The organism is Rossellomorea sp. DUT-2, from assembly GCF_052665285.1.
In genome coordinates this window covers 400,684-458,354 of the sequence record NZ_JBQPEO010000003.1, presented here as the reverse complement: position 1 = coordinate 458,354, position 57,671 = coordinate 400,684, and the positions used below count along the sequence as shown (strand labels likewise).

The 57,671-nt window shown below is 41.1% G+C and carries 61 protein-coding genes (1 of these 61 running past the window's edge); 24 read left to right on the top strand and 37 right to left on the bottom strand.

All coding sequences use genetic code 11. The annotated features are described in order from the left end of the window. The first annotated feature begins 7 nt into the window (after positions 1-7). From ACOSV2_RS13140 to ACOSV2_RS13120, 5 genes are all read left to right on the top strand, one after another. Positions 8-346, top strand: a complete 339-nt coding sequence (locus ACOSV2_RS13140; RefSeq protein ID WP_428975477.1) for a hypothetical protein — start codon at positions 8-10, stop codon at positions 344-346. Positions 347-675: 329 nt separating this feature from the next. Next, a complete protein-coding gene (locus ACOSV2_RS13135; protein WP_428975476.1) occupies positions 676-1,527 on the top strand; it encodes an ABC transporter permease subunit in 852 nt (283 codons plus the stop codon). A 1-nt stretch (position 1,528) separates the two neighbouring features. Further along, entirely contained in the window at positions 1,529-2,548 is a 1,020-nt protein-coding gene (locus ACOSV2_RS13130) for an ABC transporter permease subunit (protein WP_428975475.1), read from the top strand. A gap of 752 nt (positions 2,549-3,300) precedes the next feature. Continuing rightward, positions 3,301-4,524: a YHYH domain-containing protein gene (locus tag ACOSV2_RS13125; RefSeq protein WP_428975474.1), complete on the top strand. Its 1,224-nt coding sequence runs from the start codon at positions 3,301-3,303 to the stop codon at positions 4,522-4,524. An 11-nt stretch (positions 4,525-4,535) separates the two neighbouring features. Continuing rightward, the gene (locus tag ACOSV2_RS13120) at positions 4,536-5,213 is read left to right on the top strand and encodes a PH domain-containing protein (RefSeq protein ID WP_428975473.1); all 678 of its coding nucleotides are present in this window, start codon (positions 4,536-4,538) and stop codon (positions 5,211-5,213) included. A gap of 247 nt (positions 5,214-5,460) precedes the next feature. On the opposite strand, the gene ACOSV2_RS13115 is transcribed toward ACOSV2_RS13120, so the two are convergent. The 7 genes from ACOSV2_RS13115 to ACOSV2_RS13085 all read right to left on the bottom strand — a co-directional run bounded on the left by ACOSV2_RS13115 (position 5,461) and on the right by ACOSV2_RS13085 (position 16,231). Next, entirely contained in the window at positions 5,461-6,909 is a 1,449-nt protein-coding gene (locus tag ACOSV2_RS13115) for a DUF2357 domain-containing protein (protein WP_428975472.1), read from the bottom strand. 4 nt (positions 6,910-6,913) lie between these two features. After that, entirely contained in the window at positions 6,914-9,145 is a 2,232-nt protein-coding gene (locus ACOSV2_RS13110; RefSeq protein WP_428975471.1) for an McrB family protein, read from the bottom strand. A gap of 254 nt (positions 9,146-9,399) precedes the next feature. Continuing rightward, positions 9,400-12,210 (bottom strand): DEAD/DEAH box helicase, encoded by a 2,811-nt coding sequence (locus ACOSV2_RS13105; RefSeq protein WP_428975470.1) that lies wholly within the window; start codon positions 12,208-12,210, stop codon positions 9,400-9,402. A gap of 184 nt (positions 12,211-12,394) precedes the next feature. Next, a complete protein-coding gene (locus ACOSV2_RS13100) occupies positions 12,395-12,790 on the bottom strand; it encodes a (deoxy)nucleoside triphosphate pyrophosphohydrolase (RefSeq protein WP_428975469.1) in 396 nt (131 codons plus the stop codon). Between the two features lie 125 nt (positions 12,791-12,915). Further along, positions 12,916-13,902: an HNH endonuclease gene (locus ACOSV2_RS13095; RefSeq protein ID WP_428975468.1), complete on the bottom strand. Its 987-nt coding sequence runs from the start codon at positions 13,900-13,902 to the stop codon at positions 12,916-12,918. Positions 13,903-13,922: 20 nt separating this feature from the next. Further along, positions 13,923-14,246: a nucleoside triphosphate pyrophosphohydrolase gene (locus tag ACOSV2_RS13090; protein WP_428975467.1), complete on the bottom strand. Its 324-nt coding sequence runs from the start codon at positions 14,244-14,246 to the stop codon at positions 13,923-13,925. Positions 14,247-14,290: 44 nt separating this feature from the next. Next, positions 14,291-16,231, bottom strand: a complete 1,941-nt coding sequence (locus tag ACOSV2_RS13085) for a DNA/RNA helicase domain-containing protein (protein ID WP_428975466.1) — start codon at positions 16,229-16,231, stop codon at positions 14,291-14,293. Between the two features lie 218 nt (positions 16,232-16,449). On the opposite strand from ACOSV2_RS13085, the gene ACOSV2_RS13080 reads away from it, so the two are divergent. After that, the gene (locus ACOSV2_RS13080; protein ID WP_428975465.1) at positions 16,450-16,764 is read left to right on the top strand and encodes a helix-turn-helix domain-containing protein; all 315 of its coding nucleotides are present in this window, start codon (positions 16,450-16,452) and stop codon (positions 16,762-16,764) included. A gap of 25 nt (positions 16,765-16,789) precedes the next feature. Then, a complete protein-coding gene (locus ACOSV2_RS13075; protein WP_428975464.1) occupies positions 16,790-16,963 on the top strand; it encodes a hypothetical protein in 174 nt (57 codons plus the stop codon). A 121-nt stretch (positions 16,964-17,084) separates the two neighbouring features. Here the strand turns inward: ACOSV2_RS13075 and ACOSV2_RS13070 are convergent, their stop codons facing one another. The 3 genes from ACOSV2_RS13070 to ACOSV2_RS13060 all read right to left on the bottom strand — a co-directional run bounded on the left by ACOSV2_RS13070 (position 17,085) and on the right by ACOSV2_RS13060 (position 20,265). Further along, entirely contained in the window at positions 17,085-18,080 is a 996-nt protein-coding gene (locus ACOSV2_RS13070) for a PfkB family carbohydrate kinase (RefSeq protein WP_428975463.1), read from the bottom strand. A 1-nt stretch (position 18,081) separates the two neighbouring features. Continuing rightward, positions 18,082-18,732 (bottom strand): bifunctional 4-hydroxy-2-oxoglutarate aldolase/2-dehydro-3-deoxy-phosphogluconate aldolase, encoded by a 651-nt coding sequence (locus ACOSV2_RS13065; protein ID WP_428975462.1) that lies wholly within the window; start codon positions 18,730-18,732, stop codon positions 18,082-18,084. A 156-nt stretch (positions 18,733-18,888) separates the two neighbouring features. Then, positions 18,889-20,265: a PTS transporter subunit EIIC gene (locus ACOSV2_RS13060; RefSeq protein WP_428975461.1), complete on the bottom strand. Its 1,377-nt coding sequence runs from the start codon at positions 20,263-20,265 to the stop codon at positions 18,889-18,891. A gap of 313 nt (positions 20,266-20,578) precedes the next feature. Here ACOSV2_RS13060 and ACOSV2_RS13055 point away from each other — a divergent pair, with 313 nt between their 5' ends. Together ACOSV2_RS13055 and ACOSV2_RS13050 are read left to right on the top strand one after the other, a co-directional pair. Further along, the gene (locus ACOSV2_RS13055) at positions 20,579-21,778 is read left to right on the top strand and encodes an enolase C-terminal domain-like protein (protein WP_428975460.1); all 1,200 of its coding nucleotides are present in this window, start codon (positions 20,579-20,581) and stop codon (positions 21,776-21,778) included. A 104-nt stretch (positions 21,779-21,882) separates the two neighbouring features. After that, positions 21,883-22,596 carry a GntR family transcriptional regulator gene (locus ACOSV2_RS13050; protein ID WP_428975459.1) on the top strand — a complete coding sequence of 238 codons (714 nt, stop codon included), beginning with the start codon at positions 21,883-21,885 and terminating at the stop codon, positions 22,594-22,596. 138 nt (positions 22,597-22,734) lie between these two features. On the opposite strand, the gene ACOSV2_RS13045 is transcribed toward ACOSV2_RS13050, so the two are convergent. Beyond that, complete coding sequence (locus ACOSV2_RS13045) at positions 22,735-23,010, bottom strand: hypothetical protein (protein ID WP_428975458.1); 276 nt, start codon at positions 23,008-23,010, stop codon at positions 22,735-22,737. A gap of 104 nt (positions 23,011-23,114) precedes the next feature. On the opposite strand from ACOSV2_RS13045, the gene ACOSV2_RS13040 reads away from it, so the two are divergent. Both ACOSV2_RS13040 and ACOSV2_RS13035 read left to right on the top strand, forming a co-directional pair. After that, the gene (locus ACOSV2_RS13040; RefSeq protein WP_428975457.1) at positions 23,115-23,765 is read left to right on the top strand and encodes a hypothetical protein; all 651 of its coding nucleotides are present in this window, start codon (positions 23,115-23,117) and stop codon (positions 23,763-23,765) included. A 103-nt stretch (positions 23,766-23,868) separates the two neighbouring features. Continuing rightward, a complete protein-coding gene (locus tag ACOSV2_RS13035) occupies positions 23,869-24,555 on the top strand; it encodes an alpha/beta fold hydrolase (protein ID WP_428975456.1) in 687 nt (228 codons plus the stop codon). A gap of 165 nt (positions 24,556-24,720) precedes the next feature. On the opposite strand, the gene ACOSV2_RS13030 is transcribed toward ACOSV2_RS13035, so the two are convergent. From ACOSV2_RS13030 to ACOSV2_RS13020, 3 genes are read right to left on the bottom strand one after another with little or no spacing between them, the layout of a single operon-like run. Beyond that, entirely contained in the window at positions 24,721-25,191 is a 471-nt protein-coding gene (locus ACOSV2_RS13030; RefSeq protein ID WP_428975455.1) for an SMI1/KNR4 family protein, read from the bottom strand. A gap of 18 nt (positions 25,192-25,209) precedes the next feature. Then, positions 25,210-27,132, bottom strand: coding sequence for a T7SS effector LXG polymorphic toxin (locus tag ACOSV2_RS13025; RefSeq protein ID WP_428975454.1), 1,923 nt, complete (start codon positions 27,130-27,132; stop codon positions 25,210-25,212). Positions 27,133-27,144: 12 nt separating this feature from the next. Then, a complete protein-coding gene (locus ACOSV2_RS13020; protein ID WP_428975453.1) occupies positions 27,145-27,426 on the bottom strand; it encodes a YwqI/YxiC family protein in 282 nt (93 codons plus the stop codon). Positions 27,427-27,776: 350 nt separating this feature from the next. Here ACOSV2_RS13020 and ACOSV2_RS13015 point away from each other — a divergent pair, with 350 nt between their 5' ends. Beyond that, complete coding sequence (locus ACOSV2_RS13015; RefSeq protein ID WP_324746978.1) at positions 27,777-27,959, top strand: hypothetical protein; 183 nt, start codon at positions 27,777-27,779, stop codon at positions 27,957-27,959. A gap of 129 nt (positions 27,960-28,088) precedes the next feature. On the opposite strand, the gene ACOSV2_RS13010 is transcribed toward ACOSV2_RS13015, so the two are convergent. From ACOSV2_RS13010 to ACOSV2_RS12945, 14 genes are all read right to left on the bottom strand, one after another. Next, on the bottom strand, positions 28,089-28,679 hold the full coding sequence (locus ACOSV2_RS13010) for a class II aldolase/adducin family protein (protein WP_428975452.1): 591 nt from the start codon (positions 28,677-28,679) through the stop codon (positions 28,089-28,091). A 16-nt stretch (positions 28,680-28,695) separates the two neighbouring features. Further along, a complete protein-coding gene (gene otnK / locus ACOSV2_RS13005) occupies positions 28,696-29,940 on the bottom strand; it encodes a 3-oxo-tetronate kinase (protein WP_428975451.1) in 1,245 nt (414 codons plus the stop codon). A 22-nt stretch (positions 29,941-29,962) separates the two neighbouring features. Continuing rightward, entirely contained in the window at positions 29,963-30,892 is a 930-nt protein-coding gene (locus tag ACOSV2_RS13000; RefSeq protein WP_428975450.1) for an NAD(P)-dependent oxidoreductase, read from the bottom strand. 61 nt (positions 30,893-30,953) lie between these two features. After that, the gene (locus ACOSV2_RS12995) at positions 30,954-31,622 is read right to left on the bottom strand and encodes an aspartate/glutamate racemase family protein (protein ID WP_428975449.1); all 669 of its coding nucleotides are present in this window, start codon (positions 31,620-31,622) and stop codon (positions 30,954-30,956) included. Between the two features lie 28 nt (positions 31,623-31,650). Further along, complete coding sequence (locus ACOSV2_RS12990) at positions 31,651-32,478, bottom strand: energy-coupling factor ABC transporter ATP-binding protein (protein ID WP_428975448.1); 828 nt, start codon at positions 32,476-32,478, stop codon at positions 31,651-31,653. Continuing rightward, complete coding sequence (locus ACOSV2_RS12985; protein WP_428975447.1) at positions 32,475-33,338, bottom strand: energy-coupling factor ABC transporter ATP-binding protein; 864 nt, start codon at positions 33,336-33,338, stop codon at positions 32,475-32,477. The genes ACOSV2_RS12990 and ACOSV2_RS12985 overlap by 4 nt, the downstream gene beginning before the upstream one ends. After that, positions 33,335-34,084, bottom strand: a complete 750-nt coding sequence (locus ACOSV2_RS12980) for an energy-coupling factor transporter transmembrane component T family protein (RefSeq protein WP_428975446.1) — start codon at positions 34,082-34,084, stop codon at positions 33,335-33,337. Before ACOSV2_RS12980 ends, ACOSV2_RS12985 begins: the two co-directional genes overlap by 4 nt. A gap of 158 nt (positions 34,085-34,242) precedes the next feature. Continuing rightward, positions 34,243-34,860: an ECF transporter S component gene (locus ACOSV2_RS12975; RefSeq protein WP_148996027.1), complete on the bottom strand. Its 618-nt coding sequence runs from the start codon at positions 34,858-34,860 to the stop codon at positions 34,243-34,245. 36 nt (positions 34,861-34,896) lie between these two features. Beyond that, on the bottom strand, positions 34,897-36,408 hold the full coding sequence (locus tag ACOSV2_RS12970; protein ID WP_428975445.1) for an amidohydrolase family protein: 1,512 nt from the start codon (positions 36,406-36,408) through the stop codon (positions 34,897-34,899). Positions 36,409-36,460: 52 nt separating this feature from the next. Continuing rightward, positions 36,461-37,438, bottom strand: coding sequence for a nucleoside hydrolase (locus ACOSV2_RS12965; protein ID WP_148996029.1), 978 nt, complete (start codon positions 37,436-37,438; stop codon positions 36,461-36,463). A 138-nt stretch (positions 37,439-37,576) separates the two neighbouring features. Further along, on the bottom strand, positions 37,577-38,401 hold the full coding sequence (locus tag ACOSV2_RS12960; protein ID WP_187443694.1) for a BtpA/SgcQ family protein: 825 nt from the start codon (positions 38,399-38,401) through the stop codon (positions 37,577-37,579). Positions 38,402-38,518: 117 nt separating this feature from the next. Continuing rightward, the gene (locus ACOSV2_RS12955) at positions 38,519-39,358 is read right to left on the bottom strand and encodes an SDR family NAD(P)-dependent oxidoreductase (protein ID WP_428975444.1); all 840 of its coding nucleotides are present in this window, start codon (positions 39,356-39,358) and stop codon (positions 38,519-38,521) included. Positions 39,359-39,531: 173 nt separating this feature from the next. Beyond that, the gene (locus tag ACOSV2_RS12950; RefSeq protein WP_428975443.1) at positions 39,532-40,302 is read right to left on the bottom strand and encodes an MBL fold metallo-hydrolase; all 771 of its coding nucleotides are present in this window, start codon (positions 40,300-40,302) and stop codon (positions 39,532-39,534) included. Between the two features lie 477 nt (positions 40,303-40,779). Beyond that, the gene (locus tag ACOSV2_RS12945) at positions 40,780-41,796 is read right to left on the bottom strand and encodes a LacI family DNA-binding transcriptional regulator (RefSeq protein ID WP_428975442.1); all 1,017 of its coding nucleotides are present in this window, start codon (positions 41,794-41,796) and stop codon (positions 40,780-40,782) included. A gap of 826 nt (positions 41,797-42,622) precedes the next feature. Here ACOSV2_RS12945 and ACOSV2_RS12940 point away from each other — a divergent pair. Next, positions 42,623-42,793 (top strand): hypothetical protein, encoded by a 171-nt coding sequence (locus tag ACOSV2_RS12940; protein WP_428975441.1) that lies wholly within the window; start codon positions 42,623-42,625, stop codon positions 42,791-42,793. A gap of 120 nt (positions 42,794-42,913) precedes the next feature. Here the strand turns inward: ACOSV2_RS12940 and ACOSV2_RS12935 are convergent, their stop codons facing one another. Then, complete coding sequence (locus ACOSV2_RS12935) at positions 42,914-43,078, bottom strand: hypothetical protein (protein WP_428975440.1); 165 nt, start codon at positions 43,076-43,078, stop codon at positions 42,914-42,916. Between the two features lie 169 nt (positions 43,079-43,247). Between ACOSV2_RS12935 and ACOSV2_RS12930 the strand changes: the two genes are divergently transcribed. After that, positions 43,248-43,592, top strand: coding sequence for a hypothetical protein (locus tag ACOSV2_RS12930; protein ID WP_428975439.1), 345 nt, complete (start codon positions 43,248-43,250; stop codon positions 43,590-43,592). 128 nt (positions 43,593-43,720) lie between these two features. Next, on the top strand, positions 43,721-43,894 hold the full coding sequence (locus tag ACOSV2_RS12925) for a hypothetical protein (protein ID WP_428975438.1): 174 nt from the start codon (positions 43,721-43,723) through the stop codon (positions 43,892-43,894). Between the two features lie 98 nt (positions 43,895-43,992). Here ACOSV2_RS12925 and ACOSV2_RS12920 read toward each other — a convergent pair whose 3' ends face one another. From ACOSV2_RS12920 to ACOSV2_RS12905, 4 genes are all read right to left on the bottom strand, one after another. Continuing rightward, a complete protein-coding gene (locus ACOSV2_RS12920; protein ID WP_428975437.1) occupies positions 43,993-44,484 on the bottom strand; it encodes an LURP-one-related/scramblase family protein in 492 nt (163 codons plus the stop codon). 126 nt (positions 44,485-44,610) lie between these two features. Next, entirely contained in the window at positions 44,611-45,666 is a 1,056-nt protein-coding gene (locus tag ACOSV2_RS12915; RefSeq protein ID WP_428975436.1) for a thermonuclease family protein, read from the bottom strand. Between the two features lie 275 nt (positions 45,667-45,941). Continuing rightward, positions 45,942-46,214, bottom strand: a complete 273-nt coding sequence (locus ACOSV2_RS12910) for a hypothetical protein (RefSeq protein WP_428975435.1) — start codon at positions 46,212-46,214, stop codon at positions 45,942-45,944. A gap of 51 nt (positions 46,215-46,265) precedes the next feature. Further along, positions 46,266-46,535: a DUF3949 domain-containing protein gene (locus ACOSV2_RS12905; RefSeq protein WP_148967609.1), complete on the bottom strand. Its 270-nt coding sequence runs from the start codon at positions 46,533-46,535 to the stop codon at positions 46,266-46,268. Positions 46,536-46,686: 151 nt separating this feature from the next. Between ACOSV2_RS12905 and ACOSV2_RS12900 the strand changes: the two genes are divergently transcribed. Continuing rightward, a complete protein-coding gene (locus tag ACOSV2_RS12900; protein ID WP_428975434.1) occupies positions 46,687-47,040 on the top strand; it encodes a hypothetical protein in 354 nt (117 codons plus the stop codon). A gap of 78 nt (positions 47,041-47,118) precedes the next feature. On the opposite strand, the gene ACOSV2_RS12895 is transcribed toward ACOSV2_RS12900, so the two are convergent. Continuing rightward, positions 47,119-47,577: a VOC family protein gene (locus tag ACOSV2_RS12895; protein ID WP_428975433.1), complete on the bottom strand. Its 459-nt coding sequence runs from the start codon at positions 47,575-47,577 to the stop codon at positions 47,119-47,121. A 176-nt stretch (positions 47,578-47,753) separates the two neighbouring features. Between ACOSV2_RS12895 and ACOSV2_RS12890 the strand changes: the two genes are divergently transcribed. Continuing rightward, positions 47,754-48,254, top strand: a complete 501-nt coding sequence (locus ACOSV2_RS12890; RefSeq protein WP_428975432.1) for a fasciclin domain-containing protein — start codon at positions 47,754-47,756, stop codon at positions 48,252-48,254. A gap of 148 nt (positions 48,255-48,402) precedes the next feature. Here ACOSV2_RS12890 and ACOSV2_RS12885 read toward each other — a convergent pair whose 3' ends face one another. Continuing rightward, on the bottom strand, positions 48,403-49,167 hold the full coding sequence (locus ACOSV2_RS12885; protein WP_428975431.1) for a TerC family protein: 765 nt from the start codon (positions 49,165-49,167) through the stop codon (positions 48,403-48,405). Positions 49,168-49,204: 37 nt separating this feature from the next. Then, positions 49,205-49,405: a hypothetical protein gene (locus tag ACOSV2_RS12880; RefSeq protein WP_428975430.1), complete on the bottom strand. Its 201-nt coding sequence runs from the start codon at positions 49,403-49,405 to the stop codon at positions 49,205-49,207. 433 nt (positions 49,406-49,838) lie between these two features. On the opposite strand from ACOSV2_RS12880, the gene ACOSV2_RS12875 reads away from it, so the two are divergent. From ACOSV2_RS12875 to ACOSV2_RS12860, 4 genes are read left to right on the top strand one after another with little or no spacing between them, the layout of a single operon-like run. Then, positions 49,839-51,593, top strand: a complete 1,755-nt coding sequence (locus tag ACOSV2_RS12875) for an alkaline phosphatase D family protein (RefSeq protein ID WP_428975429.1) — start codon at positions 49,839-49,841, stop codon at positions 51,591-51,593. Positions 51,594-51,612: 19 nt separating this feature from the next. Further along, positions 51,613-52,377 (top strand): twin-arginine translocase subunit TatC, encoded by a 765-nt coding sequence (tatC, locus tag ACOSV2_RS12870; RefSeq protein ID WP_428975428.1) that lies wholly within the window; start codon positions 51,613-51,615, stop codon positions 52,375-52,377. Then, positions 52,374-53,807, top strand: coding sequence for an alkaline phosphatase PhoX (locus ACOSV2_RS12865; RefSeq protein ID WP_428975427.1), 1,434 nt, complete (start codon positions 52,374-52,376; stop codon positions 53,805-53,807). The genes tatC and ACOSV2_RS12865 overlap by 4 nt, the downstream gene beginning before the upstream one ends. Before the next feature lie 21 nt (positions 53,808-53,828). Then, positions 53,829-54,062: a twin-arginine translocase TatA/TatE family subunit gene (locus ACOSV2_RS12860; protein WP_428975426.1), complete on the top strand. Its 234-nt coding sequence runs from the start codon at positions 53,829-53,831 to the stop codon at positions 54,060-54,062. Positions 54,063-54,717: 655 nt separating this feature from the next. Here ACOSV2_RS12860 and ACOSV2_RS12855 read toward each other — a convergent pair. After that, entirely contained in the window at positions 54,718-55,758 is a 1,041-nt protein-coding gene (locus ACOSV2_RS12855; RefSeq protein WP_428975425.1) for an NAD(P)-dependent alcohol dehydrogenase, read from the bottom strand. A 224-nt stretch (positions 55,759-55,982) separates the two neighbouring features. On the opposite strand from ACOSV2_RS12855, the gene ACOSV2_RS12850 reads away from it, so the two are divergent. From ACOSV2_RS12850 to ACOSV2_RS12840, 3 genes are all read left to right on the top strand, one after another. After that, a complete protein-coding gene (locus tag ACOSV2_RS12850) occupies positions 55,983-56,375 on the top strand; it encodes a MerR family transcriptional regulator (RefSeq protein ID WP_428975424.1) in 393 nt (130 codons plus the stop codon). 108 nt (positions 56,376-56,483) lie between these two features. Next, positions 56,484-56,981 (top strand): DinB family protein, encoded by a 498-nt coding sequence (locus tag ACOSV2_RS12845; protein ID WP_428975423.1) that lies wholly within the window; start codon positions 56,484-56,486, stop codon positions 56,979-56,981. Between the two features lie 236 nt (positions 56,982-57,217). After that, positions 57,218-57,671 carry the 5' portion of a YitT family protein gene (locus tag ACOSV2_RS12840; RefSeq protein ID WP_428975422.1) on the top strand. 380 nt of this gene lie beyond the right edge of the window, so the window shows 454 of its 834 coding nt (coding positions 1-454); it begins with the start codon at positions 57,218-57,220; its stop codon lies off the right edge, out of view.

The following is a 57,671-nucleotide window of genomic DNA, read 5'->3' as shown; positions in this document are numbered from 1 at the left end:
GATTTATTTGGATTTTACAACGCTTAAATCAGGAATAGTAAGTTTGATTGCTGCAATTTTAATATTCGTCAGTCTGTTTGTTTATGAGCCGTATTTTATAACAAGGGTTGTCGCTTTATTGGTAGCAATTGGAGACGTAATTATTAACCTATATAGAAGACGGATAACAAAAAATGCTTTTTATTGGTTTTCTGGAGTGGTTATTATAAGTATGGGCATTATCGTATTTTGGGAAGAAGGTTCTTATACTAATAGTTATGAAGTGGTTTTACCTCTGTTATTTATTTTCACCATACTCCTAGCTACATACAGAGATATTTTCAAAAAAAGAAACAATGAAGGGTAAGCAATTTATTGTAAGTAACCTACTCTTCAATTAAAGGGGGCGTTAGTTGAAGATGAGATCAAAATAAGACCTACCATTTTAGATAAGTCTAATATGCCTTCCCGTTCTAACCTTTTGCGTTGTGAAGGCAATTGAAGAAGCCTCCAGATATATCTCCCTTATGGGTAGTAGTTCTAATACAGTCCGTGGTTATTTTCCTACTATGTAAAGTAGTTGCTGATTTTTTTATCCGATATAGGATAGAAATACATAAAAACATTGGCACTGAATCAAACAGTACCGTGGATGAAAGCAGTCACGGTGGCTAGTAAAAGGATGGGAGATCGAGGATGAGAACGTTAGCACGTATACTATCTATTATTATATGTATTCTATGCCTCGGAGCTTTCATCAGTCTCTTCCAGGGAAAAATCAATCTCAGCTTCTCATCTTTCTGGCAAAACTTCACACATCTAGTATATACGCTCACACACCCTGACACGATGACCTTCCAGACCGAGTCGTTCGCCCATGAAACGAAGTATGATGTTTTTCCAGATTTCTTCGGTTTTTACTTTTATACGTTGACGATATTGTTTCTGGGCTTTCTCCTATCACTAGGGTTCGCAATTCTTTGGATTCTGATTACGTTTCAGCTTTCTTTGAAGAAGAGGCTGCTATTGATCAGAAGCTCTACCCTTCTGGAATCGGTCCCCGATGTCTTTGTCATTGTCCTGGCGCAGCTCTTCTTCGTGTACTTATTTAAAAAAACCGGGATATTGGTCTTCGAGGTGGTAGGTGGATCAGAACGACCCTACGCCCTTCCACTTCTCACCTATAGTATCCTTCCGACGATTTTCCTTTACCGAACGTTGATGCTCATATTCGAAGATGAATTGATGAAGCCGTATGTGGAGCTCGCTACAGGGAAGGGATTGACGGGTTTTCATGTATTAATGAGGCATGTTTTCCGTAATAGCTTAGTGAGTTTGATTAATCATTCCAAGATGATTATTTCGTTTATGTTTTCCAATCTGATTATGCTCGAGATCCTCTTTAATACATACGGACTCACCTGGTTCGTTATCAATCATCCGGCCTATGAGATTGCCACCATAAGCGTCATCTTGATGTTTATCCCTCTTTTTCTGCTGGAGGAAGTGGTTAAAAAGCTAAAAACGAAGTATGTAGGAGGGGAATAGAATGATCCGTGTTTTGAAAAATAAGTCATTTATGACCGGCTTTCTATTTGTCTTTCTCACGCTCATGGGAAGCTTAATGTATGGGTGGTTCTTCGATAATTATATCCCGGTAGCAGAGCTTCGCTTTACAGAAGATGGGGTGAAGAGCCCACCCTATTCCCCCTGGGAATATCCTCCTTTCGGGACCAACAACCTGGCACAAAGCATGTTTCATATCCTCCTCATCGGAGCAAAATATACCCTTGGCGTCGCATTACTGATAGCAGGGTTGCGCTTCATGTTGTCTTTTGTATGGGGAACGATTTCTGAGCTTTATGCCCCTAAGCTGAATCAGTGGAGCCGCCCGTTTCTTGAAGCATTCTACTACTATCCGGTCACCCTCATCGCCTATTTAATGCTATATTGGGTTCTGTTTGCCGACGGTCAGTTTAACGGGGTCGACAGTGAGTTCACCTATGGTTTTGGAGCAAGGGTGATCATTGAAGTCATAGTGTTAACATTAGCTGCCGTTCCCATCACCTCACTGACGATTTCCAAAGAGGTCAATCAGATTCTTCGAAAAGAGTTTATGGAAAGTGTGCGAATCCTCGGCGGGAACCGCAGGCATGTTCTCATGAAACATATTTTACCTTTTTTGAAACCCCAGCTCGTAATCATTTTTTTGCGGGAGATGATTCAGGTGCTGATTCTTTTGGCTCACTTAGGAATTCTTGGCATCTTCTTCGGAGGGGGGGCCATGAAAGAAGACCTATTTAGAAATGTCGTCTATGTCTCCCTTTCAAATGAGTGGTCGGGGATTATCGGTAATAATTTCCGCTTTTTATTTACGACCTATTGGTGGATTGCGATCTCCCCGATTTTCTTACTAACATTGACTGTCTTGGCTTTCAAGTTAATGTTGGAAGGGTATCAAAACATGCAATCGGCGCCTCCTAAAAAGAGTCCGATAGCAGAACCAAAAGAAGAAGGCCCGGTTAAAGAAGAGGAACGGTTTGATCGGGTAAAGAGATCTATTGGTTGAATGGGGAGAACCATTTATGTGGTGAGCTTTACTTCTTACAATATAAACATTTACATATACAGTTGAGGGAGCTGAACTTTCGGTTAAGTACTTACTTACGGTAGTGCGGGAGCGAATCCAAGTTTTTATCACACTTTGTCCTATTGATAAGCATTCAACCTCTTTTATGTTTTTGATATTATAGAATTGAGCCATAATGAATAAATTAAGTGATTTAAAAATAAGGAAACAGAAAGAATGATTCTAGAATATATATTATTGAATAATCCAGGGGGACAGGTACCTCGGCACTAAAAAAATCAGCGTATGTTAGCCCACAAATAAAAAGAGCTTCACTTCCAAAATAATGGGGTGAAGCTCTTTTTTATCCCTGCCGCAACTCCTTCCGTATCGGTAAAAACCTATCCAATGTGAAGCACAGGGACGGTACTCATGCTTCCTTTTCTCATCAATCAGAAACATCAATCACCCCACGCTCCTCACCCAACTCCCCCCACTAACCCTCTCCCTCCCAATCAATCCCCCATCCTCTACCACACCCAACATATCCATCATCACCGCAAACGGCACTTCATACCCCGACAGGACCCCAGCTTATAATTGAAATCTCTTTATAAGACCTTTTTATTTTTTATGTATTTAACCTGAGCATCAACCATAAATATATTTTTAGATAAATTTGGTATCTAGCAAACTCCAAAATTTAACTTTATAATGAAAATCAGGAAATAACCTTACAATGGAGGAAAAAAATGATTAAGAAAGTCAGCTTTTTAACCTTATTATTCACTTTAGTATTTGGCTCAATCGCATTTGCACATAGTGGTAGAACGGACTCAAGTGGAGGTCATAATTGTAGTGATAAATCCAAAGCCAAAGGATTGTGTACTGGATACCATTCTCATAATGGAGGAGGAACTTCTTCAAGCACCTCTTCTCCAACAAGTCAGCCAGCTGCTACTCGTAGTGATAAAGACTGTACAGATTTTGGTAGTTATGATGAGGTTGTGAATTACTGGAATGCTAAAGGATATTCTGCCACTTATGACCCAGAAAACCTTGATGGTTGGGGAAATGGGGCAGTCGATGACGGCATACCCTGTGAAGCACCGAGCGGATACGATAAAACAAAGATAAATAATAGTCCAGAGCAACTGCAGCACCAACAAGATGAAACTGATATGGCTAACGGAGAGGAACAAGGGTACGCTCAAGGAGTAAAAGACGGTTATCAAGAGGCAACTTCTAACAACTCAACCACTAAAGGATCTGATGCATTCAATGAGGGATATGCTGCAGGTTATGACAAAGGATACGCTGAGGGCAAATCAAAAATAGATTCTGAAAAGAAACAAGCTACAGATGACGGTTACTCACTTGGACAGAAACAAGATGAGCTAACTTTACCTGATAAATACGCTAACCATGCCGGATTAAAAAAGTCATTTGAAAATGGTTTTAATAAAGCCTTGCAAGAACGTCTTGAAGCAAAAAAGCAGGAGTTTACCAAACAAGGATACAATGATGGGAAAAAGGATAAACATTCCCCGCCAAACGGGCAGGGTGATGAACTAGTCGCTGCTTATGAAACTGGCTATAAAAAGGCACAAGAGGAATTAAGACAAGAATATTACGATAACGGATATAAAGCTGCCTTTTCTTTAATTGAATACAAAGATCCAGGTTATGAGAATGAAAAATTCAAGTCTTGGTTCAAAGATGGCTTTGATTCCAACAAAGAAGTCAAAAACATTGAAAAAGCTGGATTTTCCTTAGGACAGCAAGGGGGAAAATTATCTATTCCAACTGAATACACTAAAGGCGAGAAAATATTTAAGCATTATTATGAACTGGGATATAAAGAACATGAAAAAGAACAAAAAAAGACAAGATCGGCTGCTGCAGGGGGATTTGGATTAGCAGCATTAGGATGGTTCGGTAGAAGGCTATATGTTGCTAAAAAAATGATTAGCTAAGAGGTGAAAAAATGGGCGTTTATAAAAAGTTATGCTATAAAGTTGAAGACTTCTTCATCAAGACACTTACAAAAAATCAAGATGAAACCATCATTAGAGAAAAAGTAACTAATTATCGAACTAAAAATGAGGAGCGACTTCTCCAGCTAAAAGAGGAAAAAAAGAAAGATGCAGTAGAACAACAACGCATTCGCGTTCAACAGCAGCAAGAAAGAGAAAGAGTTAATCGTGAAAAAGAAGCCGCGGAAAAAAGGGAAATAGAAAATCTAATCTCTCAAGTGATGGATACCAGCAATCATTCTTATACTGGTTATGAATTTAATGAGATTAAGAGAAATAAAGCTTTCTTTCAATCCCTTCTGACTAACGTACTTGAACAAAATGAGAAGGTACTGACCTTTATTCATTGCGAGTATGACAAAACGAAAAAACAAGAAATAAAGGGTTACTTAATTCCCACCACCAAAAGGATTCTCTTTCTGAATAAAAATCTTACATTTATGGATAAATTCAGATACCAGACCGTCATAAACGTCAATTGGTTCAAAGACGGATTGCTTGAAAAGGGCCTTAAGATACAATATGGGAAAAGAAGATTAGAATTTGATGAAATCTTTGATCAAGGTCAAATGCAGAGAGTTGGTGACATAATATTAAATAAGTCTAATAAAAGGTTAATTAAGAGTTGAGAAAGTATTATAACCTTGAGTAAGAGCTGGGGTTTCTATACACCCAGCTCTATTTTTTAGACAAATAGATTAGATAATGAAGTGACTACTCTATCTCATGCTCCAAAAGCAATCGAACAAACGGTCTTTTCCTACCTTTGAGCTTTCGAATAGATTTAAAGCTATAAATTGGTCCACCTTCGGTACAATCACAAAGTTTTGGTCTACCCAAGGCACCTGGATATATCTTGCCGGAGGTGACCCTGCTTTACACAAATTCAGATTCCCCCATTAATTTCGCCAATAACTTTTTTTCTGAATGCTCACTTTCAACTCCAGGAACCATTTGAATGGCACCCATTTTATAGCTATCATGATACCCTTCCTGAAAATACCTCATCGTTTCCACTGAATCATCACTCGTCGGTGTCAGAATATACACTTCACGGACAGCTCTTTCCCCTGTTCCCCTATGAACGATCCCGTCACGATACTTGTGCATTTCTCCAAGTGAGGTACCAAGGTTCCCGGGCACCCGGTATTTTGGATCGAATACGAAAATTTCTTTTTCACATTCCAACACGATATCAGGAATCATCCTTTGGGTATAAGTGTAGAATTCTTTTGAATCGTACTGATATTTTCGTTGAAAGTAGAGTGACTTTCCATCTCGAAGCCTGATCCTGCTTTCTTTGTTTTGGACCAGGTCGATAAAGATCCCACTTTTAGTCGTCTTGTATAACCCCCTGGTATCCTCGACCAGGTTCATCTCCCTCAATACCCTGACAATTCTCATGAAGCACCACATTTCATATAATTCAAAAGTATCCTTCATGGCAATGGGGTAATCAAATCCGATCCCTTCCATGTCATGCTTGTATAACTGCTCAAACCACTTATACCATTGGCGGTAAATGGGGTGTTTCCTGAATTTCTGGGTGATGGAGTATGGCCCTTGATGCATGGAAACTTCCTGAAGAAAAAGGGAGTTCATCCACCTTCTGATTAAAGAGTGAAACCTCGCTGCCTTCTTGGAAACGTCCACTCTTTCCACGGTCATGTATGTCTTCAAGAGATTCCGCAGGTCAAATAGCTGCTTCTTCAAAACCTGATTTTCATACACGTCCACTGTCTCGAAAGTTTTGGTCGTCTCGACATTGAGGGGAATATCTTCACCGTACCCTCTCTTATCAAGCCAGTGTAAAGTCGGTTGTTCAACCTGTTGTACCCTTTCCCTTTTCTGAACGATTGGAAGCTTGACTAGCCTACTGAATGGCTGTTTTTCGATACGGGCAAAAATCTGACGGAGCTTTTGCATGGACCTTTCAATGTAAATCCACTGCGTCCAGGAGACTCCCAGGCTCTTACCTGATACGGAAACTTCCCTCTCCAATCCGCTCAATTGGAAGCAGCTGTTGCTTTCCTCTAATATCTCCTCAATCATTACATCAAATTGCTGTTCTGATAGTTTACGGGAATCAGGATATATGAATGTTTCATATTCCTTATCATTGAGGAATATTTGGACCAATCCGCTCTGGAAGGGAGTAACGAGTGAAGTTAAGAACAGGTTCCCCTCCTTATGAAAAGGTATCGGTACTCCCTGTATCCTTAAATCGATACCAGCCCCCTCATAACGTAACTTGTATTCCGTTGCCTCTGTTAAAAAAGCTTCCTCAAAGGGAATCCAGCCCTCCGGAGACATCCATACTTCCAATGATCTATCTCCAGAATTGAGTGGCGCCATAGTACTCCAACTCCTCTTGCATCCGTTTCACATGCTGCAAGGAGACGGAACTGCCTTCCAGATTGGCAGTCAACCAGCGATTCAATTCAATAAGCATTTCCGATATTCGTTCGTCCCCCCGAATCTTCGTCAACACTTTTTCGGCAATCACACCATCGAGTGCTGCATTAGAATCCATTGCATGATCCGGTCCCAGCTGATGATTTGCGTAAAGTTTCTGTAGCATTTCACCCATAGTCCTGTAGCCAAAATGAAGCTCATGTACAGCCAATGTGGCATGCAACTCTTTCAGAAGGCGGAATTCCTGGAACAGTGAATCCTTCAAGTCCTGGTCCACACTTTCCCAGAAGGAAGTGAAGTCCACATCCGATAATGTCATGACAAAAGCACGGTCCAGCACTTTATCCGATATGGAATGAGTAGTTTCGTCAATGTTGATGGTCCCTAGTATATAAATATTAGGCGGTATGCTTAATTTTTGAGGGACATCCGTTATATGCTCATCCTGATGAAGTGGGATTTCCTTTCTTGACTCCACCGCACTTAGATAATCACTCAAATAGTACTCCACCCGTGCCAAGTTCATTTCATCCAGTAGAATGAAATGTGGCTTTTCCCGTTCCTTCAATGCATTCAGTATCACTTTCAAGAATTCCGTTTTCACATAACGTTTCTCGAATGAACTGTAGTACCCGAACAAGGAACTGGCATCAGTCCAGTCGGGTCGGACGGGTATAATGCTGAAATAGGGATTTTCACTTTCATACTCCAGCCCATATACAGCATTGGCGTATAAACGGCAAAGCTGTGTTTTCCCAGTCCCGGAAATTCCGCTTAGTATAACGAAATGCTTGTCATCAAGCGCTGTCAGATTCAAGTGCAGATCCCTTACAATAGATTTGGAAAAAGTAAATTGACTGTTATCAATCATGTCATGGATTTCTGCGAACCTGAAATTAGGCTCAAGTGTTTCTGTTTCGGAAAGCTCAATTTCCCCTTCCATTTCCAATTCATTGTTTACACTATCAGAAGGAAGCTCCACCGTTTTTCGTGCATGGGCAAACAGAAGAGCTGCATCAATAAAGTTCTTCTTGACCTGATGAGCCCCTTCAATGAAGGTTTCACTATCGTTGTCATATGTGCCTACACAATAAGAAGCATCCTCCACCTGTATCCCATGTTTCTGAAGCAAGCGCATGGCTTCCGCCTTGATTTCATGGTTATCCATGCTCTGAGTGGCAAATAACTTCTTGATCCACCACTCCTTTGTACCATTAGCCAAAATCTCACGTACATTGGTGAAAATCTGATTGCCTCCTGCCACCCTAACGACAATTGTTTGGAATGGTGAGTTTTTGTCATGATAATCAAGATAGTCAATATTTCCTTTAGTGATCATTTGATCTCCATCATTGATTTGAAAAGATTGTCTCTTCCCTTGATATTTAAGGTTTTCAACAGAAGAAATCTCTACAGAATAAGGTCGTCCAAGCAGTTGGGTTTCTTCAATATCACGTATGGAAGACAATTGTTTTAATGCAGTCCAAGCTCTCTGTCCTGTTTGTATTTCCATATTGATGAATTCCCTGAATTCGCTCAACCCGTCCCAGACTTCCTGTAAATATCCACTCAGTTCTTTCTCATCCATCTGTCCTTCAAGGTCCATACTCTTCCCTACTTGGAACCATGGCCTCTTTCTTGGTTTGATACAACTTTTCACAAAATCTTCAAATTCTTCTTTAGGCACTCTGGACTTTTCCTTCCATCCAGTAAAAATCGAGTACTCATCAGGAATCGAGGACAAAACGTCCCGGATGACACCACTCCTGGACCAGGACCAAAAAGGTATGAGGTTTAACTCCGTATGCATCAATAACGATTGATCAATTCCATTAAATTCTAGTGTCAAAAGGTTGTATTCCTTCTCATCGGATTTCATATATAGACCCACAAAGTATTTCCTGCCCATATCAGAGTTCTTTTTCTTTTCTGCATATGTTGGATTCCGCGCATCATGATAAGTTGTCGTCAAAGTAGTATCGTAGTTGCGGATATATAGCTCTTCCCCCAGAAGAATATCTCTTGAACCAATGAAGCGTTCAAATATCCCCTTTACATTTGGAGCCACTTCATCAAGCACCCTGCGGCACCTTATCTCCGTATTGTCTTCTTCGAATAATGATTGATAGTATGTAAGGTTTAACATTGTAATCACCCACTTATTGTTAGTTATGATTCTAGACTAGCATACTATTGGGAGGAAAAGGGAAAGAAAGGTTATCTATGATGTAGTGCAAAAAAGCCCTTCCATAAAGGAAAGGCCTCTTCAAAAATCTTCAAATACTAAATCTAAAACAAGAGTGAAGGGAGTCCGAATCTTGGTTGATTCCTGAGGAATATGTCACTAGCTGACCATCAACTACCGATCTATTAAAGATGTACATCCCCCAGAAGAAAAGACTACACTTTTTTTGTGAATTCCGTATAAAGTGCTGAAGGTATTTCATGCTCTAATTCCATCTTAACTGTGATAGGCTTTTCTCCTTTATATTCCACAACATTTCCTTTTCCGATATAAATATAAGGCTCTGTTTTTTCGTCAATCTTTTTGTATTTCCTTAGGAAGAGGTGAAGGTTTATGTTCCTTTGTAGATTAAAGATAATATTCTTTCCACGTTCTGAAGTTTGACCAGTACTATTTGGTGTTTGCCACTGAAAGTACTTTGAATCGATAAACTTGTCCTTATAATTTATACTTTCCTTAATATCTTCTTCTTTATGAAGATCTATATATAGAAAATACTCATTTCCATTCGCAAGTAACCCTGAACCCCGGAAAGAACTATGAGTTTTTCTGTAGTTTGAGAGGAGTGCTGCGTCCACCATTTGATATTGCTCATATAGTTTAAAGTGTGGGACACCATAATTCTTATTTTTATATTCTTTTTCATAACGAAAAATCCCGTAATTTAAAATATCTTCTATAAAAAGGTAATAGTCTTTATTCTCTAATGTATTCTTAAAAGCGTTTGTCTTAACTAATCGACCGTGAGGATGAGCCACTAACTTTTCTTTCGTTCTTATTTGAACACTGTCATAGTAATCTTGATTTAAGTACTCAAAGGCATGAAGGATACTTTCTTCTTCTACTCCTTCAACAATCTTTAAAATTTCATACTTTGCTGTGTGTAGCGTAATTTCTTCATGGTTTATCAAGTAACGCAAAATAATAAATTCATAGATTCTCTTTAACGGCAACTTACTTGATAACTCTTTTAGAATACTTTCAAACGTATCATCTAAAAGTAAGTTCTTTAAGCGATCGTCTTTTTCTACTTTGGCTACAAATTGTAGATAGGACTTTTCTTTATCAATGAATTTAGTCGGGTCAGGTGCACCATCATACTTTAAATAATCCATAAGGTATAAAGGAACCTTCCCTTGGTTTAACTTCTTAAATTCAAAGTATTCTTCCCTTAAATATTTCATGGAATTAAAGTTTTCCCTATCAATCTGTTCTAATATACGCTCTTGGGCAATCTCATCCATTTGTATATGAGTGGCTCCTGGGATATTTGCAAACCCTGTGGCTATAGCAACTTTTAAACTTTCTTTATCATAATAACGGCTACCGTTTAGTGCAATGGCAATTAAAAATACCTTACTATGATTCCCAATAAAATCGAGAACTGTAAGAAAAAATTTATTTTCGTGTTTACGAAGTCCACGACCTAGTTGCTGAATAAATACAATTGGTGAGTTCGTGGGTCTTAACATCAGCACGGAATTTATTGAAGGAATATCCACTCCTTCATTAAAAATATCCACTGTGAAAATAATCTCTAACTCATCTTCATCATTTTCTAAGCGTTTGACGTAACTGTCTCTCTTTTCAATAGAATCTCCACCATTTAGACTAGCACTCTTAAAACCTCTTTTATTAAATTCCTTTGCCATGTATTCTGCGTGCTCAATACTTGCACAAAAACCAAGACATTTTCTCTTTTCTCCATCATGGCCATAGAAATTCATCTTCTCAATTATGAAGTTAACTCGTTTATTAACCTTTAGTCTTTTGGTTACCTCAGCAATATCATCAATTGAAACGTCACTCAGATCTACACCTTCAACATCTGTTATTCCAAAATAATGAAATGGAATGATTAATTCATCATCTAAAGCTTCGTGTAAACGTACTTCTAGTGCCACATTGTTATTAAATAAGTCCAAAACGTTACCATGATCGCTTCTCTCAGGTGTGGCTGTCATTCCAAGGGTGAACTTAGGTGTAAAGTAATCCATTACTTTTTGATATGAAGGACTGGTTGCATGATGTGCTTCATCATAAATAATATAATCAAACTCATCTCGCTCGAAATCCACATAACATCTGGACATCGTTTGAATTGTTGAAAATAAATAATCAGCACTGATTTGCTTATGATTCCCTGTAAAAAGTCCAAAAGTAATTCCATTATTGGCAATTAGGGTTTCAAAAGTATCCTTTGCTTTCTTTAGAATCTCTTCTCTATGTACAAGAAATAATAATTTTTTGGGTTGAAATCCTTTTACATCAAAGGCAGACATATATGTTTTGCCTGTACCGGTAGCTGATATAACTAGCGCTTTGTTTTCTCCGTAGGTTCTTAACCTCTCTAAATTTTCCATTGCTCTTCTTTGCATTCTATTTGGCACAATATATTTAGCTTTCTCAAATATTAATTGATGTTCCTTTTGATTTTGTTTAATTTTATGAAGGAACTCTTCATACTGAGAAATAAAATCTTCGTCCACATTTTGACTTTTCTCCCACAAATGCTGATATTCTTTTAGTATATCTCTGATAAATGCTCCGTTTTCTTTAGTAACAATTTCCACATTCCATTCAATATTACTTTTTAGTGCACTTTGAGTAATATTAGAAGACCCAATAATAACTTTATAGCTTTCTTCATATTCAAACACATAGACTTTTGTATGAAAACCTATTTCTTTATCCGTAACAAATACTTTAAGATCAATGTTCTCAAACTGTTTTATCTTTTCCATAGCTTTAGGATCAGTAAAGTTTAAATACGTAGAAGTGAGAATCTGACCTTTTATCCCCGTCTTTTCGGCTATTTTCAACGATTCAAGTAGCAACTGTAAGCCACTAAAATTAATAAAGGCTACACTAAAATAAAATCGTTTACATTCTTTGATTGACTGAATAAGTTCATTTAAAAGATTCCCACTATTTGAGTTTGTGATTAATTTATTTTCTAATTCCATATTGATCCCCTGACTAACCAAGTTGTATTCTTACAATAATTAACTTTATTGTATCAAACAAATACGGAAGGTGCTCTTAATTTAGTAACATAGGTTCATAGTACTAAGACAGTTTTGTTAGTTAATTTGAACCGAACATTTTTTAAAATTGCGAAAAGCTACCCAAGAGTGGATAGCTTTTCTTTTAAGCATATACTTTTGCGATTTTTTCAATAGCAGGGATATCTGCAGGCGCCCACTCAAGAGTAGGCAACTCCTCAGGTGACAACCATTTTATGGCCTCATGTTCAGTTAATTCTGGTTCTCCCTCAATCAACTTACACTCATAAGTTGTCAGATGAACAATGCCGAAACTATACTCGTGAATCGTATACTCTATTTTTTCACCAATTTCAATAGAACAACGCATTTCCTCATGAATTTCTCGTTTTAAAGCATCTTCAGGCTTTTCACCCTTTTCAATCTTTCCGCCTGGAAACTCCCATAATAGTGGCAAAGATTTCTTTGTACCTCTTTGTGCGCAGAGGATTTTGTTATCCCTAAATATGACTGCCCCCACCACATGTATGTTCTTTTTCATATGTTCCTCCTTTAGGAGATATTATAAGAATAGAGTACCATAAGAAATTAAGCACCTACAATAATATCAAATAACTCAAAGATCTAAAAATCTATTCTATCTTATAAACTCTTCCTCAATTTTGATTAAGGAGTCCAAATTGCATCAAATCCATTTTTAATAGAGTAATCATAAAGCATAATCAATTTCTTTGGATTATAATTCTGCATATGCTTATTTAACTGGTCACTATTTATAGGATGCAATAACTCCTCATTACGTTCTATTATCTCTTCAAGATAACCTCTTTCTGGCAATTTATCACTTTTTGAACTATTGCACTTGTTACAAGCCAAAACTAGGTTCCATATATGATCCGATTGTACAAATGACCACGGAATAAAGTGATCAACGTGTGTTTCTCTCTTTTGTCCAGTCAGTGTCTTATTACAATAAAAACACTGAGCTAAAAAATGTGATAAAAGTATATCCTCAAAAGGTCTAAGCGAAGATCTCTTAGCAATACTCTCTACCTTTCCTAAAAGATAGTTAATGCTAGGGACTTCATTAAGTTGCTCAATCATTGCTGCCATATGGTAATTTGTAAGATTCGTAATGAGTCTTTGATAGTTCAACATGAAAGCATGGACAGCTGGATTGAACCTTAACAGTTCCGTTTTGTGATCAAATGCATAAAATTGTCCTCTTGTATCACCATATAATGCCCCAAATACATTTATCTTCATAGTTGCTTTAACTTTACTGACTAACTTTAACTGTAGGGGATCAGGTATTTTATCGAAAATCATTTCTGGTGGAATTGAATACTTGCTCTGTTCTTCTATTATTATCGATGCCACTCTTGCCATTTTACCGCTATTTTGTTTTATTAAGTTGTGATGGACGATTAAATTCCAGTATACTTTTGTAAATGTGTATGCTAATTGATCATAAGTAACTTTGAAATCCCCGTCAATTTGATATAAGTTTTCAATTAATGCTTTGATTAGGGCATATTTGTAAGTAGAAGATTTAACTGATTTGCTTGAAAGGACGATTGTAAATCCACGCCAGATCTCTTCATCTGTTAAATATGTCTCTCTTAACTCTCCTACCTTTAGCTTATGACTCATTTAGTCTCATCCTTTTTAACTTAATCCTCTACATCCTTCAAAAAAATCTTTTTATCGAACGAGCCTCTTTTTTCAGCTTTTTCACGCCGTATGGCTTCTATTTCATCTAAAGACGTATTATGTAACTTGGCAAACTCAAGAACAATCTCCATCAGATCAGCCAATTCTTCTATTGCATCTTCCCTTGTTTCTGAATCATGGAATTCCTCTAATTCTTCAAAGCTCTTCTTCTTCACCTCAATTAGATATTCCTCGTCTGAAAGAATTCTTGTTGTGAAAGTCTTCCCGGTTGCTTCAATGATTTCTGGTATTCTATCCCGTACTAGTTTGTTATATGTAGGCATTAACTTTCCTCCATTATAAGCTTAGATTTAGTTATCAAACTTAATTAATAATCCGTTTTCCCTTCGGCAACCATACTTTCACTTCTAAAAAACTCATTCCCACCATACTCCTGACTACTCTCCTCAAACCGTTCCCCAAAATACTGTCCAAGCTCAGGATCCGTACAATACACATAGCACCCCTTCTGCCCACGAGTCATCAACGTCCGATACGTATTCCGTATAATCTCATCCGCTACCTTCTCAGCTCTTTCTGGATCTTCTTTCAGCATTTTCTTTATACCCTTCAATGAAGAATCAGTCTTAGCTCTTTCGGTGTGATCTGTAATCACCTGTCCAGCTTCATATCTCATGTCATCCCCGATGATTACCCCTACGTACTCAAACTCCAGACCCTGGCATGTATGGATGCAACCGGCTTCTTTGACGGAATCGGTATCGATCGCCCAGGTCGCTGAGTTATCCAGGTTCCAACTCATCTTGAAGTCGAATTCATCAAGCACAATGTCATGATAGTCCGTGTTGCTTTTCCCCTCTTTGTCCCAGTTCCAGCAGTAGCCTGCAACGATTCGGGATTTGTTGTTGGCGTTTTTTCTCTCGATTTCATTTCTCAGTTCATTCGGATCGTTGAAAACCCGGAAATCATACTGGCTGCCGATATAATTAGCATTTGCTGTTGTTCTAATCTGAAGAACATCATCTAGCCATGCTAAGTAACCATCGGACCCACTGCAGCGAAATTGAGATTCGAGGTTCATGATCGTGAGCGGCGCATTATTTTCTTTGGCAAATCGTTCAATTTCTTTAAGACTTCCATGATCCTTTAACGTGACCCGCTGTCTTTCATCAATGAAGAAGATGGAAAACTTGGAGGCTTCGATAATTTCCTTTGTTTGATTTTCACCGAGATGCTGAAACATCCCGGACTTCAAATTCAGTCTGTGGGCTTCATCTACGATTAGCGCATCGAACTCATCTTCAGGAGCATCGAAGTAGCTGCCGGATCCTTTAAACAGGTTATCAATATGTCCCTTTTTGAAATCTTTTTTCAGTTTGGTAGAGTAAATGTATCGAGGTGCCGCGTTTTTCGTAACGTACTGACAGACCATGCTGAGATTGGTTAGGTGGACCAATAGATTGATAGCGAGAACCGATTTCCCAGTACCCGGGCCACCCTGGACGACCAGTACCTGCTTTGTATTTGTTCGAAGAGCTTCTTTTGCCAAATGAATGGCCTCCTCGTATACCACTTTCTGATCATCAATCATCACAAACTCATCATTTCCCTTTAGCATTTGATTTAACGAGTCCTGAAGTGACTTTGATGGCCGGATGCGACCATTCTCTATTTTATAAAGATTCTCCTTGTTATCCCCAACCTGAATATAACGCTTAATAAAGTCCCGAAGCTTCTTGGCCTGACCCTTCACAAAGACTGGAGCCTGATCTATATAATAATCATAGACTGGGTCTGTCAGGGGATCCTCTTCCCCCTGATTTAAGTAATTATGTAAATACGCACAAGGATACAGCTCCATCTCCGCGTTTTGGGCATTCTCATTGTAATCCTTGATGAGAGATGCATACGACCAAGCCTGATAGGACGGATGTGTCGTCTCCACAAGACCACGATTCATCGCCGTCTTTACAATCGCTTCCTTTCCCCTGATCACCTCAACAGACTCCCACTGCTTCAGCTCCACTATCACAATGGAATTCTTCTCCCCATCCTTCCCAGAGATCAGAAAATCCACCCGGCGCGACGTATGCGGAATCTTAAACTCAATCGCCACCCCAGCGTCACTAGGAATCTCTTGATCACTAAGCACACGAAACATATACTGCATCGAATTATCCCAAGATCGCACCTCCCGCTCATTGATCTTTCCAATCTTCGACGTGTAATTGCTGCATATATTATTGACCAATTCATCATGAAAAACGTCTTCCAGAAATTCTTGTTTAGTAGCTTCATATACGATCATTATCGTCAGCCTTTCGTCTAACAGTATATTCCTATTATTTAGTTAAATTTGGGATTTAGCAAGAGGAGTCCTCATTTTATGTCCTTTATTTTCCTTACATAAAGATGCAAATGGAGAAATAACTTTTAATAAATACCATTTATTGTAATAAGTTGACGACTTGTCCGTTCCAAGCCATTTTTCACCATTTGATAATGGTTGTAAAAGGGGTCAAAGCATTGGATAAGCCATTGACAGAACGGCAATTATACGGGAAATACATATCCATTTTATTACGATTAAGAAGAGATGAAATGGGCTATACTCAGAGAGAACTGGAAGAAAAAGCAGGTCTGGCCAGAACCACGATAAGCAATATTGAACGCGGCAAACGAACCCCTGAATCCTATACCCTATCGAAAATTGCAATAGCATTGGGTATCAGCGTGGACCGCTTAAATGAAGAAGTGTGGGAGAACGTAAAGAAACATAAAGACAATAAATCTTCTGCATTAAAACAGCAAGACTCCGATTTATACTATAGAGGTGATTGAGATTAAAAAGCAGGAATTTGTTTTGATGAAGGATAAGCAGGTTTACAGTTTTAAGATTGTTGGGTTTGATGGGAAGAATGCTTATGGGGAGATCTATTTTACGGAGAATGATCAATCTACTTCTATATTTAGGGGTTCGGATGTGAAGGAAGTTATTAGGTTGGTGAAGCAAGAAAGCAGTCGCTTACGGGGGAGGTAAGCCACTGCTTTCTTTTGGTTGTCCATGCCTTTACTAACTTCATTTTTATAAATGAACTATGGAACCATTCCTATGTTTTTCAACTTGGGGATTATCTACAGCAAGATATTGTTATTCTGATTCACCTCATAATTCGTTGGTCTGTACGATTCATGAATTCTTCAATCTCTTCTATAGAAAATTGGTTGCAATCTCCGTAAATGGTGTGTTTCATTGCGGAAGCAGCAGTTGCGAATGATACGGTATATTCATAATCCTGTTTTGTTAGTAATCCGTGTAAAACGCCTGCTGAAAAGGCATCTCCCCCACCCACACGATCAATAATAGGTGTGATCATGTGTTTTTTTGAAGTATATAAATTACCTTTATTCCAAATGGTCCCTACCAAGGTATTGTAACTAGTTGAATGTATTTCTCTCAAAGTTGAATAAAACAACTCGATATTAGGATAAAGCTTACTCATTTCTTCGTAATAATAGGTAAGATCGCTTCCAGCCTCTTCAATATCTAAAAGGTGAATGGCGTCCAATTTCCCTGCTGAACAATAGTCTACGAGCGGAAGCAAAGTTGATAATACCCTTTTTGCATTAGAGTGACTCCATAATTTAGCTCTATAATTAATATCAAAACTAATTTTCACTTTCCGTCGTTTTGCTTCTTTCATTAATTGTTGGGTCAATATTGCCCATTGCTTTGATAGAGCCGGTGTAATTCCTGAAATATGTAATAATTCCACATTATTAAAAAAAGAATCCATTTCCCATTCAAAGGTATCCATTTCTGAGAAACTAGAATTAGCACGATCATATATGACAGAAGATGTACGTTCCCCAACACCAGTCTCTAAGAAATAGCACCCCAGTCTGGACCCGCCAAAGAGCAATGAATCTGTAGAAACCCCATAATGCTGCATATGCCTTTTTACTGCTAGTCCCAATGCATTATCAGGGACCTTGCTTGCAAAAGATACATTATGGTTATAGTTAGCAAGACTAATCGCTACATTGGCCTCGCAACCACCATAATGAACTTGGAATTGTTTCGATTCATTTAATCTCGTATCCGTGCGAGTAGATAACCGTAGCATAATTTCGCCTAACGTCAAAACATTGCTCATTTTACCTGTCTCCCCTGATTGTCTTAAGCTGCTGTATGTATTTCTGTGCCAGATTCGTTATTTTATCAAAATCGCCTGTCTTAGCAGGTGCTAATAAACCGCCGCCCACTCCAACAGCAACACTTCCATTTGCAAACCACTGGTCCATATTTTCCAAGCTGACACCACCTGTGGGCATGATATTAACTTGCGGCAGTGGTGCTTTTACTGCGCTAACAAAACTGGGACCACACACACTTCCCGGGAAAAGTTTCACGATATCAACACCTGCTCTTAAGGCGGCGGACATTTCTGTTATAGTCATACAGCCCGGAAGATACGGTATCTGATATAAATTACAGCATTCCGCTGTTTTCTGATCAAAGGAAGGACTTACAATATACTCAGCCCCAGCCAAAATGGCCATTCTGGCTGTAGTCGCATCTAAGACTGTACCGGCACCTACTACTACTTCCTCATTGTTTGCATAACTTTCTTTTAACTCACGAATGACCTCTTCTGCATTCGGTATTGTGAAAGTTATTTCTAACCCTGTCATCCCACCCTTAACGATTGCGTCAGTTACACGCAAAGCTTCATCTTTCGAGTCAGCTCTTATCACAGCAATGACGCCACTATTAATTAATTTATGTAAAACCTTTATCTTTTTCATATGTCTCTCCTTATCATTTTTTCTACAAGTCCATTCAAAGTAAATGCCTGACCTCCAAAAGGAAGTCAAGCAGTTACTTTCATGAAATGGCTAAGATTTCAAGAGATCGTTATAGTGGAAATGAAGTCTTCCCATTTGCATCTATCTGTTTTTCATTTATGCAGCGTTGTTAACTGTTTTAACACTTTTGTCGGACTTCTTTACCATAAAGTAGGTAACAAGGAACGCCGTACCAATGGCAATCGCGATGCCAATTAAGGCATAAGGGAAGTACGGTCCTACATAAGCAACTAAACTTACGATACTTGAAAGGATATAGCCATATATTCTAACACCCATAGTGGCAAAGAATGTCGCGGCTACTGCGCTGCCGATCGTACAGCCTATAAACGCTTTACGATTCTTTATAAGTACACCGAATAAAGCAGGTTCTGTAATACCTAAAAGGGCTGAAATTGTTGCTGATATAATGATAGACTTCTCTGCTTTACTATTTGTTTTAAATAACATCGCAAACGTTGCACCTGCAATAGCCATGTTTGTCATGAACATCATAGGCATCAGCATGTCATATCCTTTGTCAGCGAAGTTTTGTAGTGCAATGGGAGTCATTGCGTGATGCACACCAAATACAATTTCAATTGGCCTAAGACCTCCCATTACCACTCCTGCCAAGATTGTTGAAGTATCAAACAATGAATCTACCAAGAATGCTAAGCCCTGACCTACGTAACTTCCTAATGGTCCAGTTACGATTAATGCAAAAGGCAAAGCAAGAAGCAAGGTTAATGTAGGAGTGAATACCGTTCTCAAAACACTCGGCATATATTTATCAACATTTCTCTGAATCAAACTTAGTGCCCAAATCGATAGAATGACAGGTATGACGTTACCGGCATAGTTAATGACTGGTACTGGAAGACCTAAAAAATGAAACTGAGAGATTTCCCCTAACTTAGCCGCTTCATTTAAAGTCGGGTACATAAAGCCCGCTGCAATAGCAATGGCAAGGTACTGATTGGTTTTGAATATTTTGGCTGCGGAAGCCGCGATGAAAAATGGCAAGAAATAGAAGACACTACTTGCAATCAAGTCTAATATTTTTACTGTGTCAGTATCCGTTGAAAGTACTTCCAATGCAATTAGACCTGCTATGATCCCTTTGACCATCCCCGCTCCGGCAATAGCCGGAACAATTGGCCCGAATACACCTGAAACAACATCCAGTAATCGTGAGAAGATGCCCTTTTTCTTATGATCTGCTTGGTCTTTTTCTGGCATTTCATCAAGCTCCAGTTCTTCCATTAAAGCAGCATAATATTTCTGTACGTTCGTACCCATTATGATTTGATACTGATCACTTTGCAGCTGTTCGCCAATGACCCCGTTCAATTGTTTCACCTTATCATGTTCAATCAGGGAATCATCATACAAATCAAAACGCAGCCTGGTCATACAATGCCAAGCTTTCTTTACATTCTCCTTTCCACCTATATACTGGATAATATTTTTTACGGTTTCTTTTTCTTTCACGTTTGTTCCATCCCCCTTGAAGAATAAATGTATAAATGCTAAGCCATGCATATTCATTTGCAGTTCGAGTTGACATGCCAATAATAGCACAGGAAAAAAATCTTTGAAAACGCTTAAAAAAGGACCAAAAAAATTAACAAACCTTATCAAATCAAGCATTTATGCTAATAACCTCAGAAAATTGGTACGGTAAATGTTCTGTATGAACTTACTTCTCATACCAAATTGACGCTGCGTTTTCACTATGCTTTAATTTAGGTATAAATTGCTTCGAGTTGACAAACGCAATTTAAACCGAGAGGAAGAATCACAGTTGGAACCGACAATCATAACAGACGTAAAATCATTTGTGACTAATCCACATAGACATAATCTTATCGTTGTAAAAATTGAAACAAATAAAGGTATCCATGGATACGGCTGTGCAACGTTTCAGCAACGCCCTTTAGCTGTACAGACCATTATAGATGAATACTTAAAACCGCTACTATTAAATATTGATGCGAATAATATTGAAGACATATGGCAGATGCTGATGGTCAATTCTTATTGGAGAAATGGTCCTGTTATTAATAACGCTATTGCCGGTGTTGACATGGCTTTATGGGATATAAAAGCTAAAATAGCCAATATGCCACTCTATCAATTATTGGGAGGGAAATCCAAAAATGCTATTGCGGCTTATGCGCATGCGGATGGATTAACACTGGAAGAGCTATTCTTGAATATTGATTCATTACTAAGTAGAGGATACCGCCATATTCGTTGCCAATTAGGTTTGTATGGCGGCAAAAATCAACATATGCACTTACCAAGAGATCTAAGTGAGGGAGAATATTTTAATCCGGATATCTACATGAAAGATGTAGTAACAATGTTTAAAGCTTTACGTGAAAAATACGGTTATGACGTTCATTTTCTTCATGATGTCCATGAACGATTATTCCCTAACCAGGCACTTCAATTGGCAAAAGACCTTGAACCATTTAAGCTCTTCTTTTTAGAAGATATTTTACCTCCTGATCAAAATGAATGGCTGTCTCAATTACGAACACAATGTACTACACCAATTGCAACAGGAGAGTTATTTAATAATCCAACCGAATGGAGAAACCTCATCATAAATCGTCAAATTGATTATATTCGCTGCCATGTATCTCAAATCGGCGGAATTACTCCTGCAATTAAATTGGCTGCTTTATGTGAAAACTTTGGTGTTCGAATTGCATGGCATGGACCATCTGATATGACCCCTATTGGAGTCGCTGTTAATACACATTTGAATATTCACCTTCATAATGCAGCCATACAAGAGTTTCAGGAACCAGATGAAACGACGAAACAAATGTTTCCTAACTCTGTTGAAGTAGTCGATGGATATATTTATCCTATCGAACGAATGGGGATAGGAGTAGAATTTAATGAAGAGATGGCTAAAGATTACCCGGTCATTTATCGCAAGCACGAATGGACCCAATCACGCATTCCCAACGGGACTATTCACACACCATAATAATCAGAGCTTTTTTCGACCCGCTCCTCTAAAGCATTTTCGCTTTAGAGGGATTTTCAAATAAAAAAGCTCTGGTTGTTAAAAAAATTCTCGAGGTAAAAAATATGAAGAAACGAGATTTCATTACGGATGATATCCTCAGTAAAATTTATCAAAATAAATACAGAGCTGGCGAAAAAATCCCTACTGAAAGAGAACTTGCACATCATTACGAAGTATCACGGTATACCATTCGAGAGGCATTAAAAAAACTTACGAATATTGGATGTATCAAAGTGATTCAAGGATCTGGTGTTTTCGTAAATGAAATCAAATACAAAAGCCCATTGATCTATAATTCTCTAACTGAAAAAAAATTCAAAGACATCCAATCCAAAATCATTTATTTAAAAAAGATAACCCCAGATAATAACTTAGAGAAGATTTTTGATATAAACGGGGAACAAACAACACTCTGGGAATATAAGCGAGTCCGAATTGTGGATTATCAAAAAGTGCAAATCGAAACCACAACATTGCCCTATTCTTACTTTCCAGATCTTAATGAAGACGAAGTAAAAAAATCAATACATGATTATGTTCAGCAATGTGATTATAAAATATCTCACTTTATCACAACATACAGTGCTGTGAACGTAAATAAAGAAGACGCTAATTTACTTAATTGCAAAAAAGGAAGCGCCGCGATGAAAATTATTAATAGAGGAATTCTTCAAAACGGTAAAGTATTTGAATATAGTGAAATCATTAATTTGGACTATTCCGTTTCCTACTTTACGCCTTTTAACCCCGATAGCCATAAGTACAGAATGAATTAATCATTCTTTTAATCTTCGCAGACCGTCTTAGAAGACGGTCTCTTCAGGTACTCACTGGACTGTTCTTGTGCTCTATTTTCAGGAGGAGCTTTGAGTCTATTGTGGCCAATACGCTGGGAGAACCGTCCCCATGTCTCTTTAGGTTAATGAAAAAAGAGAGCTTTGGCTTACAAGTGAGGTAAGCCAAAGCTCTCTTTTTTGTTTTGTCCATGCCTTAACACGACTGAAATATTTCTTATAAGTCGGGCTATGGGAATCATTGGGTAGAATCACCCTCATATCACTGACGGTTGCCTCGATCCCCTTATCCTCACAAAACATCTTAACCTTTTCGTATGTAATCGGTTCAATGATTTCTCCTGCTAAAACTCCTTTTACAATCTCATACCCTAAACCTTCACCATGTTTGGCCATAATGTTCTCCTATCTATGTTCAAAAATATAAATCACCTACATGTAATATTATGGTAACATAAAAGGAGTATTTTACTAGTATCGAACGAAACAAGGAACCACTTATGCCTATAGCTGAAAGAGACTACTGGAATGATAATCGCTATCGACCTAAAAGAAAGAAAGCTCCCAAATGGTCATGGGGCGTCATCGGATTTATCCTCCTGGCGTTGTTCGCAAGCGGACTACCCATGAAGATCTACAACGAAATCACAATACAGCAGGAACAAAAGATACGAAGCTACCTGCAGGAACGACAACAATACTTCAGTTCCAGCGATCAAAGCTTCAAACAGCTGATGACCAAGATCAATGCTGCTAACGGAAACCTTTCATCCCTGACACTAGACATCAACGAAACGGATATGGTGCTCACTCAGAATTACCAGAAGCTAATTAACCTCAATCCTCCTCGGGAATTTAAGGAGCTACATAACAAAACCGTCGAACTGTACGTCATCAAACAGGCAACCGTCGACTATCTGATGTCATCGGCAAATGCCAACTCGTATCATTCTGAAATACTCTCTACTTATATAGAAGAAAGTAATGAAATGATGAGTGACTTACGTCCATTGATGATTGAAGGACTACAGAAAGCCGACCTGCGTTATCAAATTGAGCAGGATGGGACGTTGACGTATTGGGTGAAGGATCATTATTCTCGGAGTTTGGAGTGGATGGTGATGGGAAAGTCCGTCCCTCCTTCCCTATAAGCCTTAAGACCTATACAAAAGTCCATCTCAGGCTCATTCTCAACAATAGCTTTACTCTATAAACTTAGTACATAGGCATATAGAAGTGAGGAGAGTGGAGAAAGTGACGCAGAATGTTTATTTGATTCATGGTTTAATGGGAACAGGAGAAATGCATTTTAAAGAGCAATTAGGTTCGTTAAGTGAGGAATTCACTGTTATTCCAATTGATTTGCCGGGACACGGTCAGAATAGCCGGGATGCTGATGACCCCTTTTTCGAGCATACACTTGAGTGGCTTATAAGTGAACTCAGGAAAAGGGAGCCTGGTATCTTGATTGGACTTTCGATGGGAGCAAGTTTTGCCCTGCACGCAGCAATCAGATATCCCGAATTGTCAAAAGGCATTGTCCTGACAGGCTATGTTCCAAAGATCCCCGAAGACATGCACGCTATCATGGAAAGACAATATCATTTTTTACATAACATCAAAGCAGAAGCGCCTGAAGTAGCGAAAGACTATCTTCTTCTCCATGGCCCACGTTGGGAAACCACATTACACAGGGTGGTGAAGTGCTTCACTTATCATTATCCGGCAGTATCTGATGAGCAAATAAAGAAGTTGACTGTCCCTACACTACTTATAAACGGCGGAAACGAAAAACATGAAGTGGATTCGGTCCACCAGCTATCATCGTTGAATAGCCTCATTACACGAGGAATCATTCCAGACTGCGGGCACTTAGCCAACATGGAAAACCCTTCGATGTTTAACCGAAGTATCCTAGACTTTATTAGTAGTATTGCTTAGGGCGGCCAGATAGACAGGTCTCTCGGCCCTTCTTGTCAGTAAGAAATTTGTCCCCTTGTAAAAAAAGCACGGGGACCGTCCCCGTGCAATCTTTCATTAGTATAGATTATATTAAGCTCATGCCATAATAGTTTGTTGTTTAAAAAAATATAAGTCATTCTAAAATTATTGAATTTCAGAAAGGAATTCTGTAAATGTATTAGTGATAAAATAGGTTACCGGATCTAATTCAGCTGACTCTTCATGACTCCATACCACGACGCTTGGATTTTTTCTGTTCTCCCTATAATCTAAACATACAAAGTCACCTGCAAATAAAACCGCAATCGGAATCATATCTGCACCTACAAGATCTTCATTATCTGTAAGTCTATCTTCAAGTTGGGTTAAGGTCACATCTATATCATAAATACCTAAATCACTTTCTCTTGGAGTCTTTAAAAAGCAGAGAAATCGATCGATAGCATACTCATGATTATTACAATTAAAGGTACCTTCTATTGGTTTACCACCATTATTTTCTTTCATAAAGTCTACAAAGTCTTTAGGTAATTCAACGCGCCAAAACTTTTCCTTCCTAGCAAATAATTCATCCGTCGGTAAAGGTAGTGCTAAGGTTGATTTATCAATATCCACATAAACTCCTCCTTAAAATCATCTAGGGGCATCTGCCCACATTCCTGTTGTCCTTCCGCCATTATGGAGTGTTATATTATGAATTCCATAGGGAACTAGCTCCATTTTTCCAGGTATTTCAGTATGATGCCATGTCATGCCTTTTCGATGACCACCAATTTGTTGATCAAGCCAGGTAAATTGTTTTTTATCAGATAGCTTCCAAAGTTCCACTGGTAAATGAACAGTCTCTTCTACTAAACCAGCACCAACAAAATCAGCAAATCCATAACGAATCCCCTCTACTTTATTAACTAGAACTTGTGGTATATGAGAATTTGAAATAGCTTGTTCTTTTATCAAGCGTTTCTGCTTTAATGATAAATTCTCAGCGCCTAAGATGTCTTCTCCCCAAGACCAGGGTTCATTAGAATTAATCTTCTCAGCATACATTTTAGCATAATCATCTAGGACATCATCGAATTTTTTATTACCTTCTATAAATGCAGCAATATTTTGAGAATCTATGCTACCTTTACTATTCTCACCAGCTGTCTCTGTAATTTTACTACCATCATTAACTTTCTCAACCTGCAGAACCCCATCCTTCCCAGACACCACCACATGCCCATCCTCATTCAACAACACCTTTCCCATCCTGGAGAAAGCCTCAGACTGCGCAACCCTCGAAACCGGACCGGTAACCACCTTTTGATACGTCTTCTCCATCACCGATTTTACTTTCTTCGGATTTAAGACGTTTCTAGTTTTCCTGAATAGCTCTTGAAGATGTCCAGAAAAAGCGTTCAGTCCCAGTGCCCTTTTTCCAGTTCGTGAAGAAAGCAGCTGATGCGCAGTGTCTTCCACTTTTCCAAAGGTGCTTTTGACTCCGTTGTGGATGAAGGATTTGATTTTGGCTGTCGTCATGACGTTGTAGGGAACGTCGGTCTTGGAGCTCATTTTGCCGGTTTTGCCCATCTTGCCGACTTTGTCTACGCCTTTTGCTCCGAAAATGGATGCGGCGATATAGGTTCCCGCATAGGAAAAGTATCTCGCCCTGCTTCGCACGTCTCCGTTGACGACTTCTTCTTCAAAGGATTGTTTCAGGTCCTTCCATATGTACTTCGCCGTGTCGATGGGGTGAAGGACGGTATGAATGATGCCTTTGAAGAATCCGATGGGATCGGTGAACAGGGCGATGAGCGTGTCGACGAGACCGCTGACGATATCGACGATCGCAAACAGGGCTCCTTCCACGGTCCCAAGAAACTCGGATAATTTATTTTTGGCCATGACCGATGTAAACTCGGATAGTTTGGATAGAAACGATGAGTCTCCCTGATGAGTCTTCTTCTCTATTATACCAAGCTTTCCTTTTTGAAAAACAGTTTGAAGCTGTGCGATTTGCTGGGTCATCGTGTGGACCTGTTCTTCAAGGGAAGAAAGCGTAGCCGTTTGAGTATGATCAAACTCATGCAGCTTTCGGAGGCTGCGTTCTTTTTCCTCCTGGGCATGGGTCACCTGCTGTAAAAAGGACCAGTCCTGGATTCTTGGCACCGATACGATGTCTGATACACTTCTGATGGTAGCATTGGCTTCCTCCGTCAGTTCCACCGTTATCTGCCGTGCCCGGTGAAGACCTTCTTCTACTTCGTTGTCCAGAAAGCTCTGCCTCATAAACCCGTCAGGCGATGGCTCCACGTGATCAAGAGCCTCCTTCATCTGTCTGATGATGGATTGATAGTCGGATAAAAACAATTGGTACTGTTCCAACATGGGAAGGTGCTGACTCCGGTAGAAATCCCGGATCGCATTCCCTCCCTCCCCCTTAAACGCATCATCCAGATTGACCACGTCCTGAACGGCTCTTTCAATCTGCTCTACCTGATCTCTCTGGGAAGACAGGGTTTCCTCTATCTCCTTTATTCCATGTTGAAAGCCGTCAACATCCAGTATTTTCATAGAGTGCCTCCCTTACCGGCTCAAGGCCATGGTAGAAGAAAGAGTACGATCGGCTTCTTCCATGCCTTCTACGGAAAGTTGCGTGGCCGACTGGTTTTCTATCAAAAGCTGCTGATAGCTCTCAAGCATCTTCTGGCATTGCTCATTGAGTTCATTCAGCTTGTGGATGACCTCCAGTTCGTTCGCCCCGCCAATATGCTTAGGGAACGTTGTATTCCAGGCGTCAATCGTCTGACGAAGCTTGGAGAGCGCCCTTTCCGTCTCTGAGTACTGAATCTGGATTTCAGTGTGCATAGGATCGGTCCTTTCTATATAAATCTATTTATTTTTCAACATCCTATAAAATTCCAATTCATAGAATATCGTACCATCGTTTCTATGTTCGTTCTATTATGAATCAAGGACATTCTATAAAATAGTCATTTTTACTCAATTCTTAAGTAACAGAAAAGGAATAGAAACTTTCTTTTATAAAAAGAAGCATGAGAACCGTCCCCATGCTTCTCTATGCTTCGTATGAAAAAAAATAGAAAATGTGTAAAAGCATAGCATGAATATTATAAATTGGTTTATAGTGGAAACTATGGTATTAGCCATCATGCATATGCTTGGTGGTTCCATACGATTAGAAAGGTGGCTATACAATGAAATATGTAATCAGCATGTATACCGTTATGGCAATGATGGTATTAGTGAATTTAACAAGTGAATTTCTACTAAACGGAGAATATTCCGCTATTGCGAGCTGGTTGCTTATCGCTTTATTTTTCTTCGGTACTTTATTCTTCATTAATGCTAGATATGTATTTTCAAAGAAAGAGGAGTGACGTTACCTCTATTACTATAGGTTTCAATGTTAAAGCTTGAAAGTTAAATAAAGAAGCATAGGGACGGTTCTGTTGCTTCTCTTATAATAGAAAAAGGAAGCACGAGAACCGTCCCCGTGCTTCCTTCCGTCACTCTGTATTAACTTTCCGAAGCTCCCAGGCAATATGTGCACTTTCCTCTAATTCTTCTAATGCAAAAAATGCTTCCATGATACCTTTTCCGGGTACTACTGGGCCATGATGGCTCAACAGCCATCCATCACTTGCATGTACGCGTTGCTCAAACACGCGAAACAATTCTTGACTACCCGGTTGTTCATAAGGAATTAAGCCGACTGTTCCCAGTTTCATTTTCAAGTATGGAGTATGGTCCGGCACACAATCCGATTCATTCAGTTCAGGCAGACAACTCCAAAGCACACTATACGTGCTGTGAACATGAAGAACTGCACCAGCATTAGGCTTTGCTTTGTATACAGACAAATGTAATGGCCATTCTTTGCTTGGTTTCATGTCACCATATTGCATTCCATCCATGTCCAGTACAGCAAACTCCTCATGTTTCAGATTTCCAAAGCATGTTCCAGTAGCAGTCACATACATTTTGCCCTCGTGGAGAAAACTTAGGTTCGCAACACTCCCAGTTGCTTTACCGCGTTGAAAGAGACTTTTGGCAACCCAAATAGCATCTTTAATCTTCTTTTCTAATGTTTGATCCATATTTTCCACTTCTCTCTTATGTTAAAGATAAGGCTTGAAGGAAAAAGTCAGATTGTCCAAAGTTTCCGCTTTTAAACACCATTCGAATACGGTTATCTTCAATTGGTATCATAGTAGGTACTCCTGGTGAAATACTATCTCCAATATGATACCCATTGTACCCAAGCCTTTTGGCCACCGCCCCACTCGTTTCTCCGCCTGCCACGATGATTCTGTGAAACCCGGCTTCAACAGCCAGTTCTGCCAGATCTGCGGTGGCTTTTTCTAATCTTCCGGCCACTTCTTCTTTGCCTTTTTGTTGAATATCCCGCACTTTTTCAGGTGTGTCACTGCTGTATACCAGGATGGATTCTTCTTTGTTTTGAGAAATAACATTCCAAATCTTCTCGACCGATTCTTCGCCTGAAATCAATTTAAGAGGATCCATAAAATAGGTTTTACCACCTGATTGTTGATATTCTGTAATCTGGTTTCGAGTCGCTTCACTGCAGCTTCCTGCTAACAGTAACGCAGGTGAATCTGATCGCTCAAAGTCATCCGCATCCGCTTGTTCCTTATGCATTTTCGCCAATGGATAGGCAAGACCACTTCCACCTGTGATGAGTTTGAGTTCTCCAAATAACTCTACCAGCTTTTCCGCGTCTTCTTCTTTCTCGTAATCTGGTACGATATAAAAAGGCGAATCCTTATGTTGTGCGGCTATTCCTGTCATCCATTCATTTACTTCTTCCTTGTCTAAATCGCCGGGCATTTTTACACTGGGAAATCTGCTCTGAACGTCCATTAAACGAACCAGATCACAATCCCGCATGGGCGTAAGAGGATGATCTTTCATTGGGCTTTCATGCAATGGAACCCCATTTACATATAAACATCCATTTTTCACAACCCGTCCATTTACGGGAAGGGCAGGACAAAGAATCGTATAAGGAACGTCCAGTTCTTCCATTACAGCATCACAAATCGGGCCGATATTCCCTTCAGGTGTAGAATCGAAGGTAGAACAATATTTTATATAAAACTGTTGCGCACCCTGCTCTTTTAACCAGGCGATCGCCTCGAGTGAATCGTCGACAGCGTCATTTGGATCTTGAGTACGTGTTTTCAAGGCAATGACACATACCTCTGCCTTTGGAACCTCATCCATTTCAGGTATTCCAGAGTATAAAACGGTACTGAGTCCGCCTTTCACAAAGAAAGAAGCGATGTCACTGGCACCGGTAAAATCATCTGCAATCACACCAAAGCGCACTAAATTCACCCCCCTGCTATGTTTTTATGTACTACTTTACCAATTCAGCTTCTGCTTCTTGAAAGTTCTTATTACGGACCTTTACACCTAACAAATCTTCAAAATAACAAATCATGGCATGCTTGTAGAAATCACCTTGTCCGTTTTGTAATGCCAATTGATACGTTTGCATTGTTCCACTCAAGGTTGGTAGTGGAATTTGGTATTTCATTAACACTTCATTCATACTTTCCATGTCTTTATAGGCTCTTTCAAGTGAAAAACTATGTTCAAAATCCCCTTCTAAGACCTTGGGAATCAATGTTTTTGAAGCAAAACTTGATCCAGTTGCCGTCATTAATACATCACCGAGTTTCTCTGGATCCAAACCAAGTTTCACTCCAACGGGTAATAATTCACTGAAGCTTGCACAACAAATATTCAATACACAGTTATTAATCATTTTCGTCAGCTGCCCAGCCCCATTGTCACCCATGTAGAGGATCTGTTTCCCCATCCGGTCAAGCATAGGTTTTAATGTGTGAAATAGTTCTTCGTTCCCGCCGCACATGATCGTAAGTGTTCCTTCGACCGTTGTTCTGGGATGACCCGAAATGGGGCAATCCATATATTCGATACCATTCTCCCTGCAGGTTTCTGCGACTTCTACTGCTCCTAAATAACTGATGGTGCTAAAGTCGACAATTGTCTGACCCTGCTTCATATATTTCAGTAAGCCGTTTTCCCCTACTACAACCTTTTTTACAATCTCTAAGTCTGGCAGACAAAGAAATAGATAATCACTATCTGCTGTCTCCAAGATATTCGTTGTGGTTTTAATCCCTTGTGCATTGAATTCTTCTAATGCCTGTGGATTGGCATCACACACAAGATAATCATACTCACCTTCTTTTTCACCTTTTGCGAGATTGAATGCCATACCTGTGCCCATCACGCCTAATCCAATAAAACTTACTTTCATTGAAATCTCTCCTTTTTGTTTGAAATCATTTCAAGGACTGAGGAACGGGGAAGTACCGTAACTAAGCGTTTACTTTATCCCCTTGCAATGCACCGATAACTGCTTTTACCGCTTCTTTCGGACTGGTTAACACCGGGAGTCCTAATGTACTCGTTTCAACTTCTGCACATGCCTGCGTGATCTGTGCAAGAATGATTGCTTCGCATCCTTTTTTTTGTAATTCCGCTGCCGCAAGACGATTCAGATGATTATGTGCGTCCTCATGACCAGCCTTCAATTCTGTCATCGCCTGCGTAATAATCTCCGTTTCAACTTCCACTTCCCTGCCCCATTCATCGGCAAGCTTCTCTAATTGGGCTTTCGTTGCCGGCCCGGATGGCGCAGTCGTCGCCACAACGCCTATTTTCGTATAATGAGTTACGGCCTTTTCTAACATCGGACGATCCACCGCAAAGATCGGGACGGATATAAATGGCTTAACCGAATCCAGTACAGGGGTTAGCACGGTGCATGCTACAATAATCGCGTCTACTCCCGCTTCCTGTGCTTTACTGGCCATATGGACAAAATCCCGAAATGATTTGTCATCGATTCCATTCATTTGGTTGGCATGATACTGGATATTCTCATCAACAAAATTTAAAACCGTCACGTCTGGTGCCAATTGTTTGAAGGCTTCATTCAATGGTGCTACAGCATTGCAGGTTGCATGTATAATACCAATTTTCATTTCGATTCTCCCCCTAGTGGATTCCAGTTTATAGAGTGACCTTTACCTTACTTGAAGTTTTTTTTAGCACATTAATCATTTGATTGATATCTAAAACTTTTTCATTGATATTTAATGTATTGCATAACCGGCTGATATGAGGCTGTTTTAACATCGCTTCTTCCAGGACACCATGGTTCCAGAAAACATCTTGCTTATGACTATCCTGAACGACTCTTTTATTTGCCATCACGATGACGCGTTCAAAGTTGTTCACGACAAATTCCATATCATGTGTAATGGTAATGATCGTTTTCCCTTCTTGAACCAATGAATCAATAATGTACCCCAGTCTTTTAATGGCCAGGGAGTCTTGTCCGGCCGTTGGCTCGTCTAAGATAATCGTATCTGTATCCATTGCAATGACCGAGGCAATGGTGACAAATTTCTTCATGGAATAAGGCAGGTTATACGGATGTATATCCAAGAATGGCACGATTCCTGTCAATTCTGCTGCCTTCATGACGTTTTCTTCAATCTTCTGCTCTGAAAATCCAAGGTTTTTAGGCCCGAACCTAATTTCACTTTTTACAGTTTCGTGAAAAATTTGATCATCAGGGTTTTGAAAGACATATCCCACTTTTTTGGATATCTGAGCTGTTGTGTAATCTTTTGTATTCAACCCATCAATGATCACATCACCTTGTGTTGGCTTTGTTAATCCATTCATCATTTTCACTGTTGTGGTTTTCCCGGCACCATTTTGTCCAACAATGGCTACTGATTCGCCCTTTTCGAAAGACATGCTGACATTCTCAACCGCTTTAAAACCATTGGGATAACAATAGGTAACGTCATTTAAAGTTAAATAGCTCATAATTTCACCCCTTGTAATTCCATCCATTGTTTCATCACTTGAACGGAGTCCCTCTCAGTAATGGGTATTCTTTCGGTATGCATATTGTGTTTTCGCATTTCTAAATCCAATAGCGTATACTGGGTCAATCCTAAACCATAGTCCTGTGTACCCTCTTCAGAAAGCACTTCTTCCGTTCTTCCTTGTTTCTTAATCTGTCCATCCTGAAGAACGATCACATAGTCTGCATATTCAGCAATCAATTCGATTTTGTGCTCTACTAAAATAATTGTTTTTCCTTTTTTCTTCATAATATCGATTACCCTGAATATTTCCTCCGTACCTTGTGGATCCAGCTGTGATGTCGGTTCATCAAAAATGAGAATATCCGGCTCCATTACGATAATCGAGGCTAAAGCCACCCGTTGTTTTTGTCCTCCTGATAGCTCATTCGGGTTTTTGTCTTGAATATACTCAATACCCAGCAATTTAATAATGTCTTGAACTTTCTGTTTAATCACACTGATTTCGACCCCTAGATTCTCCAGTCCGAAAGCAATCTCATCAAAAACAGTTTCCTTCACGCCGCTGATCTGGGTGAATGGATTTTGAAACACAAACCCCACCTTCTGGGCAAGATCACTTGGATCCCAATCTTGAACATCCTTCCCATCAATCAGCACTTCTCCAGTTCGTTCTCCCTTGAAAAAGTGTGGAATGAACCCCCGAATCACATTACAGAGCGTTGTCTTCCCTCCGCCGTTCACGCCGGCGAGCGCATAGAACTTCCCGCTTTCAATCGTAAGATTCAGATCATGCAATACCTTTTCACTTCCGGTAGGGTACTGGTATGATACATTTCTAATCTCTATTCCACTCATAAGAAAAACCTCCAGATCAGGATGGAAACAAATACAATCAATAAGATGGCTCTTACTACATGATCACTCTTCGTCTTTTCCAAATGGTGCAAGCTTGTCTTTTTGGTCCGGGCTGTGAAAGCTCTGGATTCCAACGTGATGGCTTTCTCATCTGTGCTTGAAAATGAGGATAATATCAGTGGGGTCAATGCCGGTACAAATGCTTTTATTCGTATACTTAGGTTTCCTTCCGTTTCAACACCGCGGGTTCTTTGTGCATCCATGATCCGTATTAAATGCAGTCTCATTTCCGGAATAATAGTAAGTGCGGATGAAAGTACATAGGTAGCTTTTGGCGAAACTCCTGCTATTTCTAAAGCCCGTGATAAATCATTGATTTTTGTAATCTGAAAAAATAAAACAATGGCTGATCCCACCGCCAATATTTTGGATGTTAATTGTAAACTGAATTCAATTCCTTCTTGTTTAATGGAGAAGATGCTCCATGACCACAATATGTTCTCTCCAGGGTAGAAAAATGATTGCAAAAGAAAAATCATGACAACAATCGGTACCAATCCTTTTAAGACGAAGTCTACGTACAGTTTTGTTTTTCCAGCTGCCATTGCAATAATCAAACACAGCACGGGAACCAAATAGGAATAGATATAACCTGGCAACAGTAACGGGGTCATCATCAATAAGGCGGTAAATAAGAATTTAGTAGTTGGATAAAGACTTAGAATAAAGCTTCTTAGTTTTTCCATAAGTATATCTCCCCTATCATAGTAAGGTTCATTTTTCACTGATTCATGGAAAGAATCGGATGAATGCATACAAGCCCTCTTGTAAGAAATAATGGGGTGATTGATGCAGTGACCGCAGATTTATCAACATGTTCACCCCATGCCATTATGAAATGCTTTTAAGCTCCAATTTTAGTGTTTTTATGATTGTAAGTATTAAGATATAAGTGGCCGTATTTCTGTTTTGACAAGTATTGATCTGACATCTTTCGAACAATCATATAGGCAACCATGATCGAAAGGATTTTATCAATACTTTCAACAAATATCTTCTGTGTTAGAACAGCTGTCCATATTTCTTTGCCTGAAGCTAAAAGGACGGCAGTGACTGTATCTGATCCAGTTCCTGAAGCTCCGCCAAACACGATAACCGTTGTCGGGGTAGCGATTAATATGGCAACGATGGCCACAATAAACCCTGTAAAAGCAACCTTCCAAACATTTTTTGTCATCCCCTTTTTTGCCATGAAACCGACAACAATTCCTGAAGCCATCGCAACCGGCATGAACGCCAGCTGAGTAGGGTTGAATATCCCAAATATCAGTTTCGAGACCCCTCCGGTCACTGCCCCGACCCAGGGGCCGGCTACCATCGCGACAATCATCGTGCCAATTTGATTTAAGAAGAGAGGAATCTTTAATATTTCAACCAATTCACCGGCAACTACATTGACTGCAACACCAATGGGAATGAGCAATATGGAAATAAGCGTAAAATCCTTTGCTATACTTTTCATCTTTTATCCTCCTTCAAATATGGGCTTTTACTAAGATTAAATTTCTTGAGGCATTCCTTGCTCATGAGCAGCATCCGATCTGCTGCCAGCTTTTTTCTCCCCAAGATGATGATGAAACTTTTTATACATATTGGTGAAATACGGCTCATATTCATTCGCCAATTGAATACTTGCCTGGCTTTTTACAACCAGGGACTCATGTTTTTCTTTTACTGCTTGAAGTATCGCTTCTTCATCGAATGTAACAATGTTGCGATTCCTGAGAACCCATTCTCCCTTGACCATGACCGATTCTATCGAACTCCCATTCTCGTAATACACAAGCTGAGAGATAAGATCTTCGTTCATCGCCAAAGCAGGTGAACGTTTGGTTAGTAAAACAAGATCCGCTTCATAACCTTTTTTTATTTTTCCGCGCTTTTTCTCTTCACCCAATAAGTGTGCCCCGCCAATTGTAGCCATTTTCAGCACATCTATTGGTTTCAGCCATTCTTGGAATTGAGAATGTTCCTGCCGGCTGTGCATAACAGCTATCCTCATTGCTTCAAAAAGGTTATGGGAGATTCCGCAATTGGAGGAATCCGTCCCCAAGGCCACGTTCATTCCTTTTCGCAGATAGGATGATACGTCCGCTCTCCCACTGCCAAGCATCATATTACTGACTGGATTATGAACAAGGGAAACACCACGATCAGCTAACACCTCTGCCTCATCATCTTCAATCCAAATGGAATGAGCCGCTGACAACTTTCTTGAAAGCAATTGTTGGTCCCGCAGTCTGCCAACTATCCCACCGGAAAATGCAGCATCTCCGACTTCCTTTTGAATTTTTGTTTCCAGAAGATGAGTATGAACATATGCCCCTCTTTGTTCACTTAATTCTCTACATAACGCCAGCATTTCCTCGGAACATCGCTGCGGAGCATTCGGTCCTAATAAAATTTCAATACGATTATTTTTATCATGCCACTTGTTGAAAAGGGAGTTATAAAACGCTTTCATTTCTTCAACTGATATCGGTGCTGCTTCGTCTAGTTTTCGCTTCCTATCGCTCGGCAGCTCAACTGGAAGGAAATGATGATCAGGTACATCATGCATCATGGGAGCAAATCCAACTCTAATCGATGATGCCTCATATGCTTTAAGTGCGGCTTCTGATCTTCTGATATGCGGAAAATGGTCAATACAACTGGTCACACCGCTTTTAATCATATCGATTACACCTAAAAGTACTGCATTGTAGATATCTTCGTCATCAAGTGAATATCCATATGCTGTTGTATAAAGGGACCATATCTCCAATGGAAAATGGCTGGTTGTCCCTTTTAACAGATTTGAATAGGAATGATAATGAGCATTTGTCATACCAGGCATGACGATCATTTCGGATCCATCGATTGTTTCATTGGCTCCAACTGACGGTTCACTCCCGGGGTTATGCGGGATCACTTCTTTTATGAGTCCGTTTTCCACCAGGACACTGCCCTGGATGATACCTGCATCATCATCCATCGTAATGATTGTGACGTTTTTAATGAGAGTTGACATGATGTCACCCCTTTTAAGTATAATTGTCTAAAAATTCAAATATTTTAACACGTTATTTAGGCGATTCGGCATATTGTGTTTCTAAAGTAGAAATACGTTCAGCAAATCGTCCTGCCAAGGTCTCTCCGTCAACATCCATCAGGATAGAGGTATTGGGTTCTGAATGACCCCACTGTCCTGTAAACTCAGTGACAGTCTGACCAGCTGTAAGTTCCCCTGACGTTTCAATGGAAACATAGGCCGGCTGTACCTCAAAGAGTTCAGGCCAAAGCGCATAGGCTACGGCTGGTACGTCATTAAAGAAAACGCCGGTCTCCGTTTCTGACGATTGCTGGACGGCAACGTAAGCCTTACGCCGGAATTCAGCGGCCTCTAAGAGGAAGGATCCTGGACGGGTATTCGTATCCCTTATGCGTTTTAGATTTTCTGGTGAGATTCTCACCTTCGTACATACATCGAGACCGACCTGAACGATTGGCGCACCCGAATCGTACACTGCCCTTGCAGCCTCAGGATCAGCTGCCAGATTGAAGGACGCAACCGGTGAATAGTTCCCGGCGACACGGACTGCACCGCCCATGACAATAATTCTTTTCACTTTCTGCGCGATACCAGGGTCTATAGAGAGAGCCAGCGCCACGTTCGTCAGTGGACCTATCGCCAAAATAGTGATTTCGTTCGGTGCTTCGTTACAAATCCTCACAATCTCCATTGCCGCATACTCCCCCGCCTCCGATACAGAAGGGTCTGGGACCTCTACTCCGCCAAAACCATTATTGCCGTGGATATGCTTGGCAAAGTGCGGTTTGCGTATAAGCGGCTTGCTTGCTCCGCGATAAACAGGGATATCTGTTCTGCCTGCTAATTCAAGTAATGAAAGTGCATTATGCGTCGCAGTTTCCACCTCGATATTTCCATGTACTGTCGTTAAAGCTTCGATACGCAGTTCCGGAGACGCAAGCGCAAGATAGATTGCGGCAAGGTCGTCGACTCCCGGATCCGTGTCAATAATTACTCGTTCCATCATCATGTTAACTCCTCCTATTATCTTTTCTATAAGAATACCGAGAGACAAACATCAGCACTAAACCCCTAATGAAAATAAGGTTTCGTATGTATGAGGGCCATGATCGGTCCCAATGCCTTCAATACTCTGCTTCTATTAAAACTAAACCAATTGAGAGTTTCTTTCTCTGTCTACCCCTTCGCAGAAGCGGCGTGTTTTGTCTTCGTCAACCGGGTTCGTCATAATATCATCAATCTTTGCCCCATATCCAAAGACAGCTCCATCCGCATATTTGAGCAGATTTGCAGTTTCAACTTTCATTCCGCTGCCAATGATGATTGGAACATCAGGGACTGCATTCCTCACCGCCTCTAAATTCTCAATTGAAGGAGGTTGAGCTGATTCTTCACCTGCAAGAATAATCGCGTCTGCCATTCCGCGATAGGCAGTATCGCGAGCCAAGACATCAATAGGTCGAGCTGCTAAAGGAGCTGCATGTTTTGTTTGAATGTCAGCGAAAATCTTGACTTTCTTCTCTAAACCAAGAAATTTACGATATCTCGCTACTAAGTGCGCAGTACCGTTAATGAGACCCTGATCGGTCACGTACGCATCAGTCAGGACGTTAAGTCTGATAAAATCAGCCCCTACTGTTCCAGCAACTGCCAATGCAGATTTCCAAGAGTTTCTTAGGATATTAATCCCCATTGGAAGCTTTACTTCGCGGCGAATTTCGTGAGCAATCAATGTCATCGCTGCTACTGTTTCAGGTTCCTCTGTTTCAGGGTAAAATGGGTAGTCATTAAAGTTTTCTACCATAACTGAGCTGGCTCCGCCCTTTTCAAGACTTTTCGCATCACGGATGGCAGCTTCTAATACTTGATCGATATTCCCTTCATATAGAGGTGATCCAGGGAGCGGACCTAAATGAACCATACCTAATACAGGTTTTTCCACACCGAAAATATTTGTGAATGACGTTTTCATACTATTTTCCTCCTCCTTTTTTCTATTTATCATGTACTTAACCTGGATGACTTCTGGTCATATGATTGAACTCTCCATCTTTTCTATGAAACCAGTCAGAGTTGTGGGGGAATGCATTTATCCTTTGCTTCCGGTTGAAGCCATCCCTAAATCGATTTCGTCGAGAGAGAGTGCAACATCGGCATCCATACTTGGCGCCCGGAGCTGAGAAGTGAGTCCGCCATCAATGACTAAGACATGACCTGTAATGTATGAAGCATCAGGCGATGCCAGGAAGCGAACTCCATTCCCAACGTCTTGCGGCATTCCGAGCCTGCCGAGTGGGATGAGAAGGTCAGGTGAAGACTCATTTCCCACTGCTGTACGGTTTTCAACCCACATGGAGCCCGGCATCACAGCATTCACCCGAATTTTCCATGGAGCCAGATCAAGTGCCATTGCTCTTGTAGCGGCCTCAATTGCACCCTTCGTCGCATCATAAGCGACACGATTTCGATGGGCGCGTGTTGCCCCTCCAGAACTCATATTGATAATGCTCCCGCCCTCACCCTGGTGGACCATTGCCCTTGCTGCCATTTGGCTGCAGTAGTAAAGTCCATTAAGGTGTACATTCATGAGGTTCTCCCACATAGCGAAGTCCGTTTTCAGAAAGTGTCTTTCTGAGAGCGGCCCGTGACCAATACCAGCATTGTTAACGAGCACATCTATACCGCCTTGGAAATGACGGGCTTCCTCAAATAGGTTTTTCACATCTTCACTTGACGCTACATCCGTATAGACGAACAGACCTTTTCCTCCAGATTCGATGATCTCCTCCACACAGCGCTCGCCCGCTTCAGCATCAACATCAGCAATGACCACCGATGCACCTGCCTCTGCGAAAGCCAGGGCAATTCCGCGTCCAAGTCCCTTAGAGCCGCCAGTCACGATCACACGTTGCTTTTTTATATCACTCATTTGTTTTCACACCTCATTTAATTTCAATTATCAATTTTGTTTGGATTAAATTCTTCAGGCAAACGTTTATTTTTATCTATTACTAAAACGCTGTCTTGCGAAAGAAAAGACATGTAAGCCTTTTCATTTTTTTATTGAACACCCCCTTAAATATTTTCGAAATATGGGTAGTCCTATTTGGTCTGTTCAGCTAACGCTGATTCATCTGCCAATTCGATCGTTGTATAATCCTCCAATGTATCAGAAAACCAGAATTGCAAATCTGCTTTCCTTTCATGGAGATAAACAGGTTCCCCGTTAACAAGTTTCATGGGGATATCGTGTCCAGGTACTAAAATACTGTTCTCCCTTTTTCTCCACAATCTCCAAAGGTAATCGATTGATTGTTGGCTTTCTGATAGATTCAGTGTCATATCCGCATTCCTTGATAAGAGTTCCGCCCTGTTCTTAGCGGCATCCCCGCTGAATATCAGATCATAATCACCATTGTCTACGGTGTACGCCAAGTGACCCGGTGAATGTCCATCCGTCTGATGCGCAACAATCCCAGGAACGATTTCTTCAAGATGGTTGACCAACCTTATTTGTGAAGAAGAATTTAATTCCTTCACATACAATTCAGGAACATGCCATCCTCCAGGCGGTTCGTTTAATGCCCACTTCATATCCGCCTGCCCCACTACGATGGTCGCGTTAGGAAACATAGTCCAATTAACGCAATGATCCCAATGCGTATGTGTCAGTAAAACCATCGATATGTCACTCGGAGATAAACCTCTTGCTTCGAGTTTATCTAATATTAATGGCCTGACCCCGAAACTGCCGACATCAATAATAATGTGTTGGTCCTTGTGGGACAATAAGGTGACTGTACTCCATCCTAACCCCCCATGGGTTGATGACTTTCCGGGAAACCCTTGAATAAATATGTTGTAGTCGAACATTACAATCCCCTTTCATCGTTGTTATTAAGTCGGATACCTCTAATGAATCAAAAAATAATTTCAGTGTTAACCCATTCAAATAGTTTAGATTAACCAATCATCTGTAAACGAATAAATAAATAATTTTTAAAAGACTATTTATGGAAACGTTTCCACAAATACCTCCTTCAACTCTATTTGATTTTTGAAATTAACGATCTGGATATCATTCAGAAAAAATGAAAAAGCTGTTTTTTTGAGCTTCATGCAGGTTTTTGTAAATAAAAAGGTTATTCTGGAGCTGATAATAGCACAAACACCCTAATGTTTAGTTAAGGGAATAATACATATTGTATTCAGACAAAAAAATTGATTTAAATAATATGGAAACGTTTCCACTTATTTAAATCAAATTATACATACTTAGTAAATCACTTTCAATAATTTTTTGAAAATTTATAAAATTATATTCATTTACGTTGAATCATCAAATGCCTTTTAATTATTTGCTTCTATCGCCATCGTTGACTCCCTTTCAATAAGAGTCGGATAAAAGAGGACAGTTTCTTTAATTATTTGTTTTTCCTTAATTGCTTTCACCATGATTTCTATAGCCCTTTGACCCATTTCTTTAATTGGCGTACGTATTGTTGTAAGCATAGGAAATAAAATTTGAGCATATTGAGAATCATCAAAACCAACAACTGACAATTGCTCGGGAATTCTAATATTCAGCTCTCTTGCAGCTTTGTAGACACCAACAGCAACACTGTCGCTAACCGCAAAGATTGCCGTAGGCCTATCTTTTTTTTGTAATAATCTCATTGCATTTTTATACCCGCTTTCAATATAAAACTTGTCAAAAATTACATAATCGTCCTTTATAGGAAAGTCTCTTTCATTCAATGCTAACTTGTACCCTTGGTGCCTTTCGATTGAGGCGTAAGTTTCAGGATCCCCGCCGATAAAGGCAATATCCTTATGACCTAAATCCAGAAGATGTCTCATCGCTTTATATGCTCCATCAACATTATCAACTATGATCTCATTTAGAATTAATCTTGGGAATTTCCCCCCTAATATGACAACTGGCAGCTCAGGATAGTTTTCCTTCAATTCTTCTATATTTCCATCATCAACCTCTGGAGATGAAAAGATGATTCCATCGACTCCTTTAGCAATCAATAGATGTATATACTCTGCTTCTTTCTGCAAATTGTTATCTGTATTACATAAAAAGATGTTAAATCCATGACTATTCGCTCGATCTTCTATTGTTCTAGTCAGATCTGAATAAAAAATATTCTTTATATCAGGTATGATTAAACCAAGGGTTAATGTCTGTTTTTTCTTCATTGCAGCAGCTACCAGACTCCCTTGGTAGTTAAGTTTCTTAACTGCATTAAGAACCTTTTCTTTCGTTTTTTCACTTGTATACCCGCTCTTATTAAGTACTCTTGATACAGTGGAGATTGAAACATTAGCTTCTTTTGCAACTTCCTTTATTGTTACCAATACTGACACATCCTTATGGAAACGTTTCCTCATTTTTTACCACTAATATAATTCTACTATAATTCTAAAAAAATTGTCGTTTTCCTTTTGGTGATGAATAAACCAGTGTAAAAATCCATCCAATCTTATAAATAAATATACCTGATAGTTATAAATATACCTGTGTGTATGTTTCACATTATTCATTATTCTGATAGTTATTGAAGTTTCTGCTCTTTGTTTTTCATCATACATACTGCCCTCAGTTACTTTGTTTTTGTGCCATAAAGGGTATTAGAAATCGTATCACAAAATTTGAAGAACAGAAAGTTCTGTCATTTGCAATTCAGAGAAGCTCAGGGACGGTTCTGATGCTTCCTTTTCATATATAAAGAAACACGAGAACCGTCCCTGTGCTTTCATGGGTGCTCTAAGCAGACAAAAGATGAGCCCATTAATGTCACAATTGAATGGGACGATCGAGAAGAGTCACTTACGTTAACTTCCGAATAATAAAGAAAAGGTATGAACAGACGTCTGCTCATACCTTTTCCTTTTTCATGCATTTTCCCCACAGTCCAATACAAGTTAAACATACAGGTCTTACCAGAATCAATGTTGATGGAGAAACAGGAGTACGGTATGATGTGGATTTGGTACATGGAGAAGGTGGTTTCACAAGCCTTAGTTACTGCACCAAATACTTGGTGAATACGGCCACTTAGAATGGAGATCTAGAGATATTACTCTGGGATTTAGTATAGATGAGTGCATGCTTTGGAACTAACGTAGAACAAGCTTCTCCCGCTTACGATGCTTATGATTTTTAATAAGGGAGAGATATCAATTGACTAAAGATTTCTTATCAGGCGCATTCGTGTTTATCCTTGGACTATTCATTGTGATAATAGTAAGTGCAGCATCTTCTACTCCTGAACAATCTTATCAGATGGGTATGGTAGCTGCGATTTTATATCTTGCATCTGTCCTTTACGTTTCCTTGAAACAAAGGAAATAATATCACTTGAATAAGCTCCTTCAAAAATGGGTGCCTGGTCTTCGTGGCGAAGTCTATAACGCAAGAAGTATCAGGCACCCTATGGTTAACCTTCCCTTTTACTACGGATCCAACCTCTCCTTATACCTTCCTCTGATACGCCATCACCACAATACCTAGAGAAAGCACAAATATGGCCACATAATTAACCGCAATGGGAACAATCGGCTCCTCCATGAACATCCCTGCCATCCCGAGACTTGAGAAAATCACCATCAGCAAGCATAAGAACCGAATCATTTTCATAGAATACCTCCTTTTACCTCTCTGTTGTATCGAAAAAAGGGAATGACGGTTCGAGAGCAGTGAGACAATAGGCTAGTATATAACTAGACTTTAATTTGGATATTTTTGTATGATTGGTGTATGTGCACGGGGAAAAGTTTTCGTGCTTCCAAATAAAAAGGAGAATCTCATGCTCTTAACACTCCCCATGATCATTGAATTCATGAAGTATGTATTGATTGCCATTTTACTTACACAACTTGGTTTCGGTTTTTTGATTTTATTATTAGGGAACACCATGGTGGATTTCTACAGCGTCTCCATTTATGAAAACCCGGAAAATCTCATTCAGAAAATGAGTAACTTTTTTCAAAAGACCACCATAGGGTTAGGCTATTTCATTTACACCAAACTCTCAAAATTCCATTGGATTCTGAAAAAAGGTCTATTACTCGGATGTTTAGTCATCCAGGCAATCGTATCGATCTTACTGTATGAAATCATACTGAGATTGCTCGATTGGTTATTTTTCTAATCCGGTAAAGTTCGAAATAAATCCCCAAGATAACTAGATAAAAAAAGAAGAACGAGAAATCGCCACTGCTTCAGGACTATAAATAAACAGATTTTCCGTTTATATAATGAAAAGAAAGGAGGATTTTCATGGAAATGAAAAACATCGGTATTTTAATATCCACTCTCTCCGTCCTAACCTTTTGCATTGTAAAGGCCATTGAAGAAGCATCAAGATATATCTCCAATGGAACATTTGATTCCATGGGGTGGTACATCTATGGCTTGATTGTCATCGTTTTCTTGACTGGGGTATTTTTATAAATCAAAAGGGATGAAAGTAACTCCTAGATTTCCTTAAAAGGATATGGGGACGTATTTGAAGCGTCATCTACGCCCCCGAGTTGTTCCATTTTACCCTCTCAGTTAACCGACGAAGCAGCCGCTTCATCCGCCTTCACACAATCAATCGCAATAACAAGAGCAATCATCATCGTCTCCATCTCTTCATTCATTACTTTCACCCTGTAACTGTCGCCCCAAGTGAACCACTCCTTGCCCACTTCACCTACAACGTTGCCATGCTGTAATATTTGAAAATCCATATCCCACCAATTACCCTGCATTTCAATGCCTGCCGCATCAATAGTATAGCGTGCTTTTAAAAAGGAAAATTCCTTCTTGATCGTTAATACCTCTTGCCCATTCACCTCAACTAAAAACATCGGTAAAAAGCTGAACGTTTTCTTCGTGATGAGCGCTACTTCATCCCTGCTTGCATTCATAATGGAGAATGTCTTCGGAACCTTCATAAAGCTTCCCTCCACATAATATCGATCCTTCTCCTCTTGATCCTTTACCGTGAATTTCCCGCTAAGACTGAATACTTTTTGCTTGATATAAAGCTGTTTCATGATTTCCCTCCCCCATTTATGTCCTTACATTATCTACGATTGAGTTGGGATCAAGTTCCAATATTTTGACACTTACCCAAAAACAAAAGCCATTCCCTCACAAAAGGAATGGCCCTTACTCATTCTTTATCTCTCACACGCCCAGTCATCCTTATCCCGGTCATGCTTAGATGCATATGCAGGATGATCGGAAGGGACTCCATCCGGATAGACTTTTCTCAGTTCGGTACAGTTTTGATAATACTCTTGTTCTTGAGCAGCTGCCGGTTCTTCCGTTGTGGCACTGGAGCTGGATTTAGGTGTAGCAGCTGTCGTTGTTTTCATTTCTTCTTTTGGATCCAGATCCCCTTTGGTGGTGCCATTTTCACCGTAAGCCCATAGGCCGGTTCCATTCTCCCTTGCTTCCCGGGCAAATTTCACGAAGTACTCGCTGTATTTAACATCCGGGTTGTAGGTGGACGGCTCTGCATATCCGCTTAATACCAAATCCGCATTGAACATCTTGGTCCGGATTTCTTCTTCATTCATGTCATCCTTAGGGATCTCCAGCCAGATAAGGCGCAGGAAACGATTGTACCGGTCCGTTTCGGACACATCTTTTTGGAGCCAGACCGTCTTGCCTTCTAACTTTTCCGTCGTGTAGTTACTTGCTTCTTTTCCGTATTCTTCTGTTCTCGTAGTAGACTCGGGAGTGTTGACGCCGATGAATCGTACTTTTCTTCCATCCTTCAATTCGACCGTGTCACCGTCGACCACACGGGTAACCAGTACTTCTTCTAACCCGAATGTATCGGCAAGTTCTTGCTGCTCTTGCTCAGCTTCCGCTTTTTCATTTGCCTTTTCTTCAGCTAGTCTCTTCTCTTCTTCTTCCTTGGCTTTCTTCTCTACAGCCGCCTTCTTTTCTTCCTCTGCCTTCGCCTGTTGATCAGCTTCTTTCTCAGCCTGGGCAGTGGTTTCTTTATCCACTTCTTCTGATGGAGCTGCACAGCCCCCGGTGATGACCACCAGAATCCCGATCGTCATCAACCAGCCTGGCTTTCTTAAAAACTTCCTCTTTTGAGAAGTTTGGTATAAACCAAACCCCACGATCAATAGTCCACCCCATGCTACCGGCGTTATTATCGCCATGAGCAAGGTGAAGATGATGGTCACGGCAGCCATGATGACACGTAATCCGTTCATTTCAGCACCTCATTGCAATATTTCGTTAAAATCGTTCTCGATTCTCTTTTGCTAACTGCGTAATTTCTATCAGGTTGTATTTTAATTGTATTACAAAATCCCTTATTTATCTGACAATCTCACAATTTAGTGAAGATTTTTCTGCTTAGGACTGGAAAAAGAGCAGAAGCCTCGGGAAGCACGGGGACGGTTCTCCTGCTTCCAACTCTTCAGAAAAAGAAGCATGGGAACCGTTCCCATGCTTTCAATCTAGTAGTGTATTTAATCTTCTTCTTTTATAAATAATAGGCGGAAGATACATAAGCGACGACGATAGAGAGGCTTATGTATAAGGAAAACATTATAATCTTTTTCTCCGTGATTTTTTTGATAGCTAGAGTTAATAATAGTAGGCATAGAAGGGCAGGGCCAACAATATTCACATAATAGGCGAATTCAGTCTCATGTCCATATTTTATGAAGTAAAAGGCTTGAAACCCTGCCCAAAATAATAACAAACTACCTATTAGGTTTTCGATCATGCTTGTTTTCCCCATTTTCCCTTTCATTGAAATACCTCCTTGATAGGTTAAGAAAGCCAGTGAAAAAAATCCCTTTACCTACTTCCGATCACCACCATGCCTCACCCTATACAGAATCGAAGCAAACAGATTAGCCAAAAAGAATAACGGGTTCCCCTGCATATTCCCATGAAGGCTCAGCTCACCGGCATTCATGGCATCATACATCTCCCCCTGTTTCTTTCCTTTCAATCGGTTCTTTTCCTCTTCCGCTTTTAAAGCGATCAAGAAGCGATATTGCATAGGTAAGATCAACAGGGAAATCAACACATATAAACCGAAAATAGCTAGAAAGATATACAATTCCATTTTGAGTGCCTCCTCAAGTCCACCACTGTTCTTATTCCTTATTTATATGTATACGTTTTACTGAATTGGAAAGTTTCGTAAATGACAGTCTTTTGTCGTGAGGATAATTTGAGTATGATAGATAGAGAGTTGCTTAGAAAAGGAGATTCATATGTATGTGTATTTAGATTACATAACTGAAATCATCAAACTATTTATCATCGTAGTCCTCTCCACCCAGTTTGCATATGGCTGCACGATTCTGCTCTTAGAAAGAACCATGTTAGATTACTACGATTTGGCCGTTTACCGCCCTGCCACCACGATCTTTCAAAAAATCACGAACACCTTTCAAAAGGGCATGTTCGGCTCCGGGTACTACATTTATACAAAGATCGGAAAGTACAACTGGTTTGTGCGAAAAATTCTATACTTGCTATCGCTGATTGTTCAAGGTGTTCTTTCCATTATCATCTATTACATATTAGCCTGGCTGGTTGATTTAATCTTTGGTTTGATTATTTAAGGGGAAGCACGGGGACGGTTCTCCCGCTTCCAACCCCCAAAAAAAGAAGCAAGAGAACCTTCCCCTTGCTCCCAAATCTCATTTTTCCCGATTCCTCCAATCCTCAAGCGTCATCATCTCAAACTCTTCCTCATGATCCAACCTCAAAGGCGCAATGAACTCAAGAGAATTTCCATCGGGATCATGAAAATAAAGACAGGCATGGGCCTGTGGATGGTTGGGGAGTACAAGAGGCTGACGTTCCGGTGAAAAACCGAACGCTTCCCTCACCTCGATTCCTCTTTCCTTTAACCATTCCTTAGCCTCTGTTAGATCTTCTGCTTCTACATGAAAGGCAATATGTCTAATGGAGGGATGATACGGGATGTTTACTTGATCAGCCTCCCACAACCCAAGCCAGCTCTTTCCTTTCTCAATCCAGACGAATGAAACCCTCTCGCTTTCATACGCTACTTCCAAGCCGAGCTTCTGATAAAAATCGATTGAATTCCCCATATCGCTTACAGGTAAATGGGTTTCATATAATCCTTTAATCATGATGGTACCTCCTTTTTTTCCATTTTAGTATTCCTCATAGAAAAGTGGCTCCGGAATTCGTTCGACCTTTTCCTCAGACTTTTGATTGAAAAAGATAAATGGATAATCCTGCTAAACACGCACATACTACCTCTGAGTAAACACATGTTTACATAAAAAGATCAGGAGGTAGAGTAATGAAAAATAAAACATTTGCTTTGATGTTAGCTGTATTCATGGCGTTCATGACCCTTTCAAACGGTGTATCAGCAACTGAAGGCGGGGCACCGGCAACGAAGGATATCGTTGATACCGCTGTAGAAGCAGGTCAGTTCAAAACACTTGCTGCCGCTTTAGAGAAAGCCGGCCTGGTGGAGACATTGAAAGGCGAGGGCCCGTACACGGTATTCGCGCCGACTGATGCTGCGTTCGAGAAGCTATTGAAGAAATTAGGCATTACGGCAGAAGAATTATTGGCAAGGGAAGATTTAAAAGACATTCTCCTGTACCATGTGCTTTCTGGTAAAGTGATGTCTACAGATCTTAAAGATGGTACACAGGCCGAAACACTAGCCAAGAAGACAGTTGATATCTCACTGGATCCCGTTCGTGTCAACAATGCCAATGTGGTGAAAGCGGATATTCAGGCTTCCAATGGTGTCATTCATGTGATCGACGAAGTCTTGCTTCCAGAGTAAGTTCCAGCAAGAAATAAGCTCGCTCAAAAGTCCGGTTACGACTTTTTGAAGCGAGCTTTTTATTTATAGGAATGTAAGGGAACAGAGAAGTATAGAGACGTTCTGATGCTTCTTATCAATATATAAAAAGCATGAAAACCATCCCCATTTACTCTGAATCTACCTTCGGCTTCGACTTGATCCACCCCACGATTCCAATTCCAATCAATACTGTCCAGAAAATTCCTTTCCAAACGGATCCCTTTGCAAATTCATACGAGATGATCCCTAGGGAAGGATGGGCTAATGCGTAGACTGCAAGCTTGACGCCGACCCAGCCGACGACAACGAAGGCAGCGGATTCGAGCCCGGGACGTTTCTCCAGCAGGCTGACGAACGCCGATGCGGCAAATCGCATGATCACAAGTCCGATGATTCCCCCCAGTAAGATGACGATGAAATGCCCGCCGTCAAGCCCCCCGATGGCAGGAAGCTTCGTCTCGGGCAGGGTCACCGCAAGAGCGACCGCTGCCAATATGGCATCCACCGCGAATGCGATATCCGCCAATTCCACTTTGACGACGGTCCACCAGAAACCGGATCCCTTTGTCTCTTCCAAATCTTTCACTTTTTCAATCTGTTTCTTGATCACATGTTTCTTGAGTAAATGGTAGATAGCGATCCCAAGCAGGTACACGGCACCGATGGCTTGCACCTGCCAGATGTCGACAAGATACGAGATCAGGAACAAGGAACCGAAACGGAACACAAACGCCCCCGCCAAACCGTAGAACAATGCTTTCTTCCGCTTATCCTCCGGCAGATGCCGGACCATCGTCGCAATGACCAATGCATTATCCGCAGCAAGAATTCCTTCTAAAGCGATCAAAATCATCAATACCCATCCATACTCCAGTAATAGAGACCATTCCAATGATCATCCCTCTTTCCTTATTTTTATTGAATAACCTTTACATGGACGAACGGTTCGCTGCAACTTGTTTTGAATCCAACTCCTTCCCCAATAGAAAAAGACCTCTACCGATTGGTAAAGGTCTTTCGTCTGCATCTATACAGAGGGGTCCCTTTACCTTGTAGGCAAAGGTCTCGCAAGCAACATCGCGGTTGCCAAGCAGGCCGGAGACGGAAATCCCATCACGAAATGACGACATACTTGAAAGCTACTCCCCTTTGGAGTCTTATTCATTTTTTTTACCAAAATAGTGATCTTGAGATAAATATAGCAACTGGACAAGTAGTTGGTCAAGTGGGTAATTTGTTTATTTTTTCCTTTGTAGACATGTGGAGGAATTTCTTCTCCTTATTTCAGTGACCGTATATTTCCTTCTCCCTCTATTCATTTTTTTATGTAGTTTTCTTTTCACCCATGTTAAGAAAAACGGGACTGAGCTCCCATTGAAAATAGGCGAAATCTGCTGAATCTTCCCTATTTATTAAAATATTCAATCAATAAACATCCTTTTGTCCCGGGCATCATTACCCTCCTATCCTATCCTCTATTTACATTCATTTACAGCAGCTTAAAACGGACCCCCTATACTATGAACTGTTCGATTCAATAGATTCATGAAGGGAGTCATCCACATGACGAATGAGAGATCGATGGAAAATTGGATTCAAAAACTGAATGAAGAGACCTTACATAAAGGGCTCGACCGTCGCGGATTCCTTCAAGGGGCGGGGAAAGTCGCCGGCATTTCGTTAGGGGTGGCGATTGCTCAATCGATGGGCGGTTTCTCTGTCTCTGCAGAAGAAGCCGGGTTAGAGGATTATCCGTTTTTACTTGGGGTGGCCTCTGGTGACCCGCTACCGGATAGTGTTGTGTTATGGACCCGTTTAGCCACGGACCCGCTTAATGGCGGGGGTATGCCTGACCGCAAGATTCCTGTGAAATGGGAAATCGCAAAAGATGAACATTTCCGTCGTATTGTTCAGCGAGGCACTGAAGTGGCAAGTCCGGCCCTCGCTCACTCCGTTCATGCAGAAGTTGGGAACCTGGAAGCAGGTACGGTGTACTATTACCGGTTCAAAGTCGGGAAGGATGTCAGTCCGATCGGAAAAACGAAAACCCTTCCTGCCCTGAATGCAGACGTCGCAAGCCTTACTTTTGCCTTTGCTTCCTGCCAGCAATATGAGCATGGCTATTATACAGCCTATAAGCACATGGCCAAGGAAGACCTTGATCTCGTTTTCCATCTTGGAGACTACATTTATGAATACGGTCCTGATGAGTATGTAGCCAAATCAGGAAATGTGCGACACCATAAAGGTCCTGAAATCCGTTCGTTGGAGGACTACCGAAACCGCCATGCACAATACCGGACAGACTCTGACCTGCAGGCAGCCCATGCGGCTTTCCCCTGGGTTGTGACATGGGATGACCATGAAGTGGAAAACAACTATGCGGACATGATTCCTGAAAAAGGCCAGTCTGTGGAAGAGTTTGTGCAACGGCGTGTGGCTGCCTACCAAGCCTACTATGAACATATGCCGTTAAGAAGATCGTCGATGCCGCATGGAGTGGACATGCAGCTCTACCGTCAGTTCTCATACGGGAACTTAGCGAATTTCCTGGTGCTCGATTCCCGTCAGTATCGTTCAGATCAGGCGAATGGAGATAAAAGCTCTCCGCAGACGGAAGAATCCCTGGATCCTTCACGCACCTTGTTAGGCGGCGAGCAGGAACAGTGGGTCCTTGATCATCTCGGCAAATCGACTGCTTCCTGGAATGTCCTTACTCAGCAAATCTTCTTTGCCAAGAGGAATTATGGCCCAAGCCCTGATCAACCACGTTACAGTATGGATGGATGGGATGGATACACACCTGCGAGGGAGCGCATTACGGAATTTGCCCGCAAGGAAAACATGGATAACTTGATCGTCCTGACAGGTGATGTACACGCGAACTGGGCTTCCAATATCCTGTCAGACTTTGATGATCCGTCTTCCAGAATGCTTGGAGCTGAGTTTGTCGGCACGTCGATCACATCAGGTGGAAACGGGGCGGACAAGCGCGCTGACACGGACCGTATTCTTGCCCAGAATGAACATATTAAATTTTTCAACGATTATCGCGGGTATGTCCGCTGTCATGTCACGCCGAACGAATGGAGAGCAGATTATCGGGTGGTTCCATTTGTCTCGAGTCCCGGGGCAGATATTTCTACCAGAGCCTCATTTGTTTACGAAAAAAATTCAGAAGGACTGAAGGAATTATCAACGTCAACCGTTCCCCAAGGGATACAGACATCTTCTGAGGTAGAAGATGATCGTCATGAAGCGCACAACCGGGCCCATAAGAAGCAGGCCCAAAAAGGCAAACGCCTGCAAATGAACTAGCACCAAGGAGGCTGAGGCCATGAAAAATCGCAACCAGCAGCTGATTGGACACTTGGAGGAGCTCAGGAGCCGGGCCATTAAAACGGTCCTCGCTTTTATTGGTTTCCTTGTAGTGGGGATGGCCTTTATGAAGCCGATCTATGGGTGGCTGATCAGGGATTTAGACATGAAGCTTGCGATTCTCGGACCGAGTGAGATTCTTTGGGTGTACTTGATGATTGCCGCTGTCTTCTCACTGGCTGCAACCATTCCCGTCGCTGCCTATCAAATTTGGCGGTTTGTCGCTCCCGGTCTGAGTCCGACAGAAAGAAAAGTCACGTTACGTTTCATACCCGCCTTGTTCTTTTTGTTTATTTCAGGCATTGGGTTCGGTTACTTTTTACTTTTTCCAATCGTCCTGAATTTCCTGACCACCCTGTCAGCCGGCCAATTTGAAACGATGTTCACGGCGGAAAAGTACTTCCGCTTTATGCTTCACCTTACTCTGCCTTTTGGGTTGTTATTTGAAATGCCTTTAGTGATTGTCTTTCTGACGGTACTTGGCATTTTGGATCCGGCCAAATTGAAGAAATCAAGAAGGATCGCCTATTTCTTGCTAATTGTGATTTCCGTGCTGATTACGCCGCCGGATTTCCTTTCGGATGTGCTCGTTATCCTGCCGCTCCTTCTTTTATATGAAATCAGCATTACCTGTTCAACGATCGCTTATAAGAAACGTGCTTCTCAATCGACAGAATCACATGCAGGTCAAGAAAATTTAGTTCTAGGGAGTGAAAAGACGTGAATAAACACGATATGAACAGAAGAGACTTTCTGAAAGCAAGCGGGATCAGTACAGCTGCCCTGGCCCTCGGTAGCACTGGATTGATGTCTTTCGGTGGAAATAAAGCATTTGCCGGCACATCTCAAAACAGGAAAACGACCGGCGGCTATGGTCCCCTTGTCAAGGACCCCGGCGGCGTGATGGACCTTCCCCGCGGTTTCCAATACCGGATCATTTCAGAGGAAGGCAAAGCACTATCCGATGGCAGACCTGTCCCTGCCAAGTTCGATGGGATGGCCGCCTATAGTGGCCCCCATAATTCCACCATCCTGGTGAGAAACCATGAATTGAGCGGAAACAGCAAATATCCCGTAATCGGGAAAAATCCATACCGCCGTGAAGAATCGGGCGGGACAACCTCCTTGGTCGTCGGTCCTGACCGCCAAGTAAGGAAAGAATACGTCTCTTCTTCCGGTACCATCCGTAACTGTGCAGGCGGAGCGACTCCCTGGGGCACATGGCTCACGTGTGAAGAAACGCTTGCAGAAGGTCATGGCTATGTGTTTGAAGTCGATCCAAACAACCCTGAAAACAACATTTCGAAAACCCCGATCCGCGACATGGGTGCCTTTTCCCATGAAGCCACGGCCATTGACCCGGCAACAGGCATCGTCTATTTAACCGAGGATGCCGGTCCCAGTTACTTGTATCGCTACCTTCCGAACGACCGCAGTCAAAAGGTCGGTGCCCTGCAAAAAGGCGGAAAGCTTCAAGCGGCAGCCATCGAAGAGATGAGCAAGGATGAAACAAGCTCTTTCCATACCGGTCAGAAATTCGGGGTTGTATGGAAAGATGTCAATCCGGAAAAACCGACCCTTGATGCAGGCAGACAAGGATGCATTGCCTTCAGCCGTCTCGAGGGGGCTTATTTTGAAGGCGGCGTGTTCTGGTTTGACGATACATCCGCCGGGAATAAAGATCTCGGTCGTGTGTACCGCTACATCCCGGCCACCAACACACTGGAGCTATTCTATGAATCTACTGCGCAAAATGATCTGGAAATGCCTGATAATATCTGCATCACTCCATGGGGAGACCTGTGGATCGCGGAAGACGGCGACGGTGTCGATCGTATTATCGGAATGACACCAGAAGGCGAAACATACGTGTTCGCAGAGAACAAAGTGAACAATTCAGAGCTTGCAGGACCAACGTTCTCGACAGACGGCCGAACCTTCTTCATCAATATTCAATCACCCGGGATGACCTTTGCGATCTGGGGACCATTCGCCAGAAAAAATGCATCCCGCAGAAGGCTCATGGGCCACGCCGCACCACCGGCTGCCTACGCACCAAGAATTTCAGACACACTATCAGCCTTTGCCGAAGTTCAGGGAATGTCAGACCTAGAAGCAGCTGCATTCGCACGCCACGGCATGCCCATTCTATAAACCCAACAGGAGGCGAAAATTATGCTAACAAACATCGGAATCCCAGGATTAATTCTTGTACTGGTCATCGCGATGATCATCTTTGGACCTTCCAAACTCCCGGAAATCGGACGTGCTTTCGGAAGCACATTAAAAGAATTCAAAAGTGCTACCAGTGATCTAATGAATGGAAACGATCAAGAGAAGAGTAGCTCTGCAGACGAAGGTCAACGACTGAAAGCAGTGGAGAAGGACAAACAACATACAGGCAGCTGAGGTTTATTACAAAAAAGCGTCCAGGTTTTTTTACTCTGGACGTTTTTTGATGATAGTAATCCATTTCTTTACCTTTGATCGTTCTCCTCTTTTTCTCTCAAATAGTCTTTATATGCCTCTTTTGCTTTATCAGCTCTCGGTAAAACCAAGCGTCCCTGTACATGAAACCACAGACGATGGACATAGATGTGATGGTTAATATTTATCTTAGGTGGAAATCTATTAACAATTCAAAATATTAACATAAGAAAAATCCCTCTTCACCTTAAGTTTTGTTAATGTTTATCTTAAATGGATTTTTATTTGCAAATTAGAATAGTTACAATATTTTTTTAGCGTCTTATAGAATAAAAAAAGAACCCATCATCAGGATAGATTCTATTTGTGGTTTTTTTACCACAGTATTATTTCGTTGATATATCAGTTTTTCAGCCACTTTTCTTGATCCAGGGGAGATACAAGTGTGCCGTTTTGACCTCGTGAAAACAAACATTGCAATATTCACACTAAAATAAACAATTTGTATATATTTTGGAGATTTTAGTTATCCTTCAGTAAATTCTACATTTCATACTCAAGCTATTGTGTAGGAGGACGGTTCTCCTGCTTTTATTGCATAAAAAAAGAAGCAAGGGACCCCCTTGCTTCCTTCCAGTTAAATCGTGCTCGTATCAATAACAAAGCGATACTTCACATCAGAACCCAATACCCGTTCGTACGCTTCATCGATATAATCAGCCGAAATCACTTCAATCTTCGGAACAATTCCATGTTCCCCACAGAAATCGAGCATTTCCTGCGTCTCACGAATTCCTCCGATCAAGGAACCGGCAAATGATCGACGGTGACCGATCAATGAGAATACATTGACTTCCAGTGGCTCTGCAGGTGCTCCGACATTGACCATCGCTCCATCCAGCGTCAGCAGGGATAGGTGCGCATTGATATCGATCTTGGCGCTTACCGTGTTAATGATCAAATCAAATGTACCGGCCAGTTTCTCGAACGTATCCGGATCGGTGGTGGCATAATAGGCTTCTGCCCCGAATTCCAGGCCATCCTCTTTTTTATTTAACGTACGGGAAAGGACGGTCACTTCGGCTCCCATGGCGTGTGCAATCTTGACTGCCATATGACCGAGTCCACCCATGCCGACAACGGCTACTTTCTTCCCTGGGCCTGCATTCCAATGGTTTAATGGAGAAAACGTCGTAATCCCTGCACATAATAAAGGAGCCGCAGCGTCTAGCTCAATGTTATCAGGGATGCGGAGGACGAAATCTTCCGTTACCACGATATGGGTGGAATACCCACCTTGAGTAAGCTCGCCATATTTGTCCACACCTGCGTAGGTAGGTACGTTCCCTTTGAGGCAGTACTGCTCTTCCCCTTCACGGCAGTTCTTACATTCGCCGCATGAATCAACCATACAGCCTACTCCTACCCGGTCGCCGGCTTTGTACTTCGTAACCTCAGGACCTACCTCAGTGACGATTCCCGCGATCTCGTGTCCGGGTACGAGTGGATACTTCACTTCTCCCCATTCCCCGTGTGCCGTATGGATATCAGAATGGCAGATCCCTGCATACTTGATTTCAATCAGAACATCATGCAGATCCAGATCGCGCCTCTCGATTTCAGCCTCTCTGAAAGATTTGTCAGGACCGTCAACAGCTCGTGCTTTAGCAATTACCATGAATAAAAACCTCCTGTATTAGTAGCTTTCAAGAGACAGGTGAACATACCTGATGAACTCTTGTTAAACCAATGGTAAACCCTATAGTTAACTCTAGGTCAAGGGATAACCCTTCTCGAATCTGCACATTGGTTTTGCTTTGACAGGAGGTGATAACCGTGCTACGATTTCCCACAAACATAGAGTTGACTCGACGTCTAGATAACCGGAAAGGGAGCGCGAATATGAAGACCTATTCAATTGGAGAAGTGGCAAAAGAGTTGAACCTCTCGATCTATACCCTGAGATACTACGACAAGGAAGGCCTCATGCCTTTCGTCGAACGAACAGAAAGTGGCACCAGACGATTTAAAGAATCGGATATCTCCGCATTACACATCATCGAGTGCCTGAAATCCACCGGGATGCCGATCAAGGAGATCAAGCATTTCATCGATTGGTGCGCAGAAGGCGATGCCACCCTTCAAAACCGATACAATATGTTCCTGGAAAGAAAAGCAACCGTGGAAGCAAAGATCAAAGAACTCCAGCAGACAATGGAAGTCATCGACCATAAATGCAGCTACTATAAGACCGCATTGGAAGCCGGTACGGAAGAGGTTCATAAGAGGAAGTGAACTGTCCCTTTGGCTTCGAAAACGAGCAGCCCTTAAAAGAAGCCTCCAACCAACTCCCCATGCTACAATGAAACAGAAAGCGTTTGATATTTAAAGGAGGGAATCACAATGTTCACAACAGTAAGTAGTTTCGTACAAGAATGGAAACAAGAAGCCGCCGTAACCCAAAAGGTCCTCGATGCATTGACAGATGAATCATTAAATCAAGAGGTTGCCCCTGACTTGTACAGCATCGGAAGCGTCGCCTGGCACATCACGGGATCCGCTTATTACTTCCCGGCTCAGCTTGGAATAAACTTTGAAGTGCCGGATCTTCGAAAAGAAGCACCTACATCTGCCTCAGAAATCAGTGAAACGTATAGAACTGTAAGTACACGCCTTGCTGAAGCCGTTTCTGAACAGGTTTCGGATGAGAAAATGAACGAAGTGGTGAACCTATTCGGGATGGACATGCCGGTGCAAGCCGTATTCCGACTGCTGATTCAGCACCAGGCTCATCATCGTGGGCAGTTGACGACTCTTATGAGACAGGCTGATTTGAAGGTGCCAGGGGTGTATGGCCCAAGTAAGGAAGAATGGGAAGCGATGAATGCTCAGAAGAGTTAATATGAGTGAAGACAACCGGCGGGAGCCGGTTGTTTTTTTGTGAGACATCATTATACCGAACTATTTTATGTTTGGGTCTCCAATATACGCCTGCGCTTTCTACATCCTCATCTCTTACCTGTAAGATAAAAAACGGTTCTCATTTCCTATATTCGTAGGTTTTTTCAAGATTCTTTTTCATAAGATTTCCCCATGTGCTATAGTATCCTAGTATTCAATTGGAACGGAGTGATACTATGAATGCAACAACGAAAGAAATTACACTGATCATTATTGGCTCCTTATTCTTTGCCCTCGGGGTGAACTTGTTCGCGATCCCGAATGAGCTTGGGGAAGGCGGCGTGACCGGTATATCCATGACTCTCTATTATGTATTGGGATGGTCACCGGGAATCACCAACTTCGTCATGAACGGAGTCCTCTTAGCGATCGGTTATAAAGTATTAAATAAACGAGTGACCTGGTACACCATGCTTGCGATCTTCTTTACCTCCCTCTTCATTCACTTTACCGAAGGCATGGGGAACTCTGTCGACATCATGCTCGGGACGGTCTTCGCCGGTGTGTTCATCGGGTTAGGCCTCGGGCTAGTCCTGCGCTCAGGTGGGACGACGGGCGGATCCACCATCATTGCCCGCATGCTGAATCAGCATTTCGGCTGGGCCGTAAGTACAACGATGTTCGTGTTTG

Coding starts and splice junctions, on each gene's coding strand:
- ACOSV2_RS12930 (WP_428975439.1), top strand. CDS start 43,248: ATGCTCTTAACACTCCCCATGATCATTGAATTCATGAAGTATGTATTG.
- ACOSV2_RS13020 (WP_428975453.1), bottom strand. CDS start 27,426: ATGCACACTGAAATCCAGATTCAGTACTCAGAGACGGAAAGGGCGCTC.
- ACOSV2_RS12985 (WP_428975447.1), bottom strand. CDS start 33,338: ATGAGTGGAATAGAGATTAGAAATGTATCATACCAGTACCCTACCGGA.
- ACOSV2_RS13110 (WP_428975471.1), bottom strand. CDS start 9,145: ATGTTAAACCTTACATACTATCAATCATTATTCGAAGAAGACAATACG.
- ACOSV2_RS12895 (WP_428975433.1), bottom strand. CDS start 47,577: ATGATTAAAGGATTATATGAAACCCATTTACCTGTAAGCGATATGGGG.
- ACOSV2_RS12990 (WP_428975448.1), bottom strand. CDS start 32,478: ATGAGCTATTTAACTTTAAATGACGTTACCTATTGTTATCCCAATGGT.
- ACOSV2_RS13085 (WP_428975466.1), bottom strand. CDS start 16,231: ATGATCGTATATGAAGCTACTAAACAAGAATTTCTGGAAGACGTTTTT.
- ACOSV2_RS12955 (WP_428975444.1), bottom strand. CDS start 39,358: ATGAGTGATATAAAAAAGCAACGTGTGATCGTGACTGGCGGCTCTAAG.
- ACOSV2_RS12915 (WP_428975436.1), bottom strand. CDS start 45,666: ATGAACGGATTACGTGTCATCATGGCTGCCGTGACCATCATCTTCACC.
- ACOSV2_RS12995 (WP_428975449.1), bottom strand. CDS start 31,622: ATGAAAATTGGTATTATACATGCAACCTGCAATGCTGTAGCACCATTG.
- ACOSV2_RS12920 (WP_428975437.1), bottom strand. CDS start 44,484: ATGAAACAGCTTTATATCAAGCAAAAAGTATTCAGTCTTAGCGGGAAA.
- ACOSV2_RS12860 (WP_428975426.1), top strand. CDS start 53,829: ATGCTAACAAACATCGGAATCCCAGGATTAATTCTTGTACTGGTCATC.
- ACOSV2_RS12905 (WP_148967609.1), bottom strand. CDS start 46,535: ATGGAATTGTATATCTTTCTAGCTATTTTCGGTTTATATGTGTTGATT.
- ACOSV2_RS12855 (WP_428975425.1), bottom strand. CDS start 55,758: ATGGTAATTGCTAAAGCACGAGCTGTTGACGGTCCTGACAAATCTTTC.
- ACOSV2_RS13025 (WP_428975454.1), bottom strand. CDS start 27,132: ATGAAAATACTGGATGTTGACGGCTTTCAACATGGAATAAAGGAGATA.
- ACOSV2_RS13040 (WP_428975457.1), top strand. CDS start 23,115: ATGCCTATAGCTGAAAGAGACTACTGGAATGATAATCGCTATCGACCT.
- ACOSV2_RS12935 (WP_428975440.1), bottom strand. CDS start 43,078: ATGAAAATGATTCGGTTCTTATGCTTGCTGATGGTGATTTTCTCAAGT.
- ACOSV2_RS13075 (WP_428975464.1), top strand. CDS start 16,790: ATGAAGGATAAGCAGGTTTACAGTTTTAAGATTGTTGGGTTTGATGGG.
- ACOSV2_RS13120 (WP_428975473.1), top strand. CDS start 4,536: ATGGGCGTTTATAAAAAGTTATGCTATAAAGTTGAAGACTTCTTCATC.
- ACOSV2_RS13050 (WP_428975459.1), top strand. CDS start 21,883: ATGAAGAAACGAGATTTCATTACGGATGATATCCTCAGTAAAATTTAT.
- ACOSV2_RS12910 (WP_428975435.1), bottom strand. CDS start 46,214: ATGAAAGGGAAAATGGGGAAAACAAGCATGATCGAAAACCTAATAGGT.
- ACOSV2_RS13065 (WP_428975462.1), bottom strand. CDS start 18,732: ATGAAAAAGATAAAGGTTTTACATAAATTAATTAATAGTGGCGTCATT.
- ACOSV2_RS12970 (WP_428975445.1), bottom strand. CDS start 36,408: ATGTCAACTCTCATTAAAAACGTCACAATCATTACGATGGATGATGAT.
- ACOSV2_RS12875 (WP_428975429.1), top strand. CDS start 49,839: ATGACGAATGAGAGATCGATGGAAAATTGGATTCAAAAACTGAATGAA.
- ACOSV2_RS12900 (WP_428975434.1), top strand. CDS start 46,687: ATGTATGTGTATTTAGATTACATAACTGAAATCATCAAACTATTTATC.
- ACOSV2_RS13100 (WP_428975469.1), bottom strand. CDS start 12,790: ATGAAAAAGAACATACATGTGGTGGGGGCAGTCATATTTAGGGATAAC.
- ACOSV2_RS12890 (WP_428975432.1), top strand. CDS start 47,754: ATGAAAAATAAAACATTTGCTTTGATGTTAGCTGTATTCATGGCGTTC.
- ACOSV2_RS13090 (WP_428975467.1), bottom strand. CDS start 14,246: ATGCCTACATATAACAAACTAGTACGGGATAGAATACCAGAAATCATT.
- tatC (WP_428975428.1), top strand. CDS start 51,613: ATGAAAAATCGCAACCAGCAGCTGATTGGACACTTGGAGGAGCTCAGG.
- ACOSV2_RS12925 (WP_428975438.1), top strand. CDS start 43,721: ATGGAAATGAAAAACATCGGTATTTTAATATCCACTCTCTCCGTCCTA.
- ACOSV2_RS13015 (WP_324746978.1), top strand. CDS start 27,777: ATGAAATATGTAATCAGCATGTATACCGTTATGGCAATGATGGTATTA.
- ACOSV2_RS12965 (WP_148996029.1), bottom strand. CDS start 37,438: ATGATGATGGAACGAGTAATTATTGACACGGATCCGGGAGTCGACGAC.
- ACOSV2_RS13010 (WP_428975452.1), bottom strand. CDS start 28,679: ATGGATCAAACATTAGAAAAGAAGATTAAAGATGCTATTTGGGTTGCC.
- ACOSV2_RS12950 (WP_428975443.1), bottom strand. CDS start 40,302: ATGTTCGACTACAACATATTTATTCAAGGGTTTCCCGGAAAGTCATCA.
- ACOSV2_RS12880 (WP_428975430.1), bottom strand. CDS start 49,405: ATGTCGTCATTTCGTGATGGGATTTCCGTCTCCGGCCTGCTTGGCAAC.
- ACOSV2_RS13105 (WP_428975470.1), bottom strand. CDS start 12,210: ATGGAATTAGAAAATAAATTAATCACAAACTCAAATAGTGGGAATCTT.
- ACOSV2_RS13000 (WP_428975450.1), bottom strand. CDS start 30,892: ATGAAAGTAAGTTTTATTGGATTAGGCGTGATGGGCACAGGTATGGCA.
- ACOSV2_RS12845 (WP_428975423.1), top strand. CDS start 56,484: ATGTTCACAACAGTAAGTAGTTTCGTACAAGAATGGAAACAAGAAGCC.
- ACOSV2_RS12850 (WP_428975424.1), top strand. CDS start 55,983: ATGAAGACCTATTCAATTGGAGAAGTGGCAAAAGAGTTGAACCTCTCG.
- ACOSV2_RS13130 (WP_428975475.1), top strand. CDS start 1,529: ATGATCCGTGTTTTGAAAAATAAGTCATTTATGACCGGCTTTCTATTT.
- ACOSV2_RS13045 (WP_428975458.1), bottom strand. CDS start 23,010: ATGGCCAAACATGGTGAAGGTTTAGGGTATGAGATTGTAAAAGGAGTT.
- ACOSV2_RS13070 (WP_428975463.1), bottom strand. CDS start 18,080: ATGAGCAATGTTTTGACGTTAGGCGAAATTATGCTACGGTTATCTACT.
- ACOSV2_RS12975 (WP_148996027.1), bottom strand. CDS start 34,860: ATGAAAAGTATAGCAAAGGATTTTACGCTTATTTCCATATTGCTCATT.
- ACOSV2_RS13135 (WP_428975476.1), top strand. CDS start 676: ATGAGAACGTTAGCACGTATACTATCTATTATTATATGTATTCTATGC.
- ACOSV2_RS13095 (WP_428975468.1), bottom strand. CDS start 13,902: ATGAGTCATAAGCTAAAGGTAGGAGAGTTAAGAGAGACATATTTAACA.
- ACOSV2_RS12980 (WP_428975446.1), bottom strand. CDS start 34,084: ATGGAAAAACTAAGAAGCTTTATTCTAAGTCTTTATCCAACTACTAAA.
- ACOSV2_RS13125 (WP_428975474.1), top strand. CDS start 3,301: ATGATTAAGAAAGTCAGCTTTTTAACCTTATTATTCACTTTAGTATTT.
- ACOSV2_RS12960 (WP_187443694.1), bottom strand. CDS start 38,401: ATGAAAACGTCATTCACAAATATTTTCGGTGTGGAAAAACCTGTATTA.